Origin of the sequence: Trinickia dinghuensis (assembly GCF_003367175.1) — a bacterium.
In the GTDB taxonomy this organism is placed as follows: Bacteria; Pseudomonadota; Gammaproteobacteria; order Burkholderiales; family Burkholderiaceae; genus Trinickia; species Trinickia dinghuensis.
Map to the genome: position 1 here is coordinate 1 of NZ_QRGA01000014.1, position 56,918 is coordinate 56,918.

General features: G+C 64.0%; 56 protein-coding genes, 1 tRNA gene and 1 pseudogene (1 of these 58 running past the window's edge). 22 read left to right on the forward strand and 36 right to left on the reverse strand.

Annotated features, from left to right (window positions below):
• The first annotated feature begins 290 nt into the window (after nt 1-290).
• The 4 genes from DWV00_RS22530 (at nt 291) to DWV00_RS22545 (ending at nt 4,118) form a co-directional block, all read left to right on the forward strand.
• Entirely contained in the window at nt 291-1,496 is a 1,206-nt protein-coding gene (locus DWV00_RS22530) for a DUF2863 family protein (RefSeq protein ID WP_115535846.1), read from the forward strand.
• 183 nt (nt 1,497-1,679) lie between these two features.
• Entirely contained in the window at nt 1,680-2,531 is an 852-nt protein-coding gene (locus DWV00_RS22535; protein WP_115535847.1) for a helix-turn-helix transcriptional regulator, read from the forward strand.
• Between the two features lie 114 nt (nt 2,532-2,645).
• The gene (locus tag DWV00_RS22540) at nt 2,646-3,320 is read left to right on the forward strand and encodes an energy-coupling factor ABC transporter permease (protein WP_115536058.1); all 675 of its coding nucleotides are present in this window, start codon (nt 2,646-2,648) and stop codon (nt 3,318-3,320) included.
• Between the two features lie 198 nt (nt 3,321-3,518).
• Complete coding sequence (locus DWV00_RS22545; RefSeq protein ID WP_115535848.1) at nt 3,519-4,118, forward strand: BspC domain-containing protein; 600 nt, start codon at nt 3,519-3,521, stop codon at nt 4,116-4,118.
• A gap of 91 nt (nt 4,119-4,209) precedes the next feature.
• Here the strand turns inward: DWV00_RS22545 and DWV00_RS22550 are convergent, their stop codons facing one another.
• Nucleotides 4,210-5,367, reverse strand: a complete 1,158-nt coding sequence (locus DWV00_RS22550; RefSeq protein WP_115535849.1) for a M14 family metallopeptidase — start codon at nt 5,365-5,367, stop codon at nt 4,210-4,212.
• A gap of 80 nt (nt 5,368-5,447) precedes the next feature.
• On the reverse strand, nt 5,448-6,230 hold the full coding sequence (yaaA, locus tag DWV00_RS22555; RefSeq protein ID WP_115535850.1) for a peroxide stress protein YaaA: 783 nt from the start codon (nt 6,228-6,230) through the stop codon (nt 5,448-5,450).
• A gap of 69 nt (nt 6,231-6,299) precedes the next feature.
• On the opposite strand from yaaA, the gene DWV00_RS22560 reads away from it, so the two are divergent.
• The 5 genes from DWV00_RS22560 (at nt 6,300) to DWV00_RS22580 (ending at nt 11,372) form a co-directional block, all read left to right on the forward strand.
• Complete coding sequence (locus DWV00_RS22560) at nt 6,300-6,797, forward strand: putative toxin-antitoxin system toxin component, PIN family (protein WP_115535851.1); 498 nt, start codon at nt 6,300-6,302, stop codon at nt 6,795-6,797.
• 15 nt (nt 6,798-6,812) lie between these two features.
• On the forward strand, nt 6,813-7,988 hold the full coding sequence (locus DWV00_RS22565; protein WP_115535852.1) for a pyridoxal phosphate-dependent aminotransferase: 1,176 nt from the start codon (nt 6,813-6,815) through the stop codon (nt 7,986-7,988).
• A gap of 16 nt (nt 7,989-8,004) precedes the next feature.
• Nucleotides 8,005-8,793, forward strand: a complete 789-nt coding sequence (locus DWV00_RS22570) for an oxepin-CoA hydrolase, alternative type (protein ID WP_115535853.1) — start codon at nt 8,005-8,007, stop codon at nt 8,791-8,793.
• A 152-nt stretch (nt 8,794-8,945) separates the two neighbouring features.
• Nucleotides 8,946-10,052, forward strand: coding sequence for a phosphotransferase (locus DWV00_RS22575; RefSeq protein ID WP_115535854.1), 1,107 nt, complete (start codon nt 8,946-8,948; stop codon nt 10,050-10,052).
• 99 nt (nt 10,053-10,151) lie between these two features.
• Nucleotides 10,152-11,372: an acyl-CoA dehydrogenase family protein gene (locus tag DWV00_RS22580; protein WP_115535855.1), complete on the forward strand. Its 1,221-nt coding sequence runs from the start codon at nt 10,152-10,154 to the stop codon at nt 11,370-11,372.
• Between the two features lie 82 nt (nt 11,373-11,454).
• Here DWV00_RS22580 and DWV00_RS22585 read toward each other — a convergent pair whose 3' ends face one another.
• Complete coding sequence (locus DWV00_RS22585; RefSeq protein ID WP_115535856.1) at nt 11,455-13,194, reverse strand: carboxylesterase/lipase family protein; 1,740 nt, start codon at nt 13,192-13,194, stop codon at nt 11,455-11,457.
• Nucleotides 13,195-13,474: 280 nt separating this feature from the next.
• Here DWV00_RS22585 and DWV00_RS22590 point away from each other — a divergent pair, with 280 nt between their 5' ends.
• The gene (locus DWV00_RS22590) at nt 13,475-14,167 is read left to right on the forward strand and encodes a glutathione binding-like protein (protein WP_115535857.1); all 693 of its coding nucleotides are present in this window, start codon (nt 13,475-13,477) and stop codon (nt 14,165-14,167) included.
• A 58-nt stretch (nt 14,168-14,225) separates the two neighbouring features.
• On the opposite strand, the gene DWV00_RS22595 is transcribed toward DWV00_RS22590, so the two are convergent.
• The 27 genes and pseudogenes from DWV00_RS22595 to DWV00_RS22725 all read right to left on the reverse strand — a co-directional run bounded on the left by DWV00_RS22595 (nt 14,226) and on the right by DWV00_RS22725 (nt 40,180).
• Nucleotides 14,226-14,717: a MaoC family dehydratase gene (locus DWV00_RS22595; RefSeq protein ID WP_115535858.1), complete on the reverse strand. Its 492-nt coding sequence runs from the start codon at nt 14,715-14,717 to the stop codon at nt 14,226-14,228.
• A complete protein-coding gene (locus DWV00_RS22600) occupies nt 14,714-15,184 on the reverse strand; it encodes a MaoC family dehydratase (protein ID WP_115535859.1) in 471 nt (156 codons plus the stop codon). Before DWV00_RS22600 ends, DWV00_RS22595 begins: the two co-directional genes overlap by 4 nt.
• Nucleotides 15,185-15,208: 24 nt before the next feature.
• Nucleotides 15,209-15,730, reverse strand: coding sequence for a DUF1178 family protein (locus tag DWV00_RS22605; protein ID WP_115535860.1), 522 nt, complete (start codon nt 15,728-15,730; stop codon nt 15,209-15,211).
• 93 nt (nt 15,731-15,823) lie between these two features.
• On the reverse strand, nt 15,824-16,471 hold the full coding sequence (locus tag DWV00_RS22610) for an NUDIX domain-containing protein (RefSeq protein ID WP_115535861.1): 648 nt from the start codon (nt 16,469-16,471) through the stop codon (nt 15,824-15,826).
• Between the two features lie 48 nt (nt 16,472-16,519).
• Nucleotides 16,520-16,816, reverse strand: coding sequence for a DUF2818 family protein (locus DWV00_RS22615; RefSeq protein ID WP_115535862.1), 297 nt, complete (start codon nt 16,814-16,816; stop codon nt 16,520-16,522).
• An 80-nt stretch (nt 16,817-16,896) separates the two neighbouring features.
• Entirely contained in the window at nt 16,897-18,375 is a 1,479-nt protein-coding gene (gene nuoN, locus DWV00_RS22620; RefSeq protein ID WP_115535863.1) for an NADH-quinone oxidoreductase subunit NuoN, read from the reverse strand.
• 25 nt (nt 18,376-18,400) lie between these two features.
• Nucleotides 18,401-19,891, reverse strand: a complete 1,491-nt coding sequence (locus DWV00_RS22625) for an NADH-quinone oxidoreductase subunit M (protein WP_115535864.1) — start codon at nt 19,889-19,891, stop codon at nt 18,401-18,403.
• Between the two features lie 15 nt (nt 19,892-19,906).
• Nucleotides 19,907-21,994 (reverse strand): NADH-quinone oxidoreductase subunit L, encoded by a 2,088-nt coding sequence (gene nuoL / locus DWV00_RS22630; RefSeq protein WP_115535865.1) that lies wholly within the window; start codon nt 21,992-21,994, stop codon nt 19,907-19,909.
• A 17-nt stretch (nt 21,995-22,011) separates the two neighbouring features.
• A complete protein-coding gene (gene nuoK / locus DWV00_RS22635; protein ID WP_102646422.1) occupies nt 22,012-22,317 on the reverse strand; it encodes an NADH-quinone oxidoreductase subunit NuoK in 306 nt (101 codons plus the stop codon).
• A gap of 17 nt (nt 22,318-22,334) precedes the next feature.
• The gene (locus DWV00_RS22640; RefSeq protein WP_115535866.1) at nt 22,335-23,006 is read right to left on the reverse strand and encodes an NADH-quinone oxidoreductase subunit J; all 672 of its coding nucleotides are present in this window, start codon (nt 23,004-23,006) and stop codon (nt 22,335-22,337) included.
• A gap of 130 nt (nt 23,007-23,136) precedes the next feature.
• On the reverse strand, nt 23,137-23,625 hold the full coding sequence (gene nuoI / locus DWV00_RS22645) for an NADH-quinone oxidoreductase subunit NuoI (RefSeq protein ID WP_115535867.1): 489 nt from the start codon (nt 23,623-23,625) through the stop codon (nt 23,137-23,139).
• 18 nt (nt 23,626-23,643) lie between these two features.
• On the reverse strand, nt 23,644-24,708 hold the full coding sequence (gene nuoH, locus DWV00_RS22650) for an NADH-quinone oxidoreductase subunit NuoH (protein WP_115535868.1): 1,065 nt from the start codon (nt 24,706-24,708) through the stop codon (nt 23,644-23,646).
• The gene (nuoG, locus tag DWV00_RS22655; RefSeq protein WP_115535869.1) at nt 24,709-27,039 is read right to left on the reverse strand and encodes an NADH-quinone oxidoreductase subunit NuoG; all 2,331 of its coding nucleotides are present in this window, start codon (nt 27,037-27,039) and stop codon (nt 24,709-24,711) included.
• A gap of 116 nt (nt 27,040-27,155) precedes the next feature.
• Nucleotides 27,156-28,484, reverse strand: coding sequence for an NADH-quinone oxidoreductase subunit NuoF (gene nuoF / locus DWV00_RS22660; protein ID WP_115535870.1), 1,329 nt, complete (start codon nt 28,482-28,484; stop codon nt 27,156-27,158).
• A complete protein-coding gene (gene nuoE / locus DWV00_RS22665) occupies nt 28,481-28,966 on the reverse strand; it encodes an NADH-quinone oxidoreductase subunit NuoE (protein WP_115535871.1) in 486 nt (161 codons plus the stop codon). Before nuoE ends, nuoF begins: the two co-directional genes overlap by 4 nt.
• A gap of 132 nt (nt 28,967-29,098) precedes the next feature.
• Nucleotides 29,099-30,352 carry an NADH-quinone oxidoreductase subunit D gene (locus tag DWV00_RS22670; RefSeq protein WP_115535872.1) on the reverse strand — a complete coding sequence of 418 codons (1,254 nt, stop codon included), beginning with the start codon at nt 30,350-30,352 and terminating at the stop codon, nt 29,099-29,101.
• Nucleotides 30,353-30,361: 9 nt separating this feature from the next.
• Entirely contained in the window at nt 30,362-30,964 is a 603-nt protein-coding gene (locus DWV00_RS22675; protein ID WP_115535873.1) for an NADH-quinone oxidoreductase subunit C, read from the reverse strand.
• Nucleotides 30,965-30,983: 19 nt separating this feature from the next.
• Entirely contained in the window at nt 30,984-31,463 is a 480-nt protein-coding gene (locus DWV00_RS22680; RefSeq protein ID WP_006052903.1) for a NuoB/complex I 20 kDa subunit family protein, read from the reverse strand.
• Between the two features lie 65 nt (nt 31,464-31,528).
• Entirely contained in the window at nt 31,529-31,888 is a 360-nt protein-coding gene (locus DWV00_RS22685) for an NADH-quinone oxidoreductase subunit A (protein WP_115535874.1), read from the reverse strand.
• A 174-nt stretch (nt 31,889-32,062) separates the two neighbouring features.
• A tRNA-Leu gene (locus DWV00_RS22690) sits at nt 32,063-32,147 on the reverse strand.
• A gap of 120 nt (nt 32,148-32,267) precedes the next feature.
• Complete coding sequence (gene secG / locus DWV00_RS22695; protein ID WP_115535875.1) at nt 32,268-32,636, reverse strand: preprotein translocase subunit SecG; 369 nt, start codon at nt 32,634-32,636, stop codon at nt 32,268-32,270.
• Nucleotides 32,637-32,714: 78 nt separating this feature from the next.
• A complete protein-coding gene (gene tpiA / locus DWV00_RS22700) occupies nt 32,715-33,494 on the reverse strand; it encodes a triose-phosphate isomerase (RefSeq protein WP_115535876.1) in 780 nt (259 codons plus the stop codon).
• Between the two features lie 192 nt (nt 33,495-33,686).
• Nucleotides 33,687-34,503, reverse strand: a pseudogene (locus DWV00_RS22705) (FAD-binding oxidoreductase).
• 268 nt (nt 34,504-34,771) lie between these two features.
• Nucleotides 34,772-35,791, reverse strand: coding sequence for an NAD(P)H-quinone oxidoreductase (locus DWV00_RS22710; protein WP_115535877.1), 1,020 nt, complete (start codon nt 35,789-35,791; stop codon nt 34,772-34,774).
• 111 nt (nt 35,792-35,902) lie between these two features.
• The gene (pnp, locus tag DWV00_RS22715; protein WP_115535878.1) at nt 35,903-38,050 is read right to left on the reverse strand and encodes a polyribonucleotide nucleotidyltransferase; all 2,148 of its coding nucleotides are present in this window, start codon (nt 38,048-38,050) and stop codon (nt 35,903-35,905) included.
• 403 nt (nt 38,051-38,453) lie between these two features.
• Complete coding sequence (gene rpsO / locus DWV00_RS22720) at nt 38,454-38,723, reverse strand: 30S ribosomal protein S15 (protein ID WP_115535879.1); 270 nt, start codon at nt 38,721-38,723, stop codon at nt 38,454-38,456.
• A gap of 131 nt (nt 38,724-38,854) precedes the next feature.
• The gene (locus DWV00_RS22725) at nt 38,855-40,180 is read right to left on the reverse strand and encodes a branched-chain amino acid ABC transporter substrate-binding protein (RefSeq protein WP_115535880.1); all 1,326 of its coding nucleotides are present in this window, start codon (nt 40,178-40,180) and stop codon (nt 38,855-38,857) included.
• 249 nt (nt 40,181-40,429) lie between these two features.
• Here DWV00_RS22725 and DWV00_RS22730 point away from each other — a divergent pair, with 249 nt between their 5' ends.
• Nucleotides 40,430-40,933, forward strand: coding sequence for a hypothetical protein (locus DWV00_RS22730; RefSeq protein ID WP_115535881.1), 504 nt, complete (start codon nt 40,430-40,432; stop codon nt 40,931-40,933).
• A gap of 131 nt (nt 40,934-41,064) precedes the next feature.
• Here the strand turns inward: DWV00_RS22730 and DWV00_RS22735 are convergent, their stop codons facing one another.
• The 6 genes from DWV00_RS22735 to DWV00_RS22760 form a co-directional block, all read right to left on the reverse strand.
• Nucleotides 41,065-42,609, reverse strand: coding sequence for a 2-isopropylmalate synthase (locus tag DWV00_RS22735; protein WP_115535882.1), 1,545 nt, complete (start codon nt 42,607-42,609; stop codon nt 41,065-41,067).
• Nucleotides 42,610-43,029: 420 nt separating this feature from the next.
• Nucleotides 43,030-43,914 (reverse strand): CDP-diacylglycerol--serine O-phosphatidyltransferase, encoded by an 885-nt coding sequence (pssA, locus tag DWV00_RS22740; RefSeq protein WP_115535883.1) that lies wholly within the window; start codon nt 43,912-43,914, stop codon nt 43,030-43,032.
• A 20-nt stretch (nt 43,915-43,934) separates the two neighbouring features.
• A complete protein-coding gene (locus DWV00_RS22745; protein WP_115535884.1) occupies nt 43,935-44,573 on the reverse strand; it encodes a phosphatidylserine decarboxylase in 639 nt (212 codons plus the stop codon).
• A gap of 216 nt (nt 44,574-44,789) precedes the next feature.
• Nucleotides 44,790-45,806, reverse strand: coding sequence for a ketol-acid reductoisomerase (ilvC, locus tag DWV00_RS22750; protein ID WP_115535885.1), 1,017 nt, complete (start codon nt 45,804-45,806; stop codon nt 44,790-44,792).
• Between the two features lie 83 nt (nt 45,807-45,889).
• On the reverse strand, nt 45,890-46,381 hold the full coding sequence (ilvN, locus tag DWV00_RS22755) for an acetolactate synthase small subunit (protein WP_115535886.1): 492 nt from the start codon (nt 46,379-46,381) through the stop codon (nt 45,890-45,892).
• A gap of 118 nt (nt 46,382-46,499) precedes the next feature.
• Nucleotides 46,500-48,263, reverse strand: coding sequence for an acetolactate synthase 3 catalytic subunit (locus tag DWV00_RS22760; RefSeq protein ID WP_115535887.1), 1,764 nt, complete (start codon nt 48,261-48,263; stop codon nt 46,500-46,502).
• A gap of 370 nt (nt 48,264-48,633) precedes the next feature.
• Between DWV00_RS22760 and DWV00_RS22765 the strand changes: the two genes are divergently transcribed.
• The 11 genes from DWV00_RS22765 to DWV00_RS22815 form a co-directional block, all read left to right on the forward strand.
• Nucleotides 48,634-49,197, forward strand: coding sequence for an RNA polymerase sigma factor (locus DWV00_RS22765; RefSeq protein WP_115535888.1), 564 nt, complete (start codon nt 48,634-48,636; stop codon nt 49,195-49,197).
• Nucleotides 49,194-49,625, forward strand: a complete 432-nt coding sequence (locus DWV00_RS22770; RefSeq protein WP_115535889.1) for a DUF3619 family protein — start codon at nt 49,194-49,196, stop codon at nt 49,623-49,625. Before DWV00_RS22765 ends, DWV00_RS22770 begins: the two co-directional genes overlap by 4 nt.
• A gap of 21 nt (nt 49,626-49,646) precedes the next feature.
• Nucleotides 49,647-50,417 (forward strand): DUF3106 domain-containing protein, encoded by a 771-nt coding sequence (locus DWV00_RS22775; protein WP_115535890.1) that lies wholly within the window; start codon nt 49,647-49,649, stop codon nt 50,415-50,417.
• A 22-nt stretch (nt 50,418-50,439) separates the two neighbouring features.
• Nucleotides 50,440-50,985 (forward strand): RDD family protein, encoded by a 546-nt coding sequence (locus tag DWV00_RS22780; RefSeq protein ID WP_115535891.1) that lies wholly within the window; start codon nt 50,440-50,442, stop codon nt 50,983-50,985.
• 124 nt (nt 50,986-51,109) lie between these two features.
• Nucleotides 51,110-52,048, forward strand: coding sequence for a UDP-2,3-diacylglucosamine diphosphatase (locus DWV00_RS22785; RefSeq protein ID WP_115535892.1), 939 nt, complete (start codon nt 51,110-51,112; stop codon nt 52,046-52,048).
• A gap of 31 nt (nt 52,049-52,079) precedes the next feature.
• Complete coding sequence (locus tag DWV00_RS22790) at nt 52,080-53,114, forward strand: glycosyltransferase family 4 protein (RefSeq protein ID WP_115535893.1); 1,035 nt, start codon at nt 52,080-52,082, stop codon at nt 53,112-53,114.
• A complete protein-coding gene (locus DWV00_RS22795) occupies nt 53,111-53,617 on the forward strand; it encodes a diacylglycerol kinase (RefSeq protein WP_115535894.1) in 507 nt (168 codons plus the stop codon). Before DWV00_RS22790 ends, DWV00_RS22795 begins: the two co-directional genes overlap by 4 nt.
• A gap of 165 nt (nt 53,618-53,782) precedes the next feature.
• Complete coding sequence (locus tag DWV00_RS22800) at nt 53,783-54,490, forward strand: TetR/AcrR family transcriptional regulator (protein WP_115535895.1); 708 nt, start codon at nt 53,783-53,785, stop codon at nt 54,488-54,490.
• 199 nt (nt 54,491-54,689) lie between these two features.
• Entirely contained in the window at nt 54,690-55,274 is a 585-nt protein-coding gene (locus DWV00_RS22805; protein ID WP_115535896.1) for an LOG family protein, read from the forward strand.
• 73 nt (nt 55,275-55,347) lie between these two features.
• Nucleotides 55,348-56,103, forward strand: coding sequence for an SDR family oxidoreductase (locus DWV00_RS22810; protein ID WP_115535897.1), 756 nt, complete (start codon nt 55,348-55,350; stop codon nt 56,101-56,103).
• Between the two features lie 219 nt (nt 56,104-56,322).
• Nucleotides 56,323-56,918: the beginning of an ArnT family glycosyltransferase gene (locus DWV00_RS22815; RefSeq protein WP_147297960.1), read on the forward strand. Its footprint extends 1,219 nt past the window's final position; the window shows 596 of its 1,815 coding nt (coding positions 1-596); the start codon lies at nt 56,323-56,325; the stop codon falls past the right edge of the window.

Genomic DNA, 56,918 nt, shown 5'->3' on the forward strand with positions numbered 1-56,918 from the left:
AAGGCCCCGCTTCTCTTCGTTCAGTCACACTGACTGCACGAAAGGGCGCAATTCTAGGCGCCTTCCGTGAGTCGTGCAAGCGAAATTTGAGAGGGCGTTTTTCAGGCTCCGACAACGACCAAAGAACGACCAAGAAACGACGAAAAGAAGACATCGCAGGAGCATCGCGACGCGCGGCAGTACAGACAGTACGCGCAGCACCTATACCAACGCGCAAGCGAGGCTCGGCTTACTGCGTGACGGAACAGACTAGAATGGAGGGCTCATTGAATCCCACTAAGTCAGCCCCTATGCGCTCGCGAATCGCTAAACGCCTCCCTCCCGACGCCGACAAGCTCGTCGGCCTGTCCCTCGCGCTGTTCGCGTCCGGCAGCCGAATCGAAGACCGCTTCTGGGAAGCCAAGCTCGACACGCTGCTGGCGAAAATCGTGCGCAACAGCAATCAGACAACGCTCGACGCCGCGCTCGACCATCTGCAGCAAAACCACCCCGACGCATACGGCGCCCTCGCCGACATGGCGGAAACCCATAGCGAGTCTTTCATCGTCGAACACGACGGCAAGCCCTATGAAGCACTGTTGATCGCCGCGCCCGTCTTGGCGTGGACGCGCTACATGATTCCGTCGGGCCCGCTCAAGGGCGACGCCGTCGACGCCCTGCGTGCGCATCTGCAAGCGCACGTGCTGGCCGCGGACACCCGTGTCGCGCTCGCGCCGTTCCTCTACAGCATCGATCAACTGCCGCGGCATCACGTCGAAACCTATCGCCTCGCCCAGCAATTGATCCAATCCGCCTTGAACGGCACGGCGGCGAAGATGAATTTCGGCGATTTGCCCGAGACGTCTCCCATCCTGGCCGATCCGCGCTTCCTGCTCGCGGTCGTGGCAGCGCCGGTCGGCGCATCGCTCTTTCGCTGGCAAGAAGAAGATAACGGCGTGCGGATCGAGCGCGGCCAGTGCCTCGAGCAATGGGCCACGCAAGGCGGCGCCAATCTCGCTCAGGTACTGCCCGGCTGCGAGTTCGAGTGCCTGCTGCCCGACGCCTATTACTCCGCATGCCGCGACGCCGACGAGCGCGTGCGGCCGCACACCGTTCGCACCGCCATCCGCTACCTGTACGACACCATCGGCGCGACGCCGCAGGACCTGCGCGCCGTTGTCGCCGGCTTCGGTGAACGGCGCATCGACGAGTACCGGGTCGGCTTCACGCGCCGCGGCAGCAACGACGTGATCTACGGCGTAGTCTGGCCGCTCTACGGCCGAGAAAACGGCGAACTTGCGATCGACGAAGAAGCCGAAGACACCGGCGGCCCCCTCGAGGAAATCATCGCACTGCTCAAGGAAGCGGGCGTGACCGACATTCGCCGCCACGCAGGCCGCTTCGAGCCCGAATACTGCGACGATTGCGGCGTCCCGCTGTACGCCGATCCGCTTGGCGAAATCGTGCACGCCGAAATGCCCGAAGACGCGGAACCCGCGCAGCCGCACTTTCACTGACCCCGCCGCCCCCTCCTCTCGCGGCTTCCCGCCTCATTCGGCGGGAAGCCGCGTCCTATGCCGTCCGGATAGCCGCCTTCCCGTAAGGAATTTGTCATGATTGTGCGACGGCGCATCGTGGCCGCCGGCACTCCTCCGGCGCCGTCCGCTGCGCTGTCCGTACCGACTATAAGGAGGCAAAACATGCGGTTCGCAGTTCTCAGTTCGGAAGCCGAGCGGCGCGACGGGATCAAGGCGCTCCTGCGGCAAATCGACCGGCAAGCACGATTTTGCGAAGCACGAGACTGGACGCACGCGAGCCGTACGATGCGGCGCGTACCGACCGAACTACTCGTGGTCGACTGGCAAGACGCCATGCGCGCCGGAGCGGTACGTGCGCTGCTCATCGAATATCCGCGGCTGCGCGTGGCCGCGTTCGTCGACGACATCGCTCCGGCACGCGTGCGCACGCTGGTCGAAGCGGGCGTGCACGGCATCATTCCGCGCGCGACGAACCCGTTGCTCATCGTGCGGCTGCTCGAGCTCGTCTTGGCCGGCGGCCTGTATGCGCCCTTCCTCGCCGAGGACCCGCCCGAGGCCCGCGGTCGCGGCGGCGTACCCGCCGCCTTGCCCGCGCGCGAGCCGGCGGCCGATCTGCCGCGGCGCAAGCGTTTCGTGCCGGCCCTTTCGCCGCGGCAAGAACAGATCATGCGCTGCGTCCATATGGGCAGCACGAACAAAATGATCGCGCGCACGCTCGGGATCAGCGAGGGCACGGTCAAAATCCATCTGGCCAGCATTTTCCAACAGTTGGGCGCGCCGAACCGGGCGGCCGCCGTCGCCATTTACAACGGCTGGCTCACCCCGCAGCTCGAAGTGCTGCGTGCCGACACCCAAAGCGCGCCCAAGCCGGTACTGGGACGAGGCGGTCCGGTGCCGCTGCGGCGCGCGGCATCGTTCCAATATTCGCTGTCGCGGCTCGATCGTTCACTCGAACTGCCGCTCGCCGCCGAACCCGACGTACCGTTCGGCGGTAGCATCCCCGGCGCGGGGTGAGCGCCGGCCGACGAAAGCCCGGCGCGGCGTTTGCTATGCTCATATAGAAGGGAGGTCGAGGAGGCGTCACGCACGCTCTCCCCGTTTCGCAGCCCAACGAGTAATATGGATGCCATGGGCTTCTTCTACACGCCGCTTCCGTTATGGGTCGCTGTCGGTGGCTGGGCCGCCGCCGCAGCCGTGCTTGCGCTCGCCCTCGCACGAAGGCCGTTCCGGCGGCTGCAGGACGGGACGCTCCAGCATGTCTGGCTCGCGATCATCGTGGCCATTTCGGTACTTTGGGCGAGCAACGCGTGGCTCGACGACGGCCCGGTCATGCACCTGCTCGGCGCCACGCTGCTCGTCACGCTGTTCGACTGGGCGCTGGCGCTCGTCGCCATGGCGGCCGTCTCTGGGATCGCCGCGGTGGTCTTCGATGCCGCATGGCATGGCGTCGCGCTCACCTTCCTCATCTACGGAGCCTTGCCGGTCTGTATTTCGGCCTTGCTCCAGCGCGCGTGCACGGCTTGGCTGCCGCGCAATCTGTTCGTGTTCATCTGCGCCCAAGGCTTCGTCTCTCCCGCGATCGCCGTGACGGTGGCCAGCGTCACGGCCGCCGCCGCCCATGTCGCACTCGCTCACGGATCCGCGTCGGTCGTTCCCATCGGCTATGCATTCAGCGTCTTTCTGCTGGCCGCCGGCGAAGCGTGGTTCACGGGGATGTCCACGGCGCTCATCGCCGTCTATAAGCCGACGTGGGTAACGACGAACGACGTGCGCCGCTATCGTCTTGGCGGCCCTCGCACGTAGAGAAATTCGACGGATCACGCGCAGGACCGGGCACAGATCGCTCGAAGAATCGGTGCGGCGGATGGGTCCGCGCTTTCGACACGCGGCACGCCGCAGTGGGCGAGTCCCTCCAATCCATCAAAATTTATTCATCCCGACATTGAACTCCGTCTCCGAGTGGGGCATCTTACGTGCCTGTGTCTCAATACTGCCTACCGGATGGATAGCTCCAAGTTTTCACGCCGCCTGCGACAGCTCGCAGGGCTGTTGGCGACTTCGGCGGTTTTCATTGCGCCGCTGATCGCGACCGCTCCCGCTCGCGCCGATACGATCGATCAGCGCAACGAAATGATCGCCCACTTCATCAACGACATGCACGCGGACCCGCTCGTCGCCGATTGCGCGGCGCATGGCAACTTCGTCGCGAGCACGTCGACTGTCATCGACCATGTCGACTTCCCGCCCGAAGCGTTCGATTCGGCCCACGCGGAAATCACGCCTTGGAATCAGCCGTTCGACGAAGGCAAGCAGCGCATCACGGTCGATAAGATCGTGACCGTCGAAGGCCAAGGCATCCCGCGCGAAACGTCCCACGACCCTTATCCGGTGAAGTTTCGCTGCGGCTATGTGGGCACGCAGATGCTGGCGTTCAACTGGAACGACCCCGTGCCGCCGCTGAAGGCGCGCCATGAGGGCACGTCGAAGAAAAAAGGCAAACGCCGCCATGGCGGTCATGCGACGGGCCATACGAGCAAAAGCGCGGTCAAGCATTCGGCGACGAAAAAGAAATCCTCCACCAAATCCCGTACGAAGCACTAATCGCTATCGCGATGGCCATCGGGCGCCCGACGCTGCGCCGCCCCGCAAGGCGACGTAGCGGTCTCGCGCGTGGGGCGAGCGGGGCGGCCGGTCAGGCGAATGCCTCCAACTGACGCAGGATCGCCGCAAGCATCGCCGCGCCGAGCGCCGCACTGCGCTCGCCGTTCCAGCCGACACGTTCATCGGGCAGATTCGCGTTGTCCTTGAACGGCATTTCGAGCGTCAGCGACAAGCACCCGAACGTATGGCCGATGTACTTCGATGCGAGCTTGAGCGCATCCTCCTTGTACTTCGACGCCTCGTAGCCGTGCTCGTCTTGGAAGTCGGGGCTCGCTTGCTTGAAGGCTTCGATGAAGGCCTTCTGCTCGCGCGCCTGCTGTTCCGTGAAGCTCGGCAGCATCTCGCTGCCGGCAACGAACACGTAGGGCAGCGCTTCGTCGCCGTGGATGTCGAAGAACATGTCGCAGCCGTTCGCGTGAATCGCCTCGCGCACGACCGACACCTCGGGGCTGCGGGCGGCATCGGGCGCAAGCCACTCGCGGTTCAGGTTGGCGCCTGCGGCGTTCGTGCGCAGATTGCCGCGCACGCTGCCGTCCGGGTTCATGTTCGGCACGATGTAGAACACGGCGTGCTCGTACAGCTTGCGCGCGACGGAATCGCCCGCCCAATCGCCCCAGCCGGCCAGGCGCTTGACGAGCCCTTCGACGAACCATTCGGCCATCGTCTCGCCCGGGTGCTGGCGCGCGACGATCCATACCTTCTTCTTTTGCCGTCCGCCGTTCGACTCGGGCGTGCCGAGCACCAGCAGCGACATCGGCCGGCCCTCCACCGTGCGTCCGAGTTCCGCGAGCGTCGCATGCGGCATCTGCTGGACCGCTCCGAGGAATTCGGAATGCCGCTCCTCGCTGTACGGTTCGAAGTAGGCGTAGTAGATCGAATCGAACTCGGGCGTGTGATCGATCGTCAACGTCTGCCCGTCGTACGACGCCGGCACGCGAAACCAGTTGACGCGGTCGTAGCTCGCCATCGCGTGATAGCCGTGCCAGCCTTGCGCGAACGCGCATTGCGCCGCGTTCTCGAACTTCATCACGCAGTGCTGCCCGCGCGCGCCCGCCAGGCGAAAGTAGAACCATTGCGCGAAATCGGCGTGGCTGTCGCTGCGAATACGCAGACGAATGTCGTCGGCTTGATCGCACGACACGACTTCGATCGCACCCGCGTCGAAGTTGCTGGTGATCGAAAGACTCATGGAGATTCCGTGGTCAGTGGTCAATGGTCAGTGGAAAATAGAAAGCAGAATAGGAGTGGGTCCGGACGCGGGGCCGCGGGTCAATCGCCTATACGGCGGCGAAACACGAACGTCGCGTCGTTCGACGCCGCGGGATCGAACGCATAGCCTTCGACGGCAAACTCCTTCAGTTGCTCGGGCGAATCGATTCTATTTTCGACGGCGAACCGCGCCATAGAACCGCGTGCCCGCTTTGCGTGAAAACTGATGATCTTGTAGCGGCCGCCCTTCCAATCCTCGAACACGGGCGTCACGATGCGCGCGTCGAGCCGTTTCGGCCGCACCGACTTGAAGTATTCGGTCGACGCGCAGTTCACGAGAATCCGTTCGGCGCTCTTGTTCCGGTGAAGCTGCGCATTCAGTGCATCGGTGATGCGTTCGCCCCAGAACGCGTAGAGATCCTTGCCGCGCGCGTTCGGCAAGCGCGTGCCCATCTCCAGGCGGTACGGCTGCAATAGATCGAGCGGGCGCAGCACGCCGTAGAGCCCCGACAGCACGCGCACGTGGCGCTGCGCGTAGTCGAGATCGGCGGCCGAGAGCGTCTTCGCGTCGAAGCCTTCGTAGACGTCGCCGTTGAACGCGAGGACCGCCTGCTTGGCATTGTCGGCGTGAAACTTCGGCGACCAATCGGCGTAGCGCTGAAAGTTCAGATGAGCCAGTGCGTCGGAAATATCCATCAGCGATGCGATCTGCTGCGGCGAGTAGCGCCGCAATTCGTCGATGAGCTGCGCGGCGTCGTCGACGAAGTCAGGAATCGTATGTTTGGCGATGTGCGGGGGCGTCTCGTAGTCGAGCGACTTGGCCGGAGACAAAACAATTATCATAAAGGTTCGCCGAAAGGCTCGCCGGCACGCCGTGCCGGGCAGTGAAAACGAAAGGTTCGATTGTAGCGAATGCCCTATACCGATGCTGAAGGCCTGAAAACCGTGCCGCGCGTGGTGCTCGATTCGAACGTCTGGATCGACATCCTCGTATTCGACGACAGCGCGACGCGCCCGATTCTAGCCGCCCTCGAGCGCGGCGCACTCGATGCCGTGATCGATGCGCGCTGCCTGGCCGAACTGACCCGCGTGCTCGATTATCCGCAGTTCGTCGCGCGCGCGGTCGACAAGGCGGCCGCGCTTGCCGCCGTCGCGCGGCTCGCCACGCTCGCGCAGCGGCGGGCCGCCGGGAGCGACGACGCGCCGCTGCCCAAGTGCAAGGACCGCGACGATCAGAAATTCCTCGAGCTCGCGCAAGCGGCGAAAGCCGATTGGCTCGTCTCGAAGGACCGCGCGCTGCTCAAGCTGAACAAGCGCACGGCCCGCGACTTCGGCTTTCGAATCGCCGAGCCGGCGCCGTTCGCGTCGGCCTGCGCACTCGATCTCCCGCTTGCTACCGCCAACGCCTGACTATATCGCCGAGCCATGAACGCACCGCACGAATCGACTCGCCTGCCCTTCGCCCTCGCCTCGCGTCTGCCGAACGTCGGCACGACGATCTTCACGGTCATGAGCGCGCTCGCCGCGCAGCGCGGCGCCGTGAACCTCGGCCAAGGCTTTCCCGATTTCGACTGCGACGAGCGGATCGTCGAGGCCGTGTCGCGCGCGATGCGCGAGGGCCACAATCAATATCCGCCGATGGCCGGCGTCGCGCCGCTGCGCGAAGCGATCGCGCGCAAGATCGAAAAGATCCACGGCCGCGCCTACGATCCGGGCACGGAGATCACCGTCACGGCCGGCGCGACGCAAGCCCTGTTGACCGCGATCCTCGCCACCGTCCACCCGGGCGACGAAGTCGTCGTAATCGAACCGACCTACGACAGTTATGTTCCATCGATCGAACTCGCGGGCGGCAAGCCCGTGTTCGTCGCGCTCGAGGCGCCCGATTACGCGATCGACTTCGACAAGCTCGCGCGCGCGATCACGCCGCGCACGCGCCTCATTCTGATCAACACCCCGCACAACCCGACCGGCCGCGTCTGGCATGCGGACGACATGCGGCGCCTCGAAGCGATCGTGCGCGGCACGAACGTGCTGATTCTTTCGGACGAAGTCTACGAACACATGGTCTATGACGGCGCGCCGCACGAAAGCGTCGCACGCTACCCCGAACTCGCCCAGCGCAGCTTCGTCGTCTCGAGCTTCGGCAAAACGTTCCACGTCACGGGCTGGAAGGTCGGCTACGTCGCCGCGCCGGCCGCGCTGACGGCCGAGTTCCGCAAGGTGCATCAGTTCAACGTCTTCACCGTGAACACGCCGATGCAGGTGGGCCTGGCCGAGTATCTCGCCGACCCGGCACCCTACGTCGAGCTGCCGGCCTTCTACCAGCGCAAACGCGATTTTTTCCGCGCGGGGCTTGGGAAGACACGTTTCAAGCTGCTGCCCTGCGAAGGCACCTACTTCCAATGCGTCGACTATTCGGCGATCAGCGATCTGCCCGAAGCCGAGTTCTCGAAGTGGCTGACGACCGAGATCGGCGTGGCGGCCATTCCCGTTTCGGCGTTCTATCACGAGCCGCACGAATCGGGCGTCGTACGATTTTGCTTCGCCAAGCGAGAGGCGACGCTCGCGACCGCGCTCGAGCGGCTCGCGCGTCTTTGAAAAACCAGGAGAGATCATGAGCGCAGAGCTGCTCGCTTCCCGACCGCCCGAAAGCGAGTCGACCCTCGTCTTGACGCTGTCGAATCCCGGCGCCCGCAACGCGCTGCATCCCGACATGTACGCGGCCGGCATTCAGGCGCTCGAAACAGCCGAGCGCGACACCTCGATCCGCGCCATCGTCCTCACCGGCGCGGACGACTTCTTTTGCGCGGGCGGCAACCTGAACCGGTTGCTCGAAAATCGCGCGAAGGATCCGTCCGTGCAGGCGCAAAGCATCGATCTGCTGGCCCAGTGGATTCTCGCGCTGCGCACGTCGAGCAAGCCCGTCATCGCCGCGGTGGCCGGCGCGGCGGCCGGTGCCGGCTTTTCGCTCGCGCTCGCCTGCGATCTGATCGTCGCCGCCGACGACGCCAAGTTCGTCATGTCCTACGCACGCGTCGGCCTAACGCCCGACGGCGGCGGGTCGTGGTTCCTCGCGCAAGCACTGCCGCGCGCGCTCGCAACGGAGATTCTGCTCGAAGCGAAGCCCGTATCGGCCGAGCGGCTCCATGCATTGGGTATCGTCAATCGCCTCGTCAAGACTGCACAGCTGCGCGATGCCGCGCTCGCTTGGGCCGACGAGATCGGACGCGGATCGCCGAACGCGCAGGCGCGTGTCAAGGCGCTCGTCGCCTCGGCGGGCGCGCGCTCGCTGGCCGATCATTTGGAAGTCGAGCGCGACGATTTCGTCGCTTCGCTGCATCACGCCGATGCGCTCGAAGGCATCACGGCGTTCCTGGAAAAGCGCCCCGCGCGCTATCGCTGAGGGCGCACGGTCCGCCCTACCACGATGGAGATGCGCGACCACACACCGCACCTGCGCTACCGACGCGAGTAGCGCAGGCTTGTCCTTGCGTTTTGCCGCTGCATCCGCGTTTTTCCGTCATTGAACCTCACTCCTTCAGCGGGAGCCGTTACATGGCAACGAACGAATCGGCAAGACCGTCCGGCAAGGAACAGGATTACTCGGCGTTCGTCGGCACGCGCACGGTATCGGAGCAGCAGCGGTTCGACGCCGATGCCCTCGCGAACTGGCTGGGGGAGCACGTAGCCGGCTTTGCGGGGCCTTTGACGGTCGAGCAATTCGCCGGCGGCCAGTCGAATCCGACGTTCAAGCTCGTCACGCCCTCGCGCAGCTATGTCATGCGCGCGAAGCCCGGCCCCGCGGCCAAACTGCTGCCGTCGGCCCATGCGATCGAGCGCGAGTACCGCGTGATGGACGCGCTCTCGCACACGGACGTGCCCGTCGCGACGATGCTCGCGCTGTGCGGCGAAGAAGCCGTGATCGGCCGCGCCTTCTACGTCATGGAGCATGTCGAGGGCCGCGTGCTCTGGGACCCTTCGCTTCCCGGCATGACGCCCGCGGAACGGGCCGCGATCTACGATGAAATGAACCGCGTCATCGCGGCGCTGCATTCGGTGGATGCGAACGCGGCGGGCCTCGCCGATTACGGCAAGCCGGGCAACTATCTCGCGCGCCAAATCGCGCGTTGGAGCAAGCAATACCTGGCGTCGGAAACCGAGCCGATCGAAGCCATGCATCGGCTGATCGAGTGGCTGCCCGCGCACGTGCCCCCCGAAACGGGCGACTATGCGGCGGTCGTACACGGCGACTATCGGCTCGACAACCTGATCTTCCATCCGAGCGAGCCGCGCGTTCTCGCGGTGCTCGATTGGGAACTGTCGACGCTCGGCGATCCGATCGCCGATTTCGCCTATCACTGCATGGCCTGGCACGTCGATCCGGCGCAGTTTCGCGGCATCGCGGGCTTGAGCTGGGAGACGCTCGGCATTCCCGGCGAGCGCCGCTACATCGACCGCTATTGCGAGCGAACAGGTTTTTCGATCCCCGGCGACTGGAATTTCTATCTCGCCTTCAACATGTTCCGCATCGCCGCGATTCTGCAGGGGATCATGAAGCGGGTGACGGTCGGCACGGCGGCCAGCGCGCAAGCGGTCGATGCGGGCCGGCGCGCGCGGCCGATGGCCGAACTCGCCTGGTCGTATGCACAGAAAGTGCGGTAGCGGAAAAAAGCAACTATCGACAACGCCCCAACGGCAAGCACAGGCGCGCTCGCCCCACTCGATACGCACGATGCCGCCATCATCGCGAGGACACCACTCATGAATTTCGACTACACCCCGAAGGTTCAAGCCCTGCGCGCCAAGCTGCTCGAGTTCTTCGACGCGCACATCTATCCCAACGAGCGGGCCTTCATCGAGGAAGTCGCGCGCAACCGTGCCGCGGGCAACGCGTGGGTGCCCACCGAACTCGTGGAAACGCTGAAGGTACGCGCGCGCGAGGCAGGCCTATGGAATCTATTTTTGCCCGACTCGACGCTCGGTGCGGGACTCACGAATCTCGAATACGCGCCGCTTGCGGAAATCATGGGACGCGTGCCTTGGGCACCCGAGGTGTTCAACTGCAATGCGCCCGACACGGGCAACATGGAAACGCTCGTTCGCTATGCGTCCGACGAGCAGAAGCGCACGTGGCTCGAGCCGCTGCTCGAAGGCAAGATCCGCTCGGCATTCTTGATGACGGAGCCCGAAGTCGCTTCGTCGGATGCGACGAACATCGAAACGCGCATCGAGCGCGACGGCGACGCGTATGTCGTCAACGGACGCAAGTGGTGGTCGTCGGGTGCGGGGGATCCGCGCTGCAAGGTCTATATCGTGATGGGCAAGACCGACCCGAGCGCGGCAAAACACGTGCAGCAGTCGATGATTCTGGTGCCGGCCGGCGCGCCCGGCGTCACCGTGCACCGCCCGCTGCACGTGTTCGGCTACGACGACGCGCCGCACGGCCACATGGAGATCACGCTCGAAAACGTGCGCTTGCCCGTATCGAGCATGCTGCTCGGCGAAGGGCGCGGCTTCGAGATCGCGCAGGGACGCTTGGGGCCGGGGCGCATTCACCACTGCATGCGATTGATCGGCCTGGCCGAGCGCGCACTCGAGCTCATGTGCAAGCGCACGTCCGAGCGCATCGCTTTCGGCAAGCCGGTCGCGGCGCAGACGGTCACGCAAGAGCGGATCGCCGAGGCGCGCTGCATGATCGAACAGGCCCGACTGCTGACGCTGAAAACGGCCTACATGATGGATACGGTCGGCAACAAAGGCGCGCGCGGCGAGATCGCAATGATCAAGGTCGTCGCGCCGAACATGGCCTGCCAGGTGATCGACTGGGCGATCCAGGCGCACGGCGGAGGCGGCATGTGCGACGATTTTCCACTGGCCTACGCTTACACATGCGCACGCACGCTGCGCTTCGCCGACGGCCCCGACGAAGTGCACCGCAATGCAATCGCGAAGCTCGAACTCGCTCGGTATGCGGCTGCATAGCAGTTAGCCGCGCCCTTGCACGGCCTCGGACCACCGCGCACGCGGCGCATACCCGCGCCGCCGTGATGAGCTCGATAACCCCTCAGCGACGCTTATCGATCCATGTATCGTCGAATGCTTGAGTGGCGATAAAGCGCCCGATGAAGTCCTGCCGCGCCGCGCTGCGATCCCAAGTCGTGCGCGGCGTGACATCGATCGTTTGACGCGCAAGGCCGCCCTGCTCTTCACGCGCCGCAGGCCACGACGGCGGTCGCGCAGGCCCGCCCAAGCCCAAAGCGGACCAATATCTGAGCGGATTGTCGCGTGGGCCATTCGGATCCCCCGTTTTGACGAATTGAACGAGATATCGCAGCAATGCCCCCGAGGCAAGATAGTCTTCAGCACGCCATCCGTGTCGCGGTAGAAGGTTAAGGTTACCGAGCGCAGGGTCGACCTGCAAATCCGACTGAGCGATCGACGCGCGCCGTTCCGAAGCGCCTGCTGCCGATGACGGCATTCGATCGTAGACATAAAGGTAGACCGGTGAGCCGCTGCCCGTCTGCCGATGCAGCGACATCCATCGCCATGTGGCGTGAGCGGCTGCAAGGTCGCCGGCGAGCACGGTAGCCGAGCGAACCACTTCATCGTTGTCGTTGCCCGGATAGTGCGACATGGCCTGCGCGGCTTGCTCGCCAAAAAGGCGCTCGAGTGCTTGCTTCCAGTTCTCGGGGGTCGGCTTGGCGCCTAACAGCATAGGGCCGACATGTCCCTCTTGAGATCGATTGCCCAGCAATAGCGGCACCGGCGCCTGGCCGCCTGAATTGAATATCGCCTCCGGGGTGTCGGTCAAAAACTGGCTGTCGACATGCGGCCAAAAGACAAACTTGGGGCCACGCTCCGATCCGGTGGCGGCCAGCAACTGCTCGGCCGACATCGCACGCAACTGTGGCAGCGTCCATGCGCCCACTTGCGTAGCGAACCGCGCCGCTAGCTTCTCGGCCCGGCTTCGACTCCATACCGCCTGGCGCCCGAACGCGCCGCCGCTTTGAGCGATAGCGCGCGCGAACAGGCCCCGCGATTGGGGCGATGCCATATGGGCGCTGACCGCGACGGCGCCGCCGGTGTCGCCGGCTATCGTCACTTTGGCGGGGTCTCCACCGAACGATGCGATGTTGTCGCGGACCCACCGCAGCGCTGCAACCTGATCGAGCAACCCGTAATTGCCCACCGCACTGTCGGACGACTCGTGTCTTGCCGACGGCAGCGCCAGAAAGCCGAACACGCCGAGGCGGTAATTGACGGTCACCGTCACGATACCGATTTCGGCCAGGTTCGCACCGTCGTAGCGGCTTTCCGATGCGTCGCCTTCGTTCAGATTGCCGCCGTGAAAATAGACGAGTACCGGCCGCTTCTCATCCTTGCCCGGATCGGGCGCCCACACGTTCAAATACAGACAGTCTTCGCTGACTCGCGTCGAGCGGAAGCTAGGCTTGCCGCTCGCATGTTGCATGCAGCGGGGCCCGAACTGCACCGCCTGACGCACGCCGGCCCAGCGCGCGACGGGTTGCGGCGCTTGCCATCGCAACGGGCCGGTCGGCGGGGCCGCATAGGGAATTCCCAGGAACGTGCGCACCGGGCGAGGCGCCAGCACTTGAATTCCCGAAATCGTGCCTACGGTGAGTTCGATTCGGGGGCTGGATGCCTGCTGCACCGCCGGCGCGGACTGTGCCCGGACCTCGATAGCCCGTGCGTCCGCGGTCCTCAAAGCCACTGAGAGGAGCGGTACGAGCACCGAGAGAGCGACGACTCGCCGCCATGAAGCGTCGATCGATGACGAGTTCATGTTGTGACCTCCAAGAAAGCGAAACACGACGCAGGACTTCAGCGTTCGTTCGTGGAGGGCAATCGTCTACCAGGAGAATAGGAAATGATCGTTCGATACCACGAATCGGACTCATGCCCGGTTCGCGGTATCGACGTGCACAGGCGGCGACTCGCACCATACCCGCACCGCCGTCATGGCCTTGGCGCCACCGTCAGCGACGCATGTCGATCCGTGCTAATTTCCGCGTGGGAATCGGTGCCGCTTGGTGCGACGCCGGCTTGAACAACGAGGAGCATCGATGATCGACGTCTATAGCTGGGCTACGCCGAACGGCCACAAAGTTCACATCATGCTCGAGGAAACCGGCCTCGAGTACCGCGTTCATCCGATCGACATCGGCGCGGGCGATCAATTCAAGCCGGCGTTCCTCTCGATCAGCCCGAACAACAAGATCCCGGCGATCGTCGATGCCGATGGCCCCGGTGGCCGCCCGCTGTCGCTGTTCGAGTCGGGTGCGATTCTCGTTTATCTGGCGGAAAAAACGGGCGAATTCTTGCCGGCGGATCCGGCACGCCGCTACGAAACGCTGCAGTGGCTGATGTTCCAAATGGGCGGCCTCGGGCCGATGCTGGGTCAGACCCATCATTTCCGTGTCTACGCGCCGCAGCAGATCGACTACGCGGTCAATCGCTATACGAACGAGGCGAAGCGCCTGTACGGCGTGATGGATAAGCAGCTCGGCGAGTCGGCCTACCTGGCCGGCGACGACTACACGATCGCCGACATCGCAGCCTTCCCGTGGACGCGTTCGTGGAAAAACCAAGGCTTGGATTTGGCCGATTTTCCGAACGTCGAACGCTGGCATGAGGCGATCGCGGCCCGGCCGGCAGTGCAGCGCGGGGTGGAAGTGCTGGCGTCGGCGCGCAAGCCAGTGATGGATGAGAAGGCGAAGGAAATGCTGTTCGGCGCGACGCAGTACGCCAAGCATTGAGACAATGCCGGCACTTCGAGGCGCTACCGAGCCGGCACCGGAAGCCGATCCGATCGGCTCAGAAATAATGCCGCGTCACGAATTGCGCGATGCAAGCAGGCTTGGCCCCACCGTCGATCTCGACGGTCACGTCCCACGCAACTTGCACCGCGCCGTCGGCCACGTCTATCGCTTCGGCAACGATGAAGCAAGCTCTCAGGCGTGAGCCGACGAGTACCGGCGCCGCAAACCGCACGCGATTGAGCCCGTAGTTGACCGTCATCCCGCGTTCCATTTGCACCACGCGCGCGAGCAGCGACGGAATCAACGACAGCGTCAAGAACCCGTGCGCGATAGGACCGCCGAACGGCGACTCGCGGCGAGCGCGTTCGGGATCGACATGAATCCATTGATGGTCGTCCGTGGCGTCGGCGAATCGGTCGACGCGCGCTTGGTCGACCTCGACCCAATCGCTGACGAGCGCTTCGGCGCCGACACGCGCGCGCAGCGCCGCGGCATCGGCGATCCGCAGCGGCGAGGGGCGCTCGTGCAACGGCGTCGCGGCCGTCATTGCGCTTCGGCCGCCGGCGGTTGAGGATGGCGCAGCCCAAACAGCACGTTCGAACGCACGGTGACGACGGTGTCGCCCGCTTGGTTGATGCCTTCCCAGAGGGTCGTGACGATGCCGCGGTCCGGCTGGCTCTTCGATACGCGCTTGGCCAGGATCGAGTTGTACATGCGCAGGCTATCGCCGGCACGCACCGGCTTGAGCCAGCGGATTTCCTCGATGCCGGGGGAGCCGAGCGAAGTCGAACCGTTGAAGGTATTGCGCACGAGCATGCCCATCATGACGGAGCACGTGTGCCATCCGCTCGCGATCAGGCCGCGGAATGGAGAAGTTTGCGCAGCCGCTTCGTCGATATGAAACGGCTGCGGATCGAACCGCTCGCCGAATTCGACGATCTCCTCGACCGTGAACGTGTGCGTGCCCACTTCAGTGCGTGAGCCGACTTCCAGATCTTCGTAGCTGAGACCCATGCGGCGCTTTCCTATTTATGGCGGCTATTGCAGCGACTCTTTCGGCACGCACGCGCTGGGCACCGCCATGACGTCGATGCCTTCGTCGACGAGCGCGCGTGCATCCTCGGGCGTTGTCACACCTCGGATGCTGCGCGCCGGCGCTTCGTTGTAATGAATACGGCGCGCTTCCTCGGCGAAGCGGTCACCGACGTTTTCAGCATTGCCCACGACCTCGCGCAACATGCGCAGCGCCAGGGCTTCGAATTCGCGTGCGCGGTCAGAGCCGGCCGAACGATCGGCCGAGGGACCGTCGCCTTTGCCCTTACCCTTGCCCTCGCCCGCCGCCGCGCTTTCCATGCCATGAGGTTGCGCACTGTCCTGCCGCGCGCGCGTCGCGCCCGACAAATTCAGGCGCGGCGCCGAAGGCATGCGGCTCACCGCGGTCGACGCACAAACCGGACATCCGATCAATTTGCGCGACAACTGGGATTCGAAGTCATCGGCCGAGGCGAACCACCCTTCGAAACGATGACCATGCGGACATTGCAGATCGAGAACCTTCATGCTGAACATCAAAGAATGGACGGTAGGGCCCGCAAGCGGGCGCGCCCTAGTGTAGCGCAAGCGCGGTGAACGGTCGTTCGCCCGCCCCCGATTCTACGCGCTCGGCGCAGACCCCGCCGAACCGGGCATGACGGGTAGCGGCGGCTCCTGGCGGTCGGGCTGCCACGCCCCCGACAGGACCTTTTCGAGCCAGAAGTGGCCGATGATCGTCTTCACGTCCGTGATCTCACCCGTGCGGATCCACTCGCCCACCTGCGCCGCGTCCGCCGTGAAGATTTCGAGAAATTCCCCCTCGTCGAGCTTGCGCTCGCCTTCGGTCAAGCCGCGGGCCAAGAAAATGTCGATGAATTCGGTCGAATAGGAAATGATCGGATGGATACGCGTGAGGAATGTGTAGTCCCGCGCGGAGTATCCCGTTTCCTCGCGCAATTCGCGCTCCGCGCAGGCAAGCGCGCCCTCGTTGGGATCGAGCTTGCCGGCCGGAAACTCCGTCATCACCTTGCCGATCGGGTAGCGGAACTGCCGTTCGAGCAGCACGCGGCCGTCATCGAACAGAGGAATGACCATGACCGCGCCCGAATGGACGACGTATTCGCGCGTGGTCTCCTTGCCGTCGGGCAAGCGTACCGTGTCGCGTTTGACTTTGAGGAAATTGCCGTCGTAGGCGGATTCGCCGCCGATGCGCGTTTCGGTGAGCGACGCGTGGTGATGGGGCGAATTGGGATCGGACGGTTGGGCCATCAGCAATTCTCCTGCAAGGGCAAGGAGCCGCCGATGGCCGACTGACCGTCAGCGGCGTTTGACGAGATATTGAAACGTGAAGCCGGGAAACGCGAACACGACGAACATGCTGAACGTGATCGCGTAGAACTGCCAGCCTTGTTCGAAGCGGTTGCCGGCGCGCGCTTCCAGCGCGAAACCGATCATGCCGATCGCAAAATACAGCGCGATCATTTCGGCAATGCGAAGCCACGCGCTCTTCTTAACCGCGCCGATCGGCACCACGGCGAACAACCGCTGGTTGAAGAACGGTACGTTGGCGCCGATCAGCGCCAATAAAACGATGAACCAGCCTGCTGCGGACATTCAGCCTCCCGCCGGGCCGCCCCAAGGGAGGCTGACGCCCCCTCGGGGGGCAGCGAACCATGGTGAGCGTGGGGGCTTCATCAGAGTGCGACAGGCAGCGTGTGCGTGACGGCGTTCAGGCACAGCGTCATGAGCGGGCCCGGGATGATACCGAGCGCGACCACCGCGATGCCGTTCAGCACGAGCAGCCAACGGCCCGACGCATCGCTTTCGATCGGCGACGCATCTTGCGGCGCGTCGAAGTACATGAGCTTGACGATGCGCAGATAGTAGAACGCGCCGAACAGCGACGTGATCACGGCCAGCACGGCGAGCCACGTCAGACCGGCGTTCACCGTCGATTGCAGCACCGCGAGCTTCGCGTAGAACCCGACCGTCGGCGGAATGCCGGCCAGCGAGAACATCATCGCCATCATGACGAATGCGAACACGGGGCTGCGCTTGTTCAAGCCCTTGAAATCGTCGAGCGTATCGGCTTCGAAGTCGCGGCGCGCGAGCAGCATCACGATGCCGAACGAGCCGAGCGTCGTCAGCAGATAGATGATGCTGTAGAACATCGCCGAACTGTAGGCGCCGGCCATGCCGTCAGCCTTGCCGTCGACAACGCCCGACAGCAAGCCGAGCAGCACGAAGCCCATGTTCGAGATCGCCGAGTACGCGAGCATGCGCTTGACGTTGCGCTGCACGATACCGGTGATGTTGCCCACGATCAGCGAGAGCGCCGCGAGGATCGTCAGCATCTGCTGCCAATCGCCGGCCAGCGGCAGCACGCCCATGACGAGCAGACGCAGACCCCAGGCGAACGCAGCGACCTTCGGGCCACCGCCGACGAGCAGCGTCATGGCCGTCGGTGCGCCGTGATAGACGTCGGGCACCCACATATGGAACGGAACCGCGCCCATCTTGAACGCAATGCCGGCCACGATGAAGATCACGCCGAACAGCAGCACCGGCTTGTTGATGTGGCCCGATGCGACCGCCTTCAGCACTTCGTTCAGATCGAGCGAACCCGTCGCGCCGTAGAGCATCGACATGCCGTAGAGCAGGAAGCCCGAAGCCAGCGCGCCGAGCACGTAGTACTTCATCGCCGCTTCGTTCGACTGCGAGGCATCGCGGCGCAGCGCGATCGCCGCGTACAGCGACAGCGACATCAGCTCCAGGCCCAGATACAGTGTGAGGAAGTTGCTGCCCGAAATCATGACGAGCTGGCCGAGCAGCGCGAACATGCCGAGCAGGAAGAAGTCCCCGCGGAACAGGTTGCGCTGTTCCAGGTACTTGTGCGAATAGATCAGCGTGATCGCGAAGCCCAGCGACACCACGGCCTTCATCGCACTCGCAAAGCCGTCGACGACGTACATATGCGAGAAGAAGTAGGCGGGCTGCGGATCGAACACGAGCGTGACGAACCACACGCCCGAGACGATCGACGAAACCACCGCGATCAGGTACGTCAGGCGCTTGCCGGCATCGCCGCTGAAGGTTTCGTTCAGCCACGCGAGGACGGCGGCCACCATCAGCAGCCCGTCGGGCAACAAGAGAGACATAGAAGCGTTTTGCATGATCTTTTCGTTGCTCCGCTCGGCGTTACTGAGACACCGGCAGCTTCGACTGCGCGACGTGAGTCAGGAGGTTGTCCACTGAAGCGTGCATCACATCGGTGAAGGGCTTCGGATACACGCCCATGAACAGCGTCAGCGCGGCCAGCACGCCGAGAATCAGATATTCGCGGCAGTTGATGTCCTTCAGTTCCTTCACGTGGTCGTTCGTCACCGCGCCGAAGTACACGCGCTTGTACATCCACAGCGTGTAGGCCGCGCCGAGAATCAGCGTGAACGCGGCACCGAACGCGATCCAGAAGTTGAACTGGACCGATGCCAGGATGACCATGAACTCGCCGACGAAACCCGAGGTACCCGGCAGGCCGCAGTTGGCCATGGAGAACAGCATCACGAGTGCCGCGAACTTCGGCATCACGTTCACGACGCCGCCGTAATCGGCGATCTGGCGCGAGTGCATGCGGTCGTAGAGCACGCCGATGCAAAGGAACATCGCGCCCGACACGAAACCGTGCGAGATCATCTGCACGATCGCGCCTTCGACGCCGAGCTGATTGAAGATGAAGAAGCCGAGCGTGACGAAGCCCATGTGCGCGATCGACGAATACGCGACGAGCTTCTTCATGTCCGCCTGCACCATCGCGACGAGACCGATGTAGATCACGGCGATCAGCGACAGCGTAATGACGACCGGCGCCAGCGCATGGCTCGCATCGGGTGCGATCGGCAGCGAGAAACGCAGGAAACCGTATGCGCCGAGCTTCAGCATGATCGCGGCCAGCACGACCGAGCCGCCCGTCGGCGCTTCCACGTGGGCGTCAGGCAACCACGTGTGCACCGGCCACATCGGCACCTTCACCGCGAACGCGAGGAAGAAGGCGATGAACAGCAATATCTGCGGCGTCATCGCGATCTGCGCGGTCTGCCAGTGGGCCAGATCGAACGTGCCGGTCTGAACGTACAGGTAGATCAGCGCGACCAGCATCAGCAGCGAGCCGGCGAGCGTGTAGAGGAAGAACTTGAACGCGGCGTAGATCCGGTTCGGGCCGCCCCACACGCCGATGATCAGGTACATCGGGATCAGCGTCGCTTCGAAGAAGACGTAGAACAGCAGGCCGTCTGCCGCCGAGAACACGCCGATCATGATCCCCGAGAGGATCAGGAACGCGGCCATGTACTGCGACACGTGCTCGGTGATGACTTCCCAGCCCGCGATCACGACGATCGGGGTGATCAAGGCGGTCAGCACGACGAACCACATCGAGATGCCGTCGACCCCGAGGTGATACGTGATGTGGAAGCGGTCGATCCAGTTCGCCTGCTCGACGAACTGCAGCGCGGCGCTCGTCGTATCGAAGCCGCTGATGAGCGGCAGCGTGACGAGGAAGCCGAGAATCGAGCCGATCAGCGCCAGCCAGCGCGCGGGCCCGGGGTTCTTGTCGTTACCGACCGCCAGAACGAGCAGACCGAAGACGATCGGCAGCCAGATCGCGGTACTTAGAATCGGAAAAGAGTGCATTAAGTGTCCCCCGCCTTATTTGCCGCCGAGCGTTACAAACAGGGTAAGGAGCCCCAGCATGCCGATGATCATGGCGAACGCGTAGTGGTAGATGTAACCGGATTGCAGGAAGCGAATCACGCTCGCGAACCAGCCGATGAAGCGTGCGCTGCCGTTGACGACACCGTCGATGACCACGACGTCGCCTTCCTTCCACAGGCCGCGGCCGATGGCCACCGCACCGCGTGCGAAAACGACTTCGTTGATCTTGTCCATGTAGTACTTGTTGTCGAGCAGCGTGTAGATCGGGCCGAACGCGCGGCGGATCACCGGCGGCAGATCCGGACGCTGCAGGTACAGGAACCACGCCGTCACGAAGCCCGCGATCGCCAGCCACAGCGGCAGCGACGCCACCGAGTGCAGCGCCATCGGCAGCCAGCCGTGGAATTCCTTGCCCATCTCTTCGAGTGCCGGGTGGTTCGATCCGATGAAGACGACCTGGTCGAACGCCACGCCGTGCGCGAAGAAGTTGCCGTAGATCATCGGGCCGATTGCAATCGCACCGATGATGACCGACGGGATCGCCAGCAGGACCAGCGGCACCCAGACCACCCACGGCGTTTCGTGCGGCTCGTGCGCATGACCGTGATCGTCGTGACCGTGGCCATGGCCGTGATCGTCGTGTCCATGGGCGTCGTGACCGTTGCCGCCGTGCGCCGACGATTCGGCGCCGTGGCCGTTGCCGAAATCCTGCGGATGACGGAAGCGCTCTTCACCGTGGAACACCATGAAGTACATACGGAACGAGTACAGCGCCGTGACGAACACGCTGGCCACCACCGCGAAGTACGCGAAGCCCGAGCCCGGCAGATGCGACAGGCCCACGGCATCGATGATCGAATCCTTCGAGTAGAAGCCGGCGAAGAACGGCGTGCCGCACAGCGCCAGCGTACCCATCAGCGACGTGAACCACGTGATCGGCATGTACTTGCGCAGGCCGCCCATGTTGCGCATGTCTTGATCGTGGTGCATGCCGATGATGACCGAGCCGGCACCGAGGAACAGCAGCGCCTTGAAGAACGCGTGCGTCATCAGGTGGAACACCGACACCGAGTAGGCCGAAGCGCCCAGCGCGCAGGTCATGTAGCCGAGCTGCGACAGCGTCGAGTACGCAACGACGCGCTTGATGTCGTTTTGCACGACGCCCAGCAAGCCCATGAACAGCGTCGTGATCGCGCCGATCACCATGATGAACGACAGCGCAGTATCGGACAGTTCGAACAGCGGCGACATGCGCGTCACCATGAAGATGCCGGCCGTCACCATCGTTGCCGCGTGAATCAGTGCGGAGATCGGCGTCGGGCCTTCCATCGAATCGGGCAGCCAGACGTGCAGCGGGAACTGCGCCGACTTACCCATCGCGCCGATGAACAAGCAGATGCAGGCGACCGTCAGCAGGCCCCATTGCGTGCCCGGGAACGCCAGCGCGGCGAGCGCCTCGCGCTTCGCGAACACTTCGCCGTAGTTCATCGAACCGGCGTAGGCCAGAATCAGGCCGATGCCGAGCAGAAAGCCGAAATCGCCGACGCGGTTCACGAGGAACGCCTTCATGTTCGCGTAGATGGCGCTCTCACGCGTGAAGTAGAAGCCGATCAGCAGGTACGACACGAGGCCCACCGCTTCCCAGCCGAAGAACAGCTGCAGGAAGTTGTTGCTCATGACGAGCATCAGCATCGAGAACGTGAACAGCGAGATGTACGAGAAGAAGCGCTCGTAGCCGTCGTCCTCCGCCATGTAGCCGATGGTGTAGATGTGCACCATCAGCGACACGAAGGTCACGACGACCATCATCATTGCCGTCAGCGAATCGACGAGGAAGCCGATTTCGAACTTGAGCGTGCCGACCTTCATCCATTCGTAGACGGTCGCGTTATAGCTCCCGCCTTGCATGACGTCGACGAAGACGATCGCCGACAGGATGAAGGAGATCAGAACGCCGAGGATCGTGACCCGGTGGCTGCCCTTGCGCCCTACCACCTTCCCGCCTAGACCTGCAATCAGCGAGCCGGCGAGCGGTGCGAGCGGAACCGCGAGCAGCAGGTTTTCATTGAGTGTCGTGGACATAACCGCAGTGCCTGAATTTAACCTTTGAGCTGATCGAGATCCTCGACGTTGATCGTGTCGAGGGTACGGAACAGAGTCACGAGAATCGCGAGACCGATCGCCGCTTCCGCTGCCGCGACCGTCAGCACGAAGAACACGAAGATCTGCCCGTGCACGTCGCCGAGGTAGTGCGAGAACGCGACGAAGTTCGTGTTCACCGCGAGCAAGATCAGTTCGATCGCCATCAGGATGATGATGACGTTGCGACGATTCAGGAAAATGCCGACGACGCCGATCGCAAACAGGATCGCGCCGAGCACGAGGTAGTGAGCCAGGGTCAACATGTTTTTCTCCTCGACGCTCAGCGGACGCTGCCTGCGCCAACGTTGGCGTTGGGCTCGCCTGCCGCGCCTTCCTTTGTAGCCGGCAGCGTCGAACGCTCGGCCGGCATCTTCACGATGCGCACGCGATCCTGCGCGCGCACCTTCACTTGTTCCGACACGCGCTGGCGCTTGCTGTCCTTACCCTTGCGCGCCGTCAGCGCGATCGCCGCGATGATCGAGACGAGCAGGATGAGGCCCGCGATTTCGAAAGCGAACACGTAGTCGGTGTAGATCACCTTGCCGATCAGGTACGTGTTCGGCACTGCGGCTGCGCCGGCGGCCGCCGCGACCGGCGTGGTCGTCGCACCGTAGCCGTGCCAGAGGATCAGCGCCGTCTCGACGATGATGATCGCGCCGACGATGGTGGCCGTAGGCACGAAGCGCTTGAAGTCGCGGCGCAGCTCGTCGAGATTGATGTCGAGCATCATCACGACGAACAGGAACAGCACCATCACCGCGCCGACGTAGAGCAGCACGAGCAGGATCGCGAGGAATTCGGCCTCGAGCAGCATCCAGATCGCCGCCGCGTTGAAGAACGCGAGCACGAGAAACAGCGCCGACCCCACCGGGTTGCGCGACGTGACCACCTTCAGGGCCGACACCGTCAGGAGCAGCGCGAAGATGTAAAACAGTACGGTCGTGAATTCCATGATTACCGGTTCATCGTTAGCTCATCAATCAGGCGGGGTGGCGGCGGGCGCAAACCACACCCAGCCGCGGCGGCTTGAACACCGCCGCGTCACCTCAACTACGCGTCGAGCAGGTACGTCTCAATGCATTTCAACGGTACGGCGCATCGGCTGCCTTGGAGGCGGCGATTTCCGTTTCGTAGCGATCGCCAACCGCGAGCAACATGTCCTTCGTGAAGTACAAATCGCCGCGTTTTTCGCCGTGGTACTCGAGGATGCTCGTCTCGACGATCGAATCGACGGGGCAGCTTTCCTCGCAGAATCCGCAGAAGATGCACTTGGTCAGATCGATGTCGTAGCGCGTCGTGCGGCGCGTGTTGTCCGCGCGCACTTCCGATTCGATCGTGATGGCCAGTGCCGGGCACACCGCTTCGCACAGCTTGCAGGCGATGCAGCGCTCTTCGCCGTTTTCATAGCGGCGCAGCGCGTGCAGGCCGCGAAAGCGCGGCGACAGCGGCGTCTTTTCCTCGGGGAACTGCACCGTGAACTTGCGCCGGAACGTGTACTTGCCCGTCAGCGCGAGCCCCTTGAGCAGCTCGGTCAGGAAAAACGTCTTGAAGAAGTTTTGGATAGCGTTCATTTCGCTCGCCCTTTCCCTTTATTTCCAGATGTTCAGCGGCGACATGATCCAGAAGCCGACCACGACCACCCAGAGAATGCACACGGGCAGGAAGATCTTCCAACCCAGACGCATGATCTGGTCATAGCGATAGCGCGGGAACGTCGCGCGCGCCCAGATGAACACCGACAACAGCAGGAACACCTTCAGCACGAGCCAGAAGATGCCCGGGATGAACGACAGGAAGCCGAACGGAGCGCTCCAGCCGCCGAGGAACAGCGTCGCCGCAAGTGCCGAGATCACGATCATGTTGATGTACTCGGCGAGGAAGAACAGCGCGAACGCCATCCCCGAGTAATCGATCATGTGGCCGGCCACGATTTCCGACTCCCCTTCCACCACGTCGAACGGGTGGCGGTTCGTTTCGGCGATGCCCGAGATGAAGTAGACGACGAACACGGGCAAGAGCGGCAGCCAGTTCCACGACAGGAACGTGATGCCGTGCCCGGCGAAGAAGCCGTGCTCTTGCGAGCCGACGATCGCCGACAGGTTCAAGCTGCCCGAGGTCATCAGCACGACGACGAGCGCGAAGCCCATCGACACTTCGTACGAGACCATCTGCGCCGCGGCGCGCATCGCGCCGAGGAACGCGTACTTCGAGTTCGATGCCCAGCCCGCGAGAATCACGCCGTAGACGCCGATCGACGAAATCGCGATCACGTACAGCAGGCCCGCGTTGATGTCGCCGAGCACCGCCTTCGCCTGGAACGGGATGACGGCCCAAACCGCGAACGCGGGCACCACCGTCATGATCGGCGCGATCAGATAGAGCCAGCGGTTGGCCGCCGTCGGCTGAATCACTTCCTTGAGCAGCAGCTTCAAGACGTCGGCAATCGGCTGCAGCAAGCCGGCGGGGCCGACGCGATTCGGCCCGAGACGCACGTGCATCCAGCCGATGAGCTTGCGTTCCCAGAGAATGAGGTACGCCACGCACAGCAGAATCGCGACGGAGACGACGACGATGCGCACGAGCGCCCACACCGTGGGCCACGCCGCACCGAGCGCCTGCGCGCCGCCTGCGTTGATCGTATCGAACAAGCTCATTTACGCCTTCTCCACCACGAGTTCACCGAACAAGCCGCCGAGCGCCGCGCCAAGCTGCGTGCCCGCCGATACGCGCACGGCCGTCTCCGCGAGCGCGGCATCGCGCGTCGCACCGGCTTGCACCGCACGCTCGCCCTGGCGCACGCGCACCAAGTCGCCTTCCTTCAAACCGAGCTTGTCGAACAGCGCGGCCGGCAGGCCGATCGCGTTCGCCGTGCGGGCAGCAATCGTCAGATGCAGCGATTCGGCACGGCGCACGAGGGCGTCGGCGTGATAGATCGCGACATCGGCGATGCGCTCGAGCGCACCGTTCGTCTTCGCTTGCGCGCTGCGCGCCACCGCCGTGTTCGTGCGGTTGTTCAGGCGCGAGGCGTCGACGCCGGCGGGCAGCGCCGCGGCGCGCACGTCCTCGACCGTGTCGTATTCGAAGCCCGGCAAGCCCAGCACGTTGCCGAGCACGCGCAGCACCTTCCAGCCCGGACGCGTTTCGCCGAGCGGACGCACGATGCCGTTGAACGACTGCAGCGTGCCTTCGGCGTTGACGAATGCGCCGGCCGTTTCCGTGAACGGCGCGATCGGCAGCAGGACATCGGCGTAGTCGAGACCCGTCTTGAACGGCGAGAGCACGACGACCGTTTCGGCTTGTTTCAGCGCGGCCAGTGCCTGCGCGGGATTGGCCGTATCGAATTCGGGTTCGAGGTTCAGCAGCACGTAGCCCTTGCGCGGCTGCTCGAACGCGGCGTGCGCGTCGAGGCCTTGCGCGCCGGGCACCGCGCCGACGAGATGCGCGCCGACCGTGTTCGCCGCTTCCGTGAGGAAGCCGAGCGTCGCGCCGGTTTGTTCGGCAATCCATTGCGCCAGCGCATGGATACGCGAAAACTCGGGATGCTGGACGGCGCTGTTGCCGATCAGCACGGCACGGCGTTCGCCGTTTGCGAGCGATGCGGCCACTTCTTGCGCCGCGGCATTCGCTTCGACGCCCGCCGCGCCTTCCGGCAGCGCGACACCGCGCAGCTGGGCCACCGCCGCGGCGATGCCGGCCAGCGTATCGACCCACGCCGACGGCGCAGCCACGATCGTCTTCGCGGTCGGGATCAGCGAGTTATCGGCGGTGGCATGCATCAGATGCAGCTTCGCGCCACTGCGAGCGGCTTGGCGCAAACGCGAAGCCATCAACGGATGATCGCGGCGCAGGAACGAGCCGATCACGAATGCGGCATCGATCGTCGACAGATCGGCCAGCGGCATGCCGAGCCACGGCGTGCCTTCGCTCTTCGACGAGAAATCGGACTGACGCAGGCGGAAGTCGACGTTCGGCGTGCCGACCGCTTGCGCAAGCCGCCCCAGCAGGAACAGTTCTTCGACCGTGCTGTGAGCGCTGCCGAGCAATGCGAGCTGGTTCGCGCCGTGATCGGCCGCGACGCCCTTCAGGCTCTTCGCGACATATTCGAGCGCCGTTTGCCAATCGGTTTCGATCCACTGGCCGCCTTGCTTGATCATCGGCTGCGTCAAGCGCTCGTCGCTGTTCAAGCCTTCGTACGAGAAGCGATCCTTATCCGAAATCCAGCACTCGTTGATCGCTTCGTTCTCGAGCGGCAGCGCGCGCATGACGCGATTGTTCTTGCTCTGCACGACGAGGTTCGCGCCGACGGAATCGTGCGGGCTCACCGACTTGCGGCGCGACAGCTCCCACGTCCGGGCGCTGTAGCGGAACGGCTTGCTCGTGAGCGCGCCGACCGGGCACAGATCGATCATATTGCCCGACAGCTCGGAGTCGACCGTCTTGCCGACGAACGTCGTGATTTCCGAATGCTCGCCGCGGCCCAGCATGCCGAGCTCCATGACGCCGGCGATTTCCTGGCCGAAGCGGACGCAGCGCGTGCAGTGAATGCAGCGCGTCATCTCTTCCATCGAAATCAAAGGGCCGACGTTCTTGTGGAACACCACGCGTTTTTCTTCGGCGTACCGCGAAGCCGACTTGCCGTAGCCCACGGCCAAGTCCTGCAGCTGGCACTCGCCGCCTTGATCGCAGATCGGGCAATCGAGCGGGTGATTGATCAGCAGGAATTCCATCACCGACTGCTGTGCCTTCACGGCCTTGTCGGACGTCGTGCGCACGACCATGCCCGCGGACACGGGGGTCGCGCAGGCCGGCACGGCCTTCGGCATCTTCTCGACTTCGACGAGACACATGCGGCAGTTCGCCGCGATCGAAAGCTTCTTGTGATAGCAGAAGTGAGGAATGTACGTGTCGACCTTATGCGCAGCCTGGATCACCATGCTGCCTTCGGGCACCTCGACCTTCTTCCCGTCTATTTCAAGTTCAACCATGATGGTGAATGGTCCTTAACCGATCCTGTTACCGCTCAATCTTTTGCTCGCTGAACCGCCCGCCGAAAGTCGTTCGGCGGGCGGCCGGAATAAAGCGATGAGCTCGCGCGGCGCGGTTACGCGAGCACCGCGTCCGCTGCGTTTGACGCACCCGCGTGGCCACCGACGAGGCAACGCTTGTGCTCCACGTGATATTCGAATTCGTCCCAGTAGTGCTTGAGCATGCCGCGCACGGGCATCGCCGCCGCATCGCCGAGCGCGCAAATCGTGCGGCCCATGATGTTTTCGGCCACCGAGTTCAGCAAATCGAGATCTTCCTTGCGGCCTTGGCCATGCTCGATCCGGTTCACGACGCGATAGAGCCAGCCCGTGCCTTCCCGGCACGGCGTGCACTGCCCGCACGACTCTTCGAAGTAGAAGTACGAGAGGCGCAGCAGCGAGCGCACCATGCAGCGCGTTTCGTCCATGACGATGACGGCGCCCGAACCGAGCATCGAACCGGCTTTCGCGATCGAATCGTAGTCCAGATCCGTCTGCATCATCAGATCGCCCGGCACCACCGGCGCCGACGAACCGCCCGGAATCACGGCCTTGATCTTCTTGCCGCCGCGCATGCCGCCGGCCAGATCCATCAGCGTCGAGAACGGCGTGCCGAGCGGCACTTCGTAGTTGCCCGGACGCTCGACGTCGCCCGACACCGAGAAGATCTTCGTGCCGCCGTTGTTCGGCTTGCCGAGCTCGAGATATTGCTGCGGCCCGATTTCCAGCAGGAACGGCACCGCGGCGAACGTCTCGGTGTTGTTGATCGTCGTGGGCTTGCCGTACACGCCGAAGCTCGCCGGGAACGGCGGCTTGAAGCGAGGCTGGCCCTTCTTGCCTTCCAGCGACTCGAGCAGCGCGGTTTCTTCGCCGCAGATGTAGGCGCCGTAGCCGTGGTGCGCATGAAGCTGGAACGAGAAGCCCGAACCGAGGATGTTATCGCCGAGCAAACCAGCGCGGCGGGCCTCTTCGAGCGCCTCTTCGAAACGAAGATAGACGTCGAAGATCTCGCCGTGGATGTAGTTGTAGCCGACCGTGATACCCATCGCATAGGCGCCGATCGCCATCCCTTCGATCAGGGAGTGCGGGTTCCAGCGCAGGATGTCGCGGTCCTTGAACGTGCCCGGCTCGCCTTCGTCCGAGTTGCAGACGAGGTACTTCTGCCCCGGGAATTGACGCGGCATGAAGCTCCACTTCAGGCCCGTCGGGAAACCAGCACCGCCGCGGCCGCGCAGGCCCGAGGCCTTGACGTCGGCAATGACTTGCTCGGGCGGAATCTTCTCTTCGAGGATCCGGCGCAGCTGCTTGTAGCCGCCGCGCGCCACGTAATCTTCGAGATGCCAGTTCTCGCCGGTCAGGCCGGCCAGAATCAGGGGTTTGATGTGACGGTCGTGCAAAGACGTCATTTCGAAAGCTCCTCGAGCAAAGCGTCGATCTTCTCGCGGCTCATGAAGCTGCACATGCGATGGTTGTTCACGAGCAGCACCGGTGCGTCGCCGCACGAGCCGAAGCACTCGCCTTCCTTGAGCGTGAACTTGCCGTCGGGCGTCGTTTCGCCGAAGTCGATGCCGAGCTTCTGTTTCAGATATTCCGCCGTCGCCTCGGCGCCGCCGTGCGGTCCGAGCTGGCACGGCAAGTTCGTGCAGAGCGTGATCTTGTGCTTGCCGACTGGCGACGTCTCGTACATCGTGTAGAACGTCGCCACTTCCTGCACGGCAACGGCCGGCATGCCGAGATAGTCGGCCACGAACTGCATGAGTTCGGGCGACAGCCAGCCGTGCTCTTCCTGAGCAACGGCCAGGGCCGACATCACGGTGGACTGTTTCTGATCGGCGGGATACTTCGCCACCGCGCGATCGATTTCTTTCAGGCCTTCAGCTGAGATCATTTTGGTAACACGAACTCTTTCAATTCCTACCGAACGAAAACCTGCCGCCTCGTTCGTCGCGGCAGACCCGGCGTGCCCGGCAACGCGCGGCGCATATTATCCGCTCTTCGCTGCCGGCTCGCCGCGCGGCGCTTACCGGTCGACTTCGCCGAACACGATGTCCTGCGTACCGATGATGGTGACGGCGTCGGCGATCATGTGACCGCGCGCCATTTCGTCGAGCGCGGACAGATGCGCATAGCCCGGCGCGCGAATCTTCAGGCGATACGGCTTGTTCGCGCCGTCCGACACCAAGTAGATGCCGAATTCGCCCTTCGGATGCTCGACCGCCGCGTACGCTTCGCCTTCCGGCACGTGAAACCCTTCCGTGAAGAGCTTGAAGTGGTGAATCAGCTCTTCCATGTTCGACTTCATGCCCACGCGCGAGGGCGGCGCAATCTTGTGGTTGTCCGTCATGACCGGACCCGGATTCTTGCGCAGCCACTCGATACACTGCTTGCAGATGCGCACCGATTGGCGCATTTCTTCCACGCGCACGAGATAGCGGTCGTAGCAGTCGCCGTTGACACCGACGGGGATGTCGAAATCGAGCTGATCGTACACCTCGTACGGCTGCTTCTTGCGCAAATCCCACTCCACGCCCGAGCCGCGCAGCATCGCGCCCGTCATACCGAGCTGCAATGCTCGCTCCGGACTCACGACGCCGATGCCGACCAGGCGCTGCTTCCAGATCCGGTTGTCGGTGAGCAGCGTTTCGTACTCGTCGATGCAGGTCGGGAAGCGATTGAAGAAATCGTCGATGAAGTCGAGCAGCGAGCCTTGCCGCGTCTCGTTCATCCGCTCGAGCGCCTTCGCATTGCGAATCTTCGACGCCTTGTATTGCGGCATTGCGTCAGGCAGATCGCGATAGACGCCGCCCGGACGATAGTAGGCCGCGTGCATGCGCGCACCCGACACCGCCTCGTAGACGTCCATCAGATCTTCGCGCTCACGGAACGCGTAGAGGAACACCGCCATCGCGCCGACGTCGAGCGCATGCGCGCCGATCCACATCAGGTGGTTCAGGCAGCGCGTGATTTCGTCGAACAGCACGCGGATGTACTTCGCGCGGATCGGCACGTCGATGCCGAGCAGCTTTTCGATGGCCAACACATAACCGTGCTCGTTGACCATCATCGACACGTAGTCGAGACGATCCATGTACGGCACGGATTGGATGTAGGTCTTGTTCTCGGCGAGCTTTTCCGTCGCGCGATGCAGCAGGCCGATGTGCGGATCGGCACGCTGGATCACTTCGCCGTCGAGCTCGAGCACGAGGCGCAGCACGCCGTGCGCTGCCGGGTGCTGCGGGCCGAAGTTGAGCGTGTAGTTTTTGATCTCTGCCATGGCGCCCTCTTAGTGTTTCATTCCGCCGTAGCGATCTTCGCGAATCACGCGCGGCGTGATTTCTCGCGGCTCGATCGTCACCGGCTGGTAGACGACGCGCTTTTCTTCCGGGTCGTAGCGCATTTCGACGTAGCCCGACACCGGGAAGTCTTTGCGGAACGGGTGGCCAATGAAGCCGTAATCGGTCAGGATCCGGCGCAGATCGGGGTGGCCTTCGAACACGATGCCGTACAGGTCGAACGCTTCGCGCTCGTACCAGTTGGCCGAATTCCAGATCTCGACGAAGGACGGCACGATCGGCATGTCGTCGTCGGGCGCGAACACGCGCAGACGCACGCGCCAATTGTTCGACACCGACAGCAGATGCGAAACGGCGGCGAAACGGGGGCCGTCGTAGACGCCGTCGCCATACGATTGATAGTCGATGCCGCACAAGTCGATCAGCTGTTCGAAGCCGAGCGTGCGATCGTCGCGCAGACGCTTGGCGACTTCGAGCGAGTCGGCCGCCTTGACGACGATCGTGAGCTCGCCGACCGATTCGGTGATGCTCGTCAGACGGCCGCCAAAGGCCGCCTCGAGGTTCGCTTTGAGGGTCTCGAGTTTGCTTGCCATAGAGTGGGGAAGCTTGCGCTTATTGACGGGCGATGGTGTTGGTGCGGCGGATCTTCGCCTGCAGCTGGATCACGCCATAGACCAGCGCTTCCGCCGTCGGCGGGCAGCCGGGCACATAGACGTCGACCGGCACGATACGATCGCAGCCGCGCACGACCGAATACGAGTAGTGGTAGTAGCCGCCACCGTTCGCGCACGAACCCATGGAAATCACCCAGCGCGGCTCGGCCATTTGGTCGTACACCTTGCGCAGCGCGGGCGCCATCTTGTTGCACAGCGTGCCGGCCACGATCATCACGTCGGACTGACGCGGGCTAGGACGGAAAACGACCCCGAACCGGTCGAGGTCGTAGCGGGCCGCGCCCGCGTGCATCATCTCGACCGCACAGCAGGCCAGGCCGAAGGTCATCGGCCAAAGCGAACCCGTGCGTGTCCAGTTGATCAGTTTGTCGGCCGTGGTGGTGACAAACCCTTCCTTCAAGACCCCTTCGATACTCATTTGCTTTGCACTCCAGACGGGACGGCGAACTGTACACCGCCCGCAAGAAACCGGCGATTAACCCATCATTCCCAATCGAGGCCGCCCTTGCGCCAGATGTAGGCGAAGCCGAGCAGCAGTTCGACGAGAAAAATCATCATCGCCAGGAAACCGGGCCAGCCGATGTCGCGCAGGGCAACGCCCCACGGAAACAGGAACGCGGTTTCGATATCGAAAATGATGAACAGGATGGCGACGAGGTAGTAGCGCACATCGAACTTCATGCGCGCATCTTCGAACGCTTCGAAGCCGCACTCGTACGGCGCATTCTTGGAATTGTCGGGGCGGCTTGGGGCGAGGATCTTGCCAATGCTGACAAGTGCAATGCCTAAACCGGCGCCCACGAGGAGGAAGAGCAATACGGGGAAGTAGGCTGCGAGGTTCAAGACTATCCTCTTTCGGTTGGTTCTGAGTACCGTAGGGATCGGTCCCATCCCTACAGAAAATCACTTCAATCCACTAAACGTCTTTGCAAGATACACTGCATGGAAGACGTAAGCATGACTCCAGAAGTGACAATGCCAGCCGAAGCGAAGCATGCGGCTGGCATTGGATAACTTTGGTGCCGACGGCGAGACTCGAACTCGCACAGCTTTCGCCACTACCCCCTCAAGATAGCGTGTCTACCAATTTCACCACGTCGGCACTGTCTGCAATCCGGATCGGGGACAAACTCGTTGTAGCCCGCGAATCGCTTCAAGACTTAAATTCTAACGTGCTTCTCAGAATTGTTCAACGCACAAACGCGACTTTATGCGAAATTTATTACTTCGGCACCGCGCTGCTCGACGGCGCGGGAGCGGCCACCGGAGCGGAAGCAACGGGAGCCGAAGCAGCCGGGGCCGATGCGGCGGGCGCCATCATCGAACCGAGCACACCCGCTGAGGGCCGCGATTTGTACGAGCCGATGTAGGTCAGCGCAAGCGTCGTCACAAAGAAAACCGTCGCGAGGATCGCCGTCGTGCGGGACAGGAAATTGGCGGAACCGGTCGCACCGAACAAGCTGCCCGACGCACCGCTGCCGAATGCCGCGCCCATGTCGGCGCCCTTGCCATGCTGCAGTAGCACAAGGCCGATGACGCCCAGTGCCGACAGCAGTTGCACGACGATGATCAACGTTTTCAAATACAGCATCTGACTCACCTAAATTGAGGTTTCAGCATCCGGCACTTGGATGGGGCCGGACGCCGCTACGCGTTTGCGTTCGAGATATCAGCGAGCCAGGCTCGCTTCCTTCGCCGCCGCGCAAATCGCGAGGAAATCTTGACTCTTCAACGACGCGCCGCCGATCAGGCCGCCGTCGATATCCGCCTGGCCGAACAGCACCTGCGCATTCTCGGGCTTCACGCTACCGCCATACAACAAAGCGACGCGCGCCAGCGACGCATCCTTTTGCGCGAGCCGCGCGCGCAGGAATGCATGCACTTCCTGCGCTTGTTCGGCCGTGGCGCTTCGCCCCGTACCGATCGCCCACACGGGCTCGTACGCGATGATGATGCGCGCCGCTTCCTCGACCGACAGCAGATTCAACACCGAATCGAGCTGCGCGCCCACGACCGCCTCGGTCGTACCCGCTTCGCGCTCGTCCAGCGTTTCGCCGATACAAACGATCGGCGTGAGGCCGGCCTCGAGCGCGCGACGCGCCTTGGCCGCCACCAGACCCGAGCTTTCCGCGTGATAGGCACGCCGCTCGGAGTGACCGACGATCGCGAGCGTCGCACCGAATTCGCACGCCATTTCGGCGGCAACTTCACCGGTATAGGCGCCGTGCGTGTAGGTCGAAACGTCCTGCACGCCCCAGGCCAGCGGTTGGCCCGAAAGCAGCGCCTGCGCTTGCGCGAGATAAGGTGTCGGCACGCACACGCCGATGCGGATCACATCGGCGAGCGGACCCGTGCCCTCGGCAACGGACTGCAGCAGCGACGCGTTTTCCGCGAGCCGCCCATGCATCTTCCAATTGCCGACCACCCACTTCACTCGCTGTTCAGCCATGTGTCTCGCCCGTCCGTGTGTGTTAGGTGCGCCGCAGATGAAGCCCACGACGCGTCAAGCCACGCGCACACGCGAAGGCGCACGCAAAACGCTCCATTTTACTGTGTCTGGCGGGAGGCGGTCAAACCGGGGGCGGCGCACGGGCCGCGCGGCCGATCCGGCCGAGCGCGCCCCGCGGCGTACGCGGCGGCGCTATGCCGCCGACGGCTTGATATTTTGATTGTGGCGAAACACATTCTCCGGGTCGTAGCGGGCCTTGATCGCGGCAAGGCGTTCGTAGTTGGGGCCATATGCCGCGCCGATGCGCGCCCCTTCTTCCTGCGTCAGGAAGTTCACGTAGACGCTGCCGAGCGCGAACGGCGCGGCCGCCTCGAAAAAGCCGCGCGCCCATTCGATGCAGCGCCCGTCTTCGCTCGGATCGTCCCAGCGCGCATGCACATTCATGACGTACTTCGCGTCGCGGCTGCTGTAGGCGGTCGCATCGGGCGGCAGACGGCAGGTCGCGCCGCCGATCTGGCCGAAAAAGATCTCGCATTGGGGCGAAGGCAAAACGGCAATCGCCGTCATCACCGCATCGAACAGCCCGTCGGGCAGTTCAGCGAAGTTGTGCGACTTCCAGTAATTGCGCGAGCCCGAACGCCTGCGCCTCGTGATCGAACTCGCCCAGCGTGACGCCCGGCTCGACGTAAGCACGGCAGGCGAGCGGATCGATACGAACCGATTTCATCGGCGATAGATCGATCGCCAATCCACCGTCACAGACGGCGCTGCCCGCGATGTTGTGTCCGCCGCCGCGCACCGCCAGCAGCCAGCCCCGCTCCCGCGCGAAGTTCACGGCGCGGCGGACATCGGCGACACCGGCGCAGCGGACGATGACGTCCGGGCGGCGGTCGATCATCGCATTCCATATCCGCCGGGCCTCGTCGTAGCCGGCGTCGCCTTGCTGCAAGACTTGCCCGCGGATCGCGCCCTTCAGATCCTCTATTGCACTCATCGTCGAATCGGCCATGGGACCCTCCGCGCACGATCGAGGATGGAACTCAGCGATTTTTCATGTCGATGAAAGCATCACGAAAGATCGCACCGTAACCAGTGATAGTGCGCGATCGGCGAAGTCCAAAGCACGATCGAGAAATGAACGCACGCTGCGGTCATATGCGCGGCGCATGAACCGCTGGCATCGTTGATGCGGGCGACAAAGCGCCCCGGGGAGAAAGGTCCGCGCGATCAACCACTTGAAACGTCGGACGGATGCCGGCTGGCGCGAACAGCGCGTTTCACTCGGATTCGGCGCTCCAGTCCAAGACGATCTTGCCGATGTGCTCGCCGCTCTCCATCAGCGCGTGAGCTTCGCTCGCCGCGCGCGCGGGCAGCACGCGATAGACGATCGGCTTGACGCGGCCGTCCTCGATCAGCGGCCATACGCGCGCCTTCAGTTGCGCGGCGATCCTCGCCTTGAAGTCGATCGAACGCGGACGCAGTGTCGAGCCCGTCACCGTCAGGCGCCGCCGCAGCACCTCGGCGAGATTGAGTTCGGCTTTCGCGCCGCCGAGCAGTGCGATGATGACGAGCCGGCCGCCGTCGGCCAGCGCGGACAACTCGCGCGGCACGTAGCCGCCCGCCACCATGTCGAGAATGACGTCGACGCCGCGGTCGTTCGTCAGCGATTTCACGACTTCGACGAAATCCTCGGTTTTATAGTCGATCGCACGGTCGGCCCCGAGCGCCTCGCATGCCTTGCACTTCTCGGCCGTCCCGGCCGTGGCGAACACGCGGAATCCGAGCGCATGCGCGATTTGGATGGCCGCGACGCCGATGCCGCTCGATCCACCCTGAACCAGCATCGTTTCGTTCGCGCCGCCCTCGCCCGCGCCGAGCAGCGCGCGATCGAAGACGTTGCTCCAAACGGTGAAGAACGTTTCGGGCAACGACGCCGCTTCGACGTCGGTCAGTCCCGCCGGGACCGGCAGGCACTGCGCGAGCGGAACGCTCACGTACTGCGCATAGCCACCGCCGGCAAGCAGCGCGCAGACGCGATCGCCGACCTTGAGGCCGAACGGGTTGTGCTTGGCGTCGAGATTTCCGCCGACGATTTCGCCGGCGATCTCGAGCCCCGGCAAATCGGACGCGCCCGGCGGCGGCGCATAAGCACCCTTGCGCTGAAACACGTCGGGGCGATTCACGCCCGACGCCGAGACCTTGACGAGCACTTCGCCGTTTCCGGGCACCGGGTCGGGCCGCTCGGCAAGCGCGAGCACTTCGGGCCCGCCGAACTCCGTAATTTCAATCGCTTTCACATCGCCTCCGAGGCAGTCGCACAGCGAAAATGGATAGCACTATTCTGATGAAAAAACGGCCGGCGCGCTTGGAAGGCGGCCGGCCGTTTTAGGCTGAGGGAGTACGACGCTTTACTGCGGCGTCGGCTCCGAAGGAGCGGCGCCGTTGCCGCCTTCGTTCAGCAGTGCCTTCGCCGACAGACGCACGCGGCCCTTTTCATCCGTCTGGATGACCTTGACCTTCACATGCTGGCCTTCGGTCAAGTAATCCTTGATGTCCTTGATGCGCTCGTTCGCGATCTCGGAGATGTGCAGCAGGCCGTCCTTGCCCGGCAGGATGTTCACGATCGCGCCGAACTCGAGCAGCTTGAGCACGGTGCCTTCATAAACTTGCCCGACTTCGATCTCGGCCGTGATGTTCTCGATGCGGCGCTTCGCCTCGGCCATCCCTTCGCTGCTCGTGCTTGCGATCGTCACGACGCCGTCGTCGGAGATGTCGATCGTCGTGCCCGTTTCTTCCGTCAGCGCGCGGATCACCGAACCGCCCTTGCCGATCACGTCGCGGATCTTCTCGGGGTTGATCTTGATCGTGATCATGCGCGGCGCGAACTCCGACAGCTCGGTGTTCGCACCGGCCACGGCGTCCTTCATCTTGCCGAGGATATGCATGCGGCCTTCCTTCGCCTGTGCCAGCGCGACCTGCATGATTTCCTTCGTGATCCCTTGGATCTTGATGTCCATCTGCAGCGCCGTCACACCGTCCGCCGTACCGGCCACCTTGAAGTCCATGTCGCCGAGGTGATCTTCGTCGCCGAGGATGTCGGTCAGCACTGCGAACTTGTTGCCGTCGAGGATCAGGCCCATCGCGATGCCCGCGACGTGCGCCTTCATCGGCACGCCGGCATCCATCAGCGCGAGGCAGCCGCCGCAGACGGAAGCCATCGACGACGAACCGTTCGATTCCGTGATTTCCGACACGACGCGGATGGAATAGCCAAACTCCTCGGCGCTCGGCAGGCACGCGACGAGCGCGCGCTTGGCCAGGCGGCCGTGGCCGATTTCGCGGCGCTTCGGCGTGCCGACGCGGCCCGTTTCGCCCGTCGCGAACGGCGGCATGTTGTAGTGGAGCATGAAGCGCTCGCGGTATTCGCCTTCGAGCGCGTCGATGATTTGCTCGTCGCCCTTCGTGCCAAGCGTCGCCACGACGAGCGCTTGCGTTTCGCCGCGCGTGAACAGCGCCGAACCGTGCGTGCGGGGCAGCACGCCCGTGCGGATTTCGATCGGGCGCACCGTGCGCGTGTCGCGGCCGTCGATGCGCGGCTCGCCGTTCAGGATCTGGCTGCGAACGATCTTCGCTTCGATGTCGAACAGGATGTTTCCGACGGCGGTCTTGTCGGCCGGGGCTTGACCCGCTGCCGCGGTCTGCTCTTCGAGCTTGGCGCTCGTCGCGGCGTAGACTTCCTTCAGCTTCGTCGAACGCTGCTGCTTGTTGCGCAGCTGGTAGGCGGCGACGAGTTCGCCCTGGGCGATCTCGGTCACGCGCGCGATCAGCGCTTCGTCCTTCGGCGCCGGCTGCCAATCCCATTCGGGCTTGCCGCCTTCGCGCACGAGTTCGTGAATCGCGTCGATCGCCGTTTGCAGTTGCTCATGACCGAACACGACCGCGCCGAGCATCACGTCTTCCGGCAGCTGATCGGCTTCCGATTCGACCATCAGCACGGCACGCTCGGTGCCGGCGACGACGAGATCCAGGCTCGATTCCTTTTGCTGGCTGCGCGTCGGGTTCAACACATATTCGTTGTTGATGTAGCCGACGCGGGCAGCGCCGACGGGACCGTTGAACGGCAGCCCCGACACGGCGAGCGCGGCCGACGAGCCGATCAGCGCGGCGATGTCGGCCGGCACTTCCGGATTGATCGACAGCACATGAATGACGACTTGGACTTCGTTGTAGAAGCCTTCCGGGAAGAGCGGGCGCAGCGGACGGTCGATCAAGCGCGACGTCAGCGTTTCGTGCTCCGACGGGCGGCCTTCGCGACGGAAGAAACCGCCCGGGATCTTGCCGGCCGAGTACGTCTTTTCGATGTAGTCGACGGTCAGCGGGAAAAAGTCCTGACCGGGCTTGGCCGTCTTCGCGCCGACGACGGTCGCGAGCACGACGGTATCTTCGATGTCGACGATGACGGCGCCCGAAGCTTGGCGGGCGACCTCGCCCGTCTCGAGGCGAACGTTATGCTGCCCCCATTTGAATTCTTTGACGATCTTATTGAACATGGACATGAGTCACTCCTTCTGTCTTCTCATCTATGTTGGGATCGCCGCCGCGATGCAAGCCGCATCGGCGGGCGGCGCCGACAGCCGGCGCACCTGCGGGAAGAGTAGTGTTATGCCATTCCAGCGCCGCGCTCGGCGATTCGTGCGGCCGTCTCGCCGCGCTGGAATGACACAAAGCTCTGCCCGCCTTTGCCAACTGCTGTGAAGCAACCCCGGGGCGCGGTAAATGCGCACCTGGGCCTTGTTACGTCACGTACGCCTGGCGCGCGCATGGCGCGTGCCGTGCATGTCATGACGGAAACCGCCATGACCGCCGCGAAACGACATCGATGAAAATGCCGACAACAAAAAACAAATGCCTGTATCAGCGCACTGACACAGGCATTTCGCATCAAGCGGTGGCCGCCAATTACTTGCGCAGGCCCAGCTTTTCGATCAGCGAACGGTAACGGTCGGCATCCTTGCCCTTCAGGTAGTCGAGCAGCTTACGACGACGGCTCACCATGCGCAGCAGACCGCGGCGGCTGTGGTGATCCTTCGAGTGCGCCTTGAAGTGCAGCGTCAACTCGTTGATGCGCGACGTAAGCAGCGCAACTTGGACTTCGGGCGAACCCGTGTCGTTCGTGCCGCGTGCGAATTGCGCGACGACTTCAGACTTCTTGATATCAGCTACCGACATTTGATTTCCTTTAAAACAAACAGGCGGTCACGGAAGAAAGGCCGTGCCGTGGGTTACGACGAAAGGGCGCATTGTAGCACAACCGAAAGCCGCGGCGCGGCTACCCGGCCCCGCCCTTGAGCTCCCTTCTCCTACGGCCGCTTCATGCGGCACTCGCTCGGCGTCTCGGTTCGCTCCGGCGGCAGCGCCAGCACCGTGCGAAAACCATAGCCGGAGCCCTCGTTGTCGAAACGCACGCCCGGCGTACCGGCCTTGTCCATCTCGATTACATAAAGGGGCTGGATCAGTTGATGATCGTCGGCGCGCATCCAGGCCCGATCGAAACCGTTATCGAACTTCGCTCCTTCGAGCGCCTTGCCGACCGCCGCGGCGTCGGTCCCGTGCGCCTGCTCGACCGCATTGGCGAGCATGTCGACCATCACGTCGATCCGCGCGAGCGCGTAATCGTCGTGCGCGGCCGGGAAACGGGCTCGGAACGCCGCGTAATAGGCGTCGGAGGCTGCCGCATTGGCATGCGGCAAGCGCTCGTCCATGGGCGCGGCCGTGCCCGCGTTCGGGTGCCAGTCGGCGACGGCCACCACACGCTTCACGCCCGCTTCGCCGATCGCGGCCGGCGCGTCGAGGCTATTGCCGTAGAACGTATAGAACTTGCCGGCGAAGCCCTGCTCGCGCGCGGCCTTCACGAGCAGCGCGAGATCGTTCCCCCAGTTGCCCGTCACGACGGCGTCGGCGCCGCTCGCGCGCAGCTTGGCGATATAAGGCGTGAAATCCTTGACGCGGCCGATCGGATGGAATTCGTCGCCGACGATCGAGATGTCGGGCCGCCGCGCCGCGAGGGCGGCCCGCGCGAGCGTGCTGACGTCGTGGCCGAAGCTGTAGTCCTGATTCAGCAAGTACACGTGCTTCACCGCCTTGTCGCGCGCGATGACGTCGGCGAGCGCGTTCATCCGCATGCCGGCGTGGGCGTCGAAACGGAAATGCCAAAAGCTGCAGGCCGAGCCCGTGAGTGCGGGATCGTCGGCCGAGTAGTTCAAAAACAGTTCGCGATTGTCCGGCTCGCGCGCATTGTGCTTGTCGATCGCCGACACGAGCGCGCCCGCGACCGCCGAGCTATTGCCCTGCAGGACGAACGGGATATGCTGGTCCTCGGCGGCGCGCAGCTGGACGAGCGCCTGCTCGACGCTGCCCTGGCTGTCGAGCACGACGAGCTCGAGCGGATGTGCGCCGTCCGGCAGCTTCACGCCGCCGCGCGCATTGACGCGCTCGATCGCGAAGCGCACGTTGCGCTCGACCGCCGCGCCCGCGTCGGCGAACGGGCCCGACATCCCCTCGATCAGCGCCAGGCGGATCGGCGCGCCGGCCAACGGCTCGGCCGCGTTCGCCGCACGCGCGATCGGCGCCGCAAGAGTGCATACGGCGCCGGCCATCGCCGCCCACTTCGTCCATTTACCCGTCATCGTTCGTTCCTTGCCGCAATCGAAATGGGCGGATATTAGGCCGCGCGGGCACCGGCCCGCAAGCGCGCCGTACGGTAAAGCGCTACGTTCGTGCGTTGCTGCGCCCTCGCGCTACACCCCCGCTGGGCCCGCGACACCGGTGTGCTGCGCCCGCCGCGACGCACGTGTGCAAATCTTTGTGCGCCGCCCCTGTCCAAAGAAGGCGGGCCCGTGATAAAACGCCGCTCGTGGGAGTTATCGGAGGAATTCATGTCCAAGCGTCTTTCCGCCGCACTCGCCTGCGCGGCAGCCTTTGTGCTCGCGGGGTGCGCGCAGCCGTGGCAGGGTTTCACGGCCGGTGAGGATCAATCGGCGGTGATCGCCCGCCTCGGGCCGCCGCGGGAAATCTATGATCTGCCCGACGGCGGCAAGCGGCTGATGTGGCCGACACAGCCGATGGGCGAAACCACGACGGCGGCCGACGTCGATGCGTCGGGCAAGGTGCTGTCCGTGAGGCAGGTGCTGCAGCCCAACGAGTTCTACAAAGCGCAGATCGGGACGTGGACGAAGCGAGACGTGCTCGTCAATTTCGGCCGCCCGGTCGAAACGTCGTACTTCCCGCTGATGAAGCGCGAAGTCTGGACCTACCGCTATCTCGAAGCCAACGCCTGGTACCAGATGTACAGCTTCTATTTCGACCCGCAGGGGATCCTGCGCCTCACGCAAAAGACGCCCGATCCGCTGCACGAGCCCGAGCACGATCGGATGTGGTGAAGCGGCACGCCAGCCGAACAAAAGCCTCGCCATGAAAAACACCCCAAAGGTTGGATGGGCGTCCAACTTTTGGGGTGCGGTTCGAGCCGACGAGGGGTTTTTATGAGGCGCGCCCCGGCGCGCCTCCCCGCTCAAATGCCCTGCGCGTTGACCTTCTCGACGTTCGCGTAGAGCTTGTTCAGCGCCGAGATGTAGGCCTTCGCGGAAGCGGCCACAATGTCCGGGTCCGTGCCGACGCCGTTGACAATGCGGCCGCTCTTGGACAAGCGCACCGTCACTTCACCCTGCGCCTGCGTCCCCGTCGTGATCGCGTTCACCGAGTACAGCAACAGTTCCGAGCCGCTGCCGACTTCGCTTTCGATGGCGGCCAGGGTCGCGTCGACGGGCCCGTTGCCGCGCGCTTCGCCCACCGTTTCCTTGCCGTCCACCGAGAACACGATGCGCGCGTGCGGACGCTCGCCCGTTTCCGAATGCTGGGCCAGCGAGACGAACTGGTAATGCTCGCGCGCCTGTGCAGCGGCCGATTCCTCGGAGACGATCGCGATGATGTCCTCGTCGAAGATATCGGCCTTGCGGTCCGCCAGTTCCTTGAAGCGCGCGAAGGCTTGATTGAGTTCGGTCTCGCTGTCGAGTGCGATCCCGAGTTCCTGCAGACGCTGCTTGAAGGCGTTGCGGCCGGAAAGCTTGCCGAGGACGATCTTGTTGGCGGACCAGCCCACGTCTTCCGCGCGCATGATTTCGTAGGTGTCGCGCGCCTTGAGCACGCCGTCCTGATGAATGCCCGACGCATGCGCGAATGCGTTCGCGCCGACCACAGCCTTGTTCGGCTGGACGACGAAGCCGGTGATCTGCGACACGAGCTTGGACGCCGGCACGATCTGCGACGTATCGATGCCGAGGTCGAGACCGAAGTAGTCCTTGCGCGTTTTCACGGACATCACGATTTCCTCGAGCGCCGTGTTGCCCGCGCGTTCGCCGAGACCGTTGATCGTGCATTCGACCTGGCGCGCACCGCCGATCTTCACGCCGGCCAGCGAGTTCGCCACCGCCATGCCGAGATCGTTGTGGCAGTGCACCGAGAAGACCGCCTTATCGGAGTTCGGGATGCGCTCGCGCAGCGTCTTGACGAGTTGGCCGTAGAGTTCGGGCACGCCATAGCCGACGGTGTCGGCGATGTTGATCGTCGTCGCGCCTTCGGCGATCACCGCTTCCAGCACCCGGCACAGGAAATCCATGTCCGAACGGCTGCCGTCCTCGGGCGAGAACTCGACGTCGTTCGTGAATTTACGCGCGAAGCGCACGGCCAGGCGCGCCTGCTCGTAGACCTGCTCCGGCGTCATGCGCAGCTTTTTTTCCATATGCAGCGGAGACGTCGCGATGAACGTGTGGATGCGGAAGTGATCGGCCGGCTTCAACGCATCGGCGGCCCGCTGGATGTCCTTGTCGTTCGCGCGCGCGAGCGAGCAAACCGTGCTGTCCTTGATCAGCGAGGCGATCGTGTTGATCGCGTCGAAGTCGCCGTTCGAGCTGGCCGCGAAACCGGCCTCGATCACGTCGACCTTCATCCGCTCGAGCTGCTTCGCGATGCGGATCTTCTCTTCTTTCGTCATCGACGCACCGGGCGACTGCTCGCCGTCACGCAACGTCGTGTCGAAAATAATCAGCTTGTCTGCCATTTCATGTCTCCAGGGGGAGGTTTGCGTTCGCAATGCTTGGGAGAGTCGGAAAACGGAATTCGGGCGTTCGCGCCACCGCAGGCGACGCCAAACAACGAACGAGGCAGACGGGGGGCGAAAACGATCAGCGCGGTAGGCGCGCTAGTGCTAGCGCGCGTAGAGGCGCACCGGCGAGAAGGGATAGAAGGGGAAAGGTCAAAATCGACATGTCGCCGACTATAGCGGCATTCCGGTCATCGCGCAATCGGCTGTCCTACAACGGCGGCGGCAACGGATCCGACCGCCGCGACAGCGTTCAAACCGTTCAAACGACTCACGCAAACGAACCGCCACGCGGCACCCCGGCACATCGACGTCCGCATACGGCTCATTTCGTGAGCCGCATTTCAAGATTTGCGGCTCACGATCTTCACTCTGGCCCTAATGAGCGTGCGGGATGGAGCGAGCCGGATTATCGCGTCCGCGCACGGCCATGTAGCCCCAGAACGCGTAGCCGGACAGCCCGTACAAGACGAACAGGCCGAACAGCATCAGCGGCGGATCGGACGAGACGAGCACGAACGCGACGACCACGAGCAGGATCGCCGCGAACGGCACGCGATGGCGCACGTCGAGCGCCTTGCCGCTGTAGAACGGCGCGTTCGACACCATCGTGACACCTGCATAGACCGTCAGCGCGAACGCGACCCACGGTAGCCAGACGAGCTTGAGCGGGACGCGGTTGTCGGTCGCGAGCCAGACGAAGCCGGCAATCAGCGCCGCCGCAGCGGGGCTCGGCAAACCTTGGAAGAAGCGCTTGTCGACCACGCCGATGTTCGTATTGAAGCGCGCGAGCCGCAGCGCCGCGCCCGAGCAATAAACGAACGCGGCAAGCCAGCCCCAGCGCCCGAGATCCTTGAGCACCCACTCGTACATGACGAGCGCGGGCGCCACGCCGAACGAGACCATGTCGGACAGGCTGTCGAACTGCTCGCCGAACGCGCTTTGCGTGTGCGTCATGCGGGCGACGCGTCCGTCCATGCCGTCGAGCACCATCGCCACGAAAATCGCGATCGCCGCGATTTCGAAGCGCACGTTCATCGCCTGCACGACGGCGAAGAAGCCGCAGAAGAGCGCCGCGGTGGTAAACGCATTGGGCAACAGATAGATGCCGCGCGTGCGCAGAAACTTCTGGCGTGCGGCGCGCCGATTCTCGGCAGGCGCCGAATCGACGCCGAGCGCCTTGTTGCGGCGAAACGGATTGCGCCGGAACGAACGCGGCATCGGCGTGGTGCCGGAGCGCGGGCGACGTTTGAAAGCGGCCATCGAACCCTCCTGCCGTCGCGTCAAAGCTCGGCGAGAATCGTCGACGAGGCGAACACCTTCTCGCCGATCGACACCTTCGCACGGCTGCCGAGCGGCAGATAAACATCGACGCGCGAGCCAAAACGGATGAACCCGTAGCGCTGGCCACGCGAGAGCGGCTCGCCGGCGCGGACGTAACAGAGAATGCGGCGCGCGATGAGGCCGGCGATCTGCACCGACGTGACCGTATGGCCGCTCGCCGTCTGCAGCACGATCGCGTTGCGCTCGTTCTCGAGCGACGCCTTCTCGATCGCGGCATTCAGGTACGCGCCGGGAAAGTATTCGACCTTGGAGATCGCACCATCGACGGGCGAACGCTGCGAGTGCACGTTGAAAACGTTCATGAACACGCTGATCTTCAGCGCCTCACGATCGGCGTACGGATCCCGCGTGGTTTCCACGGCGACGATGCGGCCGTCCGCCGGGCACAGCACGGCATTGTCTTGCGTCGGAATCGGGCGCGGCGGATCGCGGAAGAACTGCACGACGAAAATCAGGATCAGCCAGAACGGCCAGGCAAAACCGAACCCCGCGACCGCATGGATCAACAGCGCGACGACGGCGGCAATCGCGATGAACGGCCAGCCTTCGCGCGCGATGATCGGATGTGGGTAATTCATGGATTGTTTCGATCTTTTGGAAAACCAGTAGGATAGCAAAAGCCGTCCCGTACGAGACGCACGGGACGGCTTTCGGAGGGTGATCAGGCATTCGCCCACGGCACGACGCCGCATGGCGAACCCGGCGCGCGGGCCCTTTCCTCGCACCGGCCGGCCCCGCGCATGACGTAATGTGACGTAACGCGCGAGGCTTTGGCCTCAGTCTAAAACTTAGTCTTAGTTCTTCGACTGGTCGACGAGCTTGTTCTTCGCGATCCACGGCATCATCGCGCGCAGCTTCTCGCCCACTTGCTCGATCTGATGCTCGGAGTTCAAGCGGCGGCGCGATTGCAGCGTCGGCGCGCCGGCCTTGTTCTCGAGAATGAAGCTCTTGGCGTACTCGCCCGTCTGGATGTCCTTCAGGACGTCCTTCATGACCTTCTTCGTCTCTTCCGTGACCACGCGCGGGCCCGTGACGTACTCGCCGTACTCGGCGTTGTTCGAGATCGAGTAGTTCATGTTGGCGATGCCGCCTTCGTAGATCAGGTCCACGATGAGCTTGAGCTCGTGCAGGCATTCGAAGTAGGCCATTTCCGGTGCGTAGCCCGCTTCGACGAGCGTCTCGAAACCGGCCTTGATCAGCTCGACGGTACCGCCGCAAAGCACGGCTTGTTCGCCGAAGAGGTCCGTTTCCGTTTCTTCGCGGAAGTTCGTCTCGATGATACCGGCACGGCCGCCGCCGTTCGCCGCCGCGTACGACAGCGCGACGTCGCGCGCCGCGCCCGACTTGTCTTGCGCCACGGCGATCAGGTGCGGCACGCCGCCGCCTTGCGAGTACGTGCCGCGCACGGTGTGGCCCGGTGCCTTCGGCGCGATCATGATCACGTCGAGGTCGGCGCGCGGAATGACTTGGCCGTAGTGCACGTTGAAGCCGTGCGCGAACGCGAGCGCCGCGCCTTCCTTGATGTTCGCGTGCACTTCGTTCTTGTAGACGTCGGCGATCTGCTCGTCCGGCAGCAACATCATGACGACGTCGGCGCCCTTCACGGCTTCGGCCACTTCCTTGACGGTCAGGCCGGCGCCTTCGGCCTTCTTCCACGACGCGCCGCCTTTGCGCAGACCGACCGTCACGCGCACGCCGCTGTCCTTCAGGTTCAGTGCGTGAGCATGGCCTTGCGAGCCGTAGCCGATGATCGTGACGTCCTTGCCTTTGATGAGGGACAGGTCGGCGTCTTTATCGTAGAAAACTTTCATGTCGATTCCTTCGCGTTAATCGTATTCGTCAAATTCTTCAAAAATCGCCCGCCGCCCGGCGGGCGTCGATCGGTTGGCTTGCGTTACACCTTCAAAATGCGTTCGCCGCGCCCGATGCCCGAACTGCCCGTACGGACCGTTTCGAGAATCACGGTGGCGTCGAGCGCTTCGATGAAGGCGTCGAGTTTGTCGCTCGCCCCCGTCAGCTCGATCGTGTAGGTCTTTTCGGTCACGTCGATGATACGGCCGCGGAAAATATCCGCCATCCGCTTCATTTCCTCGCGTTCCTTGCCGACCGCCCGAACCTTGATCAGCATCAGCTCGCGCTCGATGTGGGCGCCTTCGGTCAAGTCGACCACCTTCACCACCTCGATCAGGCGGTTCAAGTGCTTCGTGATCTGTTCGATCACGTCGTCCGAGCCAATGGAGACGATGGTCAGGCGCGACAGCGAACGGTCTTCCGTCGGCGCCACCGTCAAGGTTTCGATGTTATAGCCGCGTGCCGAAAACAGACCGACCACACGCGACAGCGCGCCCGGTTCGTTCTCCAGCAAGACGGAGATGATATGTCTCATGTTGCTTTCCCGTTTATCCAGATATCGATTGCCAGCCGCGCCGAACTGCTTCGACTCGTTGGGACACGCCCTTCGTGAGAGCGCTCAGCGAGCGAATGGGTCCGGTGCGGGTTCGTCTTTAGAGGTCTTCCGCGCCGAGCAGCATCTCCGAGATGCCCTTGCCGGCTTGGACCATCGGCCAGACGTTTTCGGTCGGATCGGTCTGGAAATCGAGAAACACGGTGCGATCCTTCAAGCGCAGCGCTTCCTTCAGCGCCGGCTCGACATCGGCCGTCTTTTCAACCCGGATACCCACGTGGCCGTACGCTTCGGCGAGCTTCACGAAGTCGGGCAGCGCATCCATGTACGAATGCGAATAGCGCTTGCTGTACTCGATCTGCTGCCACTGGCGCACCATGCCCAGATAGCGGTTGTTCAACGAGATGATCTTGACCGGCGTGTCGTACTGCTTGCACGTGGACAGTTCCTGGATGCACATCTGGATCGAGCCTTCGCCCGTGATGCAGACGACTTCCGAATCCGGGTGCGCCATCTTCACGCCCATCGCCGCCGGCAGGCCGAAGCCCATCGTGCCGAGACCGCCCGAGTTGATCCAGCGGCGCGGCTTGTCGAAGCGGTAGAACTGCGCGGCCCACATCTGGTGCTGGCCGACGTCGGAACAGACGAACGCGTTGCCGTCGGTCAGCTCCCAGAGCTTTTCGACGACGTACTGCGGCTTGATGATCTCGCTCTTGCGGTCGTACTTGAGGCAATTCTTCTCGCGCCAGCCTTCGATCTCTTTCCACCACTGCGCCAGCGCTTCGGTGTCGGGGCCGTGTTCGGCGTGCTGGAGCTGCTCGATGATCTCCTTGAGCACCTCCTTGACGTCGCCGACGATCGGAATATCGACCTTCACGCGCTTGCTGATCGACGACGGATCGATGTCGATGTGGATGATCTTGCGCGGACGCGACGAAAAGTGCTGCGGATCGCCGATCACGCGATCGTCGAAACGCGCGCCGATGGCGATCAGCACGTCGCAGTGCTGCATCGCCATATTGGCTTCGTACGTGCCGTGCATGCCGAGCATGCCGAGGAATTTCCTGTCGCTCGCGCGGTAGCCGCCGAGCCCCATCAGCGTGTTCGTGACGGGATAGCCGAGCAGATCGGCGAACTGATTGAGCTCGCGCGACGCATCGGCCAGGATGATCCCGCCGCCCGTGTAGATGTACGGACGCTTGGCCGACAGCAGCAGCGAAACGGCTTTGCGAATCTGGCCCGAATGACCCTTGGTGACCGGATTGTACGAACGCAGCGTCACGTTCTTGACGGGCTCGTACTGGCACGGGGTTTTCGAAATATCTTTCGGGATGTCGATCAGCACCGGGCCCGGACGCCCCGTGCGAGCGATGAAGAACGCCTTCTTGACCGTCTCGGCCAAGTCGCGCACGTCCTTCACGAGGAAATTGTGCTTCACGCACGGACGCGTGATGCCGACGGTGTCGCATTCCTGGAAGGCATCCTGGCCGATCGCGGCCGTCGGAACCTGCCCGCTGATGACGACCATCGGGATCGAGTCCATATAGGCCGTGGCGATGCCGGTGACGGCATTCGTCACGCCGGGGCCGGACGTCACGAGACAGACGCCGACCTTGCCCGTCGAGCGCGAGTAGGCATCGGCCGCATGAACGGCTGCCTGCTCATGGCGCACGAGCACGTGCTGGACTTTGTCCTGCTTGTAGAGTTCGTCGTAGATATACAGTACCGCGCCGCCTGGATAGCCCCAAAGCACCTCGACGCCTTCATCGGCCAATGCGCGCATGAGCACGGTGGCACCGATCGAACCGGCTTCGTGGGGAGGAGTGGTATCCGACGTGGAGAATTCCGCGCTGGGCATGTTCATCGTTAACCTTTCGAATTTTCGGCAAAAAATTGATCGGGTGCTCTCTGCCGGGCTTGTGGCTCGGGTTCAAGCGGCGCGTCCACTTTGACAGACGGACCTCATGGGCCCGCCCAAAAAGAGACTAGTCACTTATGTTGCGAACCGGAAACGTTATCGGTTGTGCGCGCCCAGGTCAAGTGAAAATTGACGATCCGGCCCCACTCCAGTTGGGGCCGATCCGGTCGTTTTACGCCCAAAAAGCATGCTTTTCGGACCGATCGACACACGGATCGCCCCCAACCGTCTCGAAAATTTGCTAGCATCCGCGAGTTTTACGACATTTTTCTATCGATTACGGCGCACGCGAGCATTTCGCACCGCCCCCCTCGGGATGGCATCAGACAAGGAACTCGCCGATTTTCTGGCGGGCGCCGAAAGGCGCGCGTTCAAGCAGACCGTCTACGCCGTGCGCGATGACGATGCCGCCCTCGACATCGTCCAGGACGCGATGATCAAGCTCGCCGAAAAATACGGCGACCGCCCCGCTGCCGAGCTTCCGCTCCTATTTCAGCGTATCTTGCAGAATGTGATGCATGACTACTTTCGTCGTCAGAAAGTGCGCAACACATGGGTCAGCCTGTTTTCGTCGCTCGGCGGTGCCGACGACGAGGAATTCGACCCGCTGGAAACGATCGAAGCAGACGATAGCTCGAGCGCCGGCGTGAGCAGCGAGCTCAAGCTCGAGCGCGAACAGGTACTCTCCCTGATCGACGAAGAGATCCAAAAATTGCCGGCGCGTCAACGGGAAGCGTTTCTCATGCGTTACTGGGAAGATATGGATGTCGCCGAGACCGCCGCCGCGATGGGCTGCTCCGAGGGCAGCGTGAAAACGCACTGCTCGCGAGCGACGCACACGTTGGCGGTCGCGCTCAAGGCCAAAGGAATTACGCTATGAGCTCCGCTGCAGAAATCAAAGAATCCGAGTTCGCGGGCAAGATTCGCCGCGCGCTCGACGAAAGCGCAGCCGATTTGCCCGCCGCCACGCTCGACCGCCTGGCCGGCGCGCGTCGTCTCGCCCTCTCGCGCAAGAAGCCTGAAACCGTGACCGCCCCGGCTTTCGTGCCGGTGCTCGCGCATGCCGGGGCCGGCGCCGCATTTGCGCCACCGAGCGAGCCGAAGCGCCGGCTGTCGCCGCTCGGCCGCGTGCTGCGCGTATGGCCCCTGGTGGCACTAGTCGGGGGCATCACCGTCATCGCCTATTGGGAAAACCTGCAGCGCTCCGCCGAGTTGGCCGACATCGACGCGGCCATGCTCAACGACGACTTGCCGCTGAACGCTTACCTCGACCACGGGTTCAATGCGTACCTGTCCCGAGCACGCTAAGGCAGGCGGAGAGCGATCCCGGTGAGCTACAAGCGCGGCTTGGCGGTTGTTTTCGGATGCGCGATCGCCGCGGCGGTCGCGTTCGCCGCCACGTACCCCCGATTCTTCGAGCACCCGCCCGCGCATCCGCCGGCAGGCGCGCCGGGCGTCGCGCCGCCGGCCCCGGCCGCGCTCACCGTGGAATTCCCCCCGCTCGCGAACGACACCAACCCGCTCTCGTGGTCGCACTTGAGCGACGCGCAGCACAAGGCACTCGCGCCGTTCGCTTCCGAATGGAACACGTTCAGCGACGAACGCAAGCGCCAATGGATCAGGATCGCGGCACGTTTCGCGAAGATGTCGCCTGAAGCGCAAAAACGGCTGCATGAGCACATGGCCGAATGGGCCCGCATGACGCCCGAGCAGCGGCGCGTCGCACGCGAGAACTACCAGGTTTCGAAGTCGCTGCCGCCCCAAGCGCGCAAGAAGGCTTGGCAAGCGTATCAGGAGCTTTCGCCCGAGCAAAAGGCGAAGCTCGCGGCCATCGGGCGCAAGCGCCGGCCCACGATCGTCAGCGCACCGCCTTCGGGCGAGCGCAGCGAGATCCGCGGGCTGAACGGCATCGTGAATCCGCCGCTCGGCGCCAGCGGAGCAGCAGCTTCCGCCGCCGCGGCCGCCAGCGCCGCAGCAGCCGCCCCGGGGGGCCCGGCCTCGGGTGCCGCGCCGGCCTCCGGCCCCGTCAACACGAAGGTGCCCGTGCCGGCGACGCCGATGTCGCCGTCGGACCAGCCGTCCATTTTCAAAGGCGCGTAGGAATGAACCCGAGCGCACCGAGATGAACGCCCAAGCGCCGAGCACACCGCCCGCCGCCGCCCCATCGGCGCCCACGCCCTCGGCGCCACCGGTGCCGACGATCCGGCGCCGCCTCGCGGCCCTCGTCTACGAAAGCGTGCTGCTGTTCGGCGTGGTGTTCATCTCCGGCTATCTGTTCGGGACGCTGACGCAGCAGCGCAACGGTCTCACGCATCACAACCTGCTCACACTCTGGGTCGCGCTCGTCGTCGGCGCCTACTTCGTCTGGTGCTGGACGCGCGGTGGCCAGACCCTGCCGATGAAAACTTGGCGGCTGCGGCTCGTCGCCGTCCAAACGGGCCGGCCGCCCAAGCCCGCCCGAGCCCTTGCCCGCTACCTGGCCGCCTGGCTTTGGTTCCTGCCGCCGCTTGCGCTTCATCCGCTGCTGCACCTGCCCGTGCCGGCCACGCTCCTCGCGACGCTCGCCTGGTTCGCGCTATGGGCGGCGGCGGCCCGGCTCGACCCCGCCCGGCAATTCCCGCACGACCGCCTAGCCGGCACCCGCATCGTGGCCGTCGAGGCCCGTTGACGGCTTCCGGCCACCCCGTCCCTCGCCCATAAAACAACCGTAATAAGAAGTTCTCGTGACTGTCATGTTGCAGTCACGGGCGCATGGCGCAATGTGCGCCATGTCCAACTCGACGCGAGAAGCCATGGACCGCACGACGTCCGCGACTTCCCTACTTAGGCAACTCGGCGCAAGCGTCGAAACCGTCCCCTTTCAACCCGCTCCGCCCGGCGGCGGACCCGCGCTCCCATCGGGGTCCGCGGTGCTCGATGCATCGGGCGACCAGCACGACGACGGCGTCGGCGACCCGCTGCGCTACCGCACGATCTGGCTCTCGGATATCCACCTGGGATCGAGCGGTTGCCAGGCGCCGTACCTGCTCGACTTTCTGCGGCACAACGAGTCGGAATATCTGTATCTCGTCGGCGACATCATCGACGGCTGGCAGTTGAAGAAAGGCTGGTACTGGCCGCAGGCGCACAACGATGTCGTCCAGAAGATTCTGCGCAAGGCCCGCAAAGGCACGCAGGTCGTCTACATCCCCGGCAACCACGACGAGGGCGCGCGCCAGTTCTGCGATCTCGCGTTCGGCGACATCCACGTGCGCGGCGAAGCATTCCATACGACGCTCGGCGGCAAGCGCCTGTGGATCGTGCACGGCGACCTGTTCGACGGCGTCATCCAGCATGCGAAGTGGCTCGCGTATCTGGGCGACACGGCCTACACGGCGATCCTCGTGCTGAACCGCTGGTTCAACCGCGTGCGCAGCCGGTTCGGCTTGCATTACTGGTCGCTCTCGCAGTACCTGAAGCATCAGGTCAAGAACGCGGTCAACTTCATCTCCTCGTTCGAGCACGTGATGGTCGAGGAGGCGCGCCGCCGCGGCTGCGACGGAGTCGTCTGCGGCCACATCCACAAGGCCGAGATCCGCGACGTCGACGGCTTGCTCTACTGCAACGACGGCGACTGGGTCGAGAGCTTGTCGGCACTCGTCGAAACGCTGGACGGCGAACTCAAGTTGGTCTACTGGACCGTCATGCGCTCGCCGGCCGCCAATCCGCGCACCACCAAGGCTACGGCCTAACCGAACCGCTTCGCGAACCGGACCCGACCGCATGAAAATCATGATCGTCACCGACGCCTGGGAACCTCAGGTCAACGGCGTCGTGCGCACCTTGAAGAACACCACGCGCGAGCTGACGGCGCTCGGCCATCGCGTCGAGTTGCTCACGCCGCTCGAATTCCGCACGATCCCCTGCCCGACCTATCCCGAGATCCGTCTCTCGCTGCTGCCGCGCCGGCGCGTGCACGCGCGCATCGACGAGTTCGCGCCCGACGCGCTGCACATCGCCACCGAAGGCCCGCTCGGCATGGCCGCGCGGGCCTATGCGATCCGCCGCGGCCTGCCGTTCACGACGGCCTACCACACGCGCTTTCCCGAGTACGTGCAAGCGCGCTTCGGCATCCCGACCACGGCCACCTACCGATTCCTGCGCTGGTTCCACGGCCCCTCGCTGGCCGTGATGGCGCCCACGCCCGTGGTCAAGCACGACCTCGAACAGCACGGCTTCGACAACGTCGTCCTGTGGACCCGCGGCGTCGATCTCGACATCTTCCATCCGATGGATTCGAAGGTGCTCAACACCGCGCGGCCGATCTTCCTGTACGTGGGCCGGGTGGCGATCGAAAAGAACGTCGAAGCCTTTCTCAAGCTCGATCTGCCGGGCTCGAAGTGGGTGGCGGGCGAAGGTCCCGCGCTCGCCGAGCTCAAGTCGCGCTATCCCAAGGTCAACTATCTTGGCGTGCTGACGCAAGCCGAACTGGCGAAGGTCTACGCGGCGGCCGACGTGTTCGTGTTCCCGAGCCGGACCGACACGTTCGGCCTCGTCCTGCTCGAGGCGCTCGCCTGCGGTACACCGGTCGCGGCCTACCCCGTCACGGGCCCGATCGACGTGCTCGGCGACGACAGCAATGCGGGCGCGATGAACGAGGACTTGCGCGAGGCGTGCCTCGATGCGCTCAAGATCGACCGCGCCGACGCCCGCGCATGGGCTGAGCGCTTTTCGTGGCAAGCGGCCTCGATGCAGTTCGCCACCCATCTGAAACCGCTTCAGCGCGCTGCCACGCGCGAGGAAAACGCCGCCGCATGAAACGCGACGAGCCGCTCGTGGACGACGAGCACGACGATCATGCCGATCTCGACACGCACGAGAGCGCCGAGCACGAGCCGCTCTCGCCCGACGATCCGCTCGCGCCTCTGCCGTTCAATCCCTACAAGGGAAACCGCGGCTTCACGCGCGCCTGGCACGCGATGAAGAACTCGATCGCCGGCTTTCGCGTCGCGATTCAAGAGGAGAGCGCGTTCCGCCAGGAACTCACGCTCGCCGCCATCCTCGTGCCGTGCGGCTCGCTCGTCCCCGTCGACGCGGTGTCCCACGTGCTCCTGATCGGCTCCGTGCTGCTCGTGCTGATCGTCGAGCTGCTCAATTCGAGCGTCGAAGCCGCGATCGACCGCATCTCGCTCGAGCGCCACGAACTGTCGCGCCGCGCCAAAGATCTCGGCAGCGCGGCCGTCATGGTCGCGCTTGCCGCCTGTGTGCTGACCTGGGCGCTCATCGTCGGCCCGATTCTCGCGCGCTGGCTCGGCTTCTAGGCCCTTTCTAGGCCCTTTCCACGAAAACCCTATCCCAAAGTCCGGGGAACAGAACGACCGGTTTATAATCGCCCGACGCAGTGCCAAAGATACCAACCGAGCCGGGCGCATCAACGCAGCGTCGCGCGAGCGCCGCGCGTGCCTGGCAGCACAGGGCCGGACGACATGGAAGCCAAAACTCCCCGCCGCACCCGCGAACGGATCCTCGAATTATCGTTGAAGCTGTTCAACGAAATCGGCGAGCCGAACGTCACTACCACGACGATCGCGGAGGAAATGGAGATCAGCCCAGGCAATCTCTACTACCATTTCCGCAACAAAGACGACATCATCAACAGCATCTTCGCCCAGTTCGAGCAGGCGATCGAGAAGCGGCTGCGTTTTCCGGAAGACCATCGTCCGACGATCGACGAAACATGGTCGTACTTGCAGTACATGGCCGATTTCATGTGGACCTACCGGTTCCTCTATCGCGATCTCAACGATCTGCTCGCGCGCAACCGCACGCTCGAGACGCACTTCAAGCAGATCATCAGCCACAAGGTGCGCTTCGCGAAGGAGATGTGCGACCTGCTCGTCGCCGATGAGGAAATGGTCGCGTCCCCCGAGGAGGTCCAAGTCATCGCGACGAACATGGGCGTGATCGCCACGTACTGGCTCTCGTATCAGTTCGTCATGCATCCGCGCAAGTACAACGATCAGGAAGCGATCCGCGACGAACTGCATCAAGTCAGCGTGCACGTGATCTCGATGATGGCGCCGTACCTGCGCGGCCGCTCGCGGCAGCTGTTCGACGATCTGGTCTCGGGCAAACTGCCCAAGCGCCAATTCCAGGACTACCTGCCCGCGCGCGGCAAGGACAACTCGGTATGAAACTGCCCCCACGCTCACTACTAGCGTTGCATGGGACCGGAGTACACGCTAAAGCGCTACTCCGGATCGACACGCTGCCCCCCGAGGGGGCGGCAGCCGTCCACGGCCGGCTTGGCAGAGCCGGCCGGCTTCGCAGGCACGGAGCGATGCTCCGCGAATTCCCTGCTACGCCCCTAGGGGCGGCCCGGCGGGAGGCTGCATGAAGTCAGTCTGCGTCTACTGCGGCTCCTCGATCGGGGCCAAGCCCGTCTATGCGCAAGCGGCGCAGGCGTTCGCCCGGGCACTCGTCGATGCCGGCTGCTCGCTCGTCTACGGCGGCGGACGCGTCGGCCTCATGGGCGTCATCGCCGATGAAGTGCTGGCCGCGGGCGGGCGCGTCGTCGGCGTCATTCCGGAGCTGCTCGTCGGCAAGGAAGTCGGCCACAAGGGCCTGACCGAGCTGCATGTCGTGCCGGACATGCATCAGCGCAAGCGCATGATGGCCGATCTGGCCGATGCGTTCGTCGCGCTGCCCGGCGGCGCCGGCACGCTCGAAGAGCTGTTCGAGGTTTACACCTGGGCCCAGCTCGGCTATCACCAAAAGGCGATCGGCCTTTACGACATCGGCGGCTATTACACGCCGCTCGTGGGCATGCTCGAGCACACGGTGCGCGAAGGCTTCATGCAGCAAGCCTATCTGGACATCCTCCAGATCGACGCCGATGCGCGCTCGCTGCTCGAGAAGCTGCGCCGCTACCATCCGCCCGGCCGCGACAAATGGGCGACGCAGAGGGAAGTCGTCTGAATGGGGTGAGGACGGGGGCCGGCCTGGCTCCCTTTCGTCATCGCCGTCATCGCTACTTGCCGGAGGTTGCCCAATGAATGCCGAACGCCGCGTCGTCCTCATCACCGGAGCCAGCCGCGGCATCGGCCGCGCCACCGCCCGCATGCTCGCCCGGCAAGGCGCCGCGATCGGCGTGAACTACGTGAGCGATCTCGCGGCGGCCCAGCAAACGGCCGACGACGCCGAAAACGCGGGCGGCCGCGCCGTGCTGCTGCCCGGCGACGTCGCCGACGAAGCGGCCGTCGTCGCCATGTTCGACGAACTCGAAACCGCCTTCGGCGGCGTCGATGCGCTCGTGAACAACGCCGGGATCGTCGCGCCGTCGATGCCGCTCGCCGAGATGGACACCGCGCGGCTCAAGCGCATGTTCGACGTCAACGTCCTCGGCGCCTACCTGTGCGCACGCGAGGCGGCCCGGCGCATGTCGACCGACCGCGGCGGGCGCGGCGGCGTCATCGTCAATGTCTCGTCGGCGGCTTCGAGGCTCGGATCGCCGAACGAATTCGTCGACTACGCCGGCTCGAAAGGCGCCATCGATACGATGACGATCGGTCTCGCCAAGGAACTCGGCCCCCGAGGCGTGCGCGTCAACGGCGTGCGTCCGGGGCTGATCGATACCGATATCCACGCCAGCAGCGGCCACCCGCAGCGCGCCGCCATGCTCGGCGCCCAAACGCCGCTGGCCCGGGCCGGCCATGCCGACGAGGTGGCGCAAGCCATCGTCTGGCTGCTCAGCGACGCCGCTTCGTACGTCAACGGCGCCCTGCTCGACGTCAGCGGCGGCCGCTGAGCGTCTGCCAATTTACCGCGCGACAAAACTTCACAAATCATGACGTTTTTCGTCAGACATCAGCTTGCGCGCTCTCTAGGATGATGCGCACTGGCTAGCAAAGCCGCGCGCATCGGGCCGCCCGCACTCCGGGCTCGGGGCCCACGGCAAGCCGGTCAGCCTCGAGAGTAGCCCCAGGCCGCATCCCATGCAGGGTGCGGCCACCCGACACGTCAAAACATGCCGGAAACATCCGATTCCGCTCGCAGGCTCGCGCCTGTGCGCGATGCCTTCGCCTTGCCCTTCGCGGCACGCTACGGTCTGCAGGCCCTGCTTGCGCTCGCTGCCGTGCTCTGCGCCTATCTGCTGATCGGCACGGTCGGCCACGATCCCTGGAAGCAGGACGAAACGTACACGTTCGGCATCATCCAGCACATGCTGGAAACGGGCGACCTCGTCGTGCCGATCAATGCGGGCCAGCCGTTCGTCGAGAAGCCGCCGCTCTACGACTGGGTCGCCGCGGGCCTAGCCTGGCTCGGCCGAGGCTGGCTCCCGCTGCACGACGCGGCGCGGCTCGCCAGCGCGCTCTTCACGGCACTCGCGCTCGCCTGCGTCGCACACCTCGCACGCCGAATCGCGCGTGCTCGCAGCGTGCTCGATCTGCGCGTGCTCGGCACGCTCGCGCTGTTCGGCACGACGCTGCTCGTCATCAAGCACACGCACGACATGATGACGGACGTCGCGCTCATGGCCGGCGCCGCGCTTGGGCTCGCCGGACTCTATGAACTCGTCGCCGCGCTGGATACGACGCGCAGGGCCATCGACGGCCGCATCGA

Coding starts and splice junctions, on each gene's coding strand:
- DWV00_RS22530 (WP_115535846.1), top strand. CDS start 291: ATGCGCTCGCGAATCGCTAAACGCCTCCCTCCCGACGCCGACAAGCTC.
- DWV00_RS22535 (WP_115535847.1), top strand. CDS start 1,680: ATGCGGTTCGCAGTTCTCAGTTCGGAAGCCGAGCGGCGCGACGGGATC.
- DWV00_RS22540 (WP_115536058.1), top strand. CDS start 2,646: ATGGGCTTCTTCTACACGCCGCTTCCGTTATGGGTCGCTGTCGGTGGC.
- DWV00_RS22545 (WP_115535848.1), top strand. CDS start 3,519: ATGGATAGCTCCAAGTTTTCACGCCGCCTGCGACAGCTCGCAGGGCTG.
- DWV00_RS22550 (WP_115535849.1), bottom strand. CDS start 5,367: ATGAGTCTTTCGATCACCAGCAACTTCGACGCGGGTGCGATCGAAGTC.
- yaaA (WP_115535850.1), bottom strand. CDS start 6,230: ATGATAATTGTTTTGTCTCCGGCCAAGTCGCTCGACTACGAGACGCCC.
- DWV00_RS22560 (WP_115535851.1), top strand. CDS start 6,300: ATGCCCTATACCGATGCTGAAGGCCTGAAAACCGTGCCGCGCGTGGTG.
- DWV00_RS22565 (WP_115535852.1), top strand. CDS start 6,813: ATGAACGCACCGCACGAATCGACTCGCCTGCCCTTCGCCCTCGCCTCG.
- DWV00_RS22570 (WP_115535853.1), top strand. CDS start 8,005: ATGAGCGCAGAGCTGCTCGCTTCCCGACCGCCCGAAAGCGAGTCGACC.
- DWV00_RS22575 (WP_115535854.1), top strand. CDS start 8,946: ATGGCAACGAACGAATCGGCAAGACCGTCCGGCAAGGAACAGGATTAC.
- DWV00_RS22580 (WP_115535855.1), top strand. CDS start 10,152: ATGAATTTCGACTACACCCCGAAGGTTCAAGCCCTGCGCGCCAAGCTG.
- DWV00_RS22585 (WP_115535856.1), bottom strand. CDS start 13,194: ATGAACTCGTCATCGATCGACGCTTCATGGCGGCGAGTCGTCGCTCTC.
- DWV00_RS22590 (WP_115535857.1), top strand. CDS start 13,475: ATGATCGACGTCTATAGCTGGGCTACGCCGAACGGCCACAAAGTTCAC.
- DWV00_RS22595 (WP_115535858.1), bottom strand. CDS start 14,717: ATGACGGCCGCGACGCCGTTGCACGAGCGCCCCTCGCCGCTGCGGATC.
- DWV00_RS22600 (WP_115535859.1), bottom strand. CDS start 15,184: ATGGGTCTCAGCTACGAAGATCTGGAAGTCGGCTCACGCACTGAAGTG.
- DWV00_RS22605 (WP_115535860.1), bottom strand. CDS start 15,730: ATGAAGGTTCTCGATCTGCAATGTCCGCATGGTCATCGTTTCGAAGGG.
- DWV00_RS22610 (WP_115535861.1), bottom strand. CDS start 16,471: ATGGCCCAACCGTCCGATCCCAATTCGCCCCATCACCACGCGTCGCTC.
- DWV00_RS22615 (WP_115535862.1), bottom strand. CDS start 16,816: ATGTCCGCAGCAGGCTGGTTCATCGTTTTATTGGCGCTGATCGGCGCC.
- nuoN (WP_115535863.1), bottom strand. CDS start 18,375: ATGCAAAACGCTTCTATGTCTCTCTTGTTGCCCGACGGGCTGCTGATG.
- DWV00_RS22625 (WP_115535864.1), bottom strand. CDS start 19,891: ATGCACTCTTTTCCGATTCTAAGTACCGCGATCTGGCTGCCGATCGTC.
- nuoL (WP_115535865.1), bottom strand. CDS start 21,994: ATGTCCACGACACTCAATGAAAACCTGCTGCTCGCGGTTCCGCTCGCA.
- nuoK (WP_102646422.1), bottom strand. CDS start 22,317: ATGTTGACCCTGGCTCACTACCTCGTGCTCGGCGCGATCCTGTTTGCG.
- DWV00_RS22640 (WP_115535866.1), bottom strand. CDS start 23,006: ATGGAATTCACGACCGTACTGTTTTACATCTTCGCGCTGCTCCTGACG.
- nuoI (WP_115535867.1), bottom strand. CDS start 23,625: ATGAACGCTATCCAAAACTTCTTCAAGACGTTTTTCCTGACCGAGCTG.
- nuoH (WP_115535868.1), bottom strand. CDS start 24,708: ATGAGCTTGTTCGATACGATCAACGCAGGCGGCGCGCAGGCGCTCGGT.
- nuoG (WP_115535869.1), bottom strand. CDS start 27,039: ATGGTTGAACTTGAAATAGACGGGAAGAAGGTCGAGGTGCCCGAAGGC.
- nuoF (WP_115535870.1), bottom strand. CDS start 28,484: ATGACGTCTTTGCACGACCGTCACATCAAACCCCTGATTCTGGCCGGC.
- nuoE (WP_115535871.1), bottom strand. CDS start 28,966: ATGATCTCAGCTGAAGGCCTGAAAGAAATCGATCGCGCGGTGGCGAAG.
- DWV00_RS22670 (WP_115535872.1), bottom strand. CDS start 30,352: ATGGCAGAGATCAAAAACTACACGCTCAACTTCGGCCCGCAGCACCCG.
- DWV00_RS22675 (WP_115535873.1), bottom strand. CDS start 30,964: ATGGCAAGCAAACTCGAGACCCTCAAAGCGAACCTCGAGGCGGCCTTT.
- DWV00_RS22680 (WP_006052903.1), bottom strand. CDS start 31,463: ATGAGTATCGAAGGGGTCTTGAAGGAAGGGTTTGTCACCACCACGGCC.
- secG (WP_115535875.1), bottom strand. CDS start 32,636: ATGCTGTATTTGAAAACGTTGATCATCGTCGTGCAACTGCTGTCGGCA.
- tpiA (WP_115535876.1), bottom strand. CDS start 33,494: ATGGCTGAACAGCGAGTGAAGTGGGTGGTCGGCAATTGGAAGATGCAT.
- pnp (WP_115535878.1), bottom strand. CDS start 38,050: ATGTCCATGTTCAATAAGATCGTCAAAGAATTCAAATGGGGGCAGCAT.
- rpsO (WP_115535879.1), bottom strand. CDS start 38,723: ATGTCGGTAGCTGATATCAAGAAGTCTGAAGTCGTCGCGCAATTCGCA.
- DWV00_RS22725 (WP_115535880.1), bottom strand. CDS start 40,180: ATGACGGGTAAATGGACGAAGTGGGCGGCGATGGCCGGCGCCGTATGC.
- DWV00_RS22730 (WP_115535881.1), top strand. CDS start 40,430: ATGTCCAAGCGTCTTTCCGCCGCACTCGCCTGCGCGGCAGCCTTTGTG.
- DWV00_RS22735 (WP_115535882.1), bottom strand. CDS start 42,609: ATGGCAGACAAGCTGATTATTTTCGACACGACGTTGCGTGACGGCGAG.
- pssA (WP_115535883.1), bottom strand. CDS start 43,914: ATGGCCGCTTTCAAACGTCGCCCGCGCTCCGGCACCACGCCGATGCCG.
- DWV00_RS22745 (WP_115535884.1), bottom strand. CDS start 44,573: ATGAATTACCCACATCCGATCATCGCGCGCGAAGGCTGGCCGTTCATC.
- ilvC (WP_115535885.1), bottom strand. CDS start 45,806: ATGAAAGTTTTCTACGATAAAGACGCCGACCTGTCCCTCATCAAAGGC.
- ilvN (WP_115535886.1), bottom strand. CDS start 46,381: ATGAGACATATCATCTCCGTCTTGCTGGAGAACGAACCGGGCGCGCTG.
- DWV00_RS22760 (WP_115535887.1), bottom strand. CDS start 48,263: ATGAACATGCCCAGCGCGGAATTCTCCACGTCGGATACCACTCCTCCC.
- DWV00_RS22765 (WP_115535888.1), top strand. CDS start 48,634: ATGGCATCAGACAAGGAACTCGCCGATTTTCTGGCGGGCGCCGAAAGG.
- DWV00_RS22770 (WP_115535889.1), top strand. CDS start 49,194: ATGAGCTCCGCTGCAGAAATCAAAGAATCCGAGTTCGCGGGCAAGATT.
- DWV00_RS22780 (WP_115535891.1), top strand. CDS start 50,440: ATGAACGCCCAAGCGCCGAGCACACCGCCCGCCGCCGCCCCATCGGCG.
- DWV00_RS22785 (WP_115535892.1), top strand. CDS start 51,110: ATGGACCGCACGACGTCCGCGACTTCCCTACTTAGGCAACTCGGCGCA.
- DWV00_RS22790 (WP_115535893.1), top strand. CDS start 52,080: ATGAAAATCATGATCGTCACCGACGCCTGGGAACCTCAGGTCAACGGC.
- DWV00_RS22795 (WP_115535894.1), top strand. CDS start 53,111: ATGAAACGCGACGAGCCGCTCGTGGACGACGAGCACGACGATCATGCC.
- DWV00_RS22800 (WP_115535895.1), top strand. CDS start 53,783: ATGGAAGCCAAAACTCCCCGCCGCACCCGCGAACGGATCCTCGAATTA.
- DWV00_RS22805 (WP_115535896.1), top strand. CDS start 54,690: ATGAAGTCAGTCTGCGTCTACTGCGGCTCCTCGATCGGGGCCAAGCCC.
- DWV00_RS22810 (WP_115535897.1), top strand. CDS start 55,348: ATGAATGCCGAACGCCGCGTCGTCCTCATCACCGGAGCCAGCCGCGGC.